At 68.9% G+C, this 54,086-nt stretch carries 55 protein-coding genes, 1 tRNA gene and 3 pseudogenes (1 of these 59 running past the window's edge); 27 read left to right on the plus strand and 32 right to left on the minus strand.

The annotated features are described in order from the left end of the window. Positions 1–269: 269 nt before the first annotated feature. From AC1DYP_RS20295 to AC1DYP_RS20310, 4 genes are all read right to left on the minus strand, one after another. Complete coding sequence (locus AC1DYP_RS20295) at positions 270–2,009, minus strand: PAS domain S-box protein (RefSeq protein ID WP_477047864.1); 1,740 nt, start codon at positions 2,007–2,009, stop codon at positions 270–272. Between the two features lie 118 nt (positions 2,010–2,127). Next, on the minus strand, positions 2,128–3,906 hold the full coding sequence (locus AC1DYP_RS20300) for a heparinase II/III family protein (protein ID WP_477047865.1): 1,779 nt from the start codon (positions 3,904–3,906) through the stop codon (positions 2,128–2,130). 9 nt (positions 3,907–3,915) lie between these two features. Then, entirely contained in the window at positions 3,916–4,575 is a 660-nt protein-coding gene (rpe, locus tag AC1DYP_RS20305; protein ID WP_477047866.1) for a ribulose-phosphate 3-epimerase, read from the minus strand. Positions 4,576–4,667: 92 nt separating this feature from the next. Then, positions 4,668–5,948, minus strand: a complete 1,281-nt coding sequence (locus AC1DYP_RS20310; protein WP_477047867.1) for an RsmB/NOP family class I SAM-dependent RNA methyltransferase — start codon at positions 5,946–5,948, stop codon at positions 4,668–4,670. A gap of 44 nt (positions 5,949–5,992) precedes the next feature. On the opposite strand from AC1DYP_RS20310, the gene AC1DYP_RS20315 reads away from it, so the two are divergent. Then, on the plus strand, positions 5,993–6,217 hold the full coding sequence (locus AC1DYP_RS20315; protein ID WP_477047868.1) for a DUF1674 domain-containing protein: 225 nt from the start codon (positions 5,993–5,995) through the stop codon (positions 6,215–6,217). Between the two features lie 183 nt (positions 6,218–6,400). On the opposite strand, the gene pyrF is transcribed toward AC1DYP_RS20315, so the two are convergent. Continuing rightward, positions 6,401–7,090 (minus strand): orotidine-5'-phosphate decarboxylase, encoded by a 690-nt coding sequence (pyrF, locus tag AC1DYP_RS20320; protein WP_477047869.1) that lies wholly within the window; start codon positions 7,088–7,090, stop codon positions 6,401–6,403. An 85-nt stretch (positions 7,091–7,175) separates the two neighbouring features. Here pyrF and AC1DYP_RS20325 point away from each other — a divergent pair, with 85 nt between their 5' ends. Both AC1DYP_RS20325 and AC1DYP_RS20330 read left to right on the plus strand, forming a co-directional pair. Continuing rightward, positions 7,176–7,871 carry a MarC family protein gene (locus AC1DYP_RS20325; RefSeq protein ID WP_477047870.1) on the plus strand — a complete coding sequence of 232 codons (696 nt, stop codon included), beginning with the start codon at positions 7,176–7,178 and terminating at the stop codon, positions 7,869–7,871. A gap of 6 nt (positions 7,872–7,877) precedes the next feature. Next, positions 7,878–7,988 (plus strand): annotated as a pseudogene (locus tag AC1DYP_RS20330) (hypothetical protein); the annotation flags it as partial. Here AC1DYP_RS20330 and AC1DYP_RS20335 read toward each other — a convergent pair. Further along, complete coding sequence (locus AC1DYP_RS20335; RefSeq protein WP_477032280.1) at positions 7,985–8,785, minus strand: SDR family NAD(P)-dependent oxidoreductase; 801 nt, start codon at positions 8,783–8,785, stop codon at positions 7,985–7,987. The pseudogene AC1DYP_RS20330 and the gene AC1DYP_RS20335 sit on opposite strands and share 4 nt — an antisense overlap. A gap of 184 nt (positions 8,786–8,969) precedes the next feature. Here AC1DYP_RS20335 and AC1DYP_RS20340 point away from each other — a divergent pair, with 184 nt between their 5' ends. Then, positions 8,970–9,824: a GIN domain-containing protein gene (locus tag AC1DYP_RS20340; protein WP_477047871.1), complete on the plus strand. Its 855-nt coding sequence runs from the start codon at positions 8,970–8,972 to the stop codon at positions 9,822–9,824. A 173-nt stretch (positions 9,825–9,997) separates the two neighbouring features. Here the strand turns inward: AC1DYP_RS20340 and AC1DYP_RS20345 are convergent, their stop codons facing one another. Continuing rightward, on the minus strand, positions 9,998–10,603 hold the full coding sequence (locus AC1DYP_RS20345) for a flavodoxin family protein (RefSeq protein ID WP_477047872.1): 606 nt from the start codon (positions 10,601–10,603) through the stop codon (positions 9,998–10,000). 313 nt (positions 10,604–10,916) lie between these two features. Here AC1DYP_RS20345 and AC1DYP_RS20350 point away from each other — a divergent pair, with 313 nt between their 5' ends. Next, positions 10,917–12,131: an MFS transporter gene (locus tag AC1DYP_RS20350; protein ID WP_477047873.1), complete on the plus strand. Its 1,215-nt coding sequence runs from the start codon at positions 10,917–10,919 to the stop codon at positions 12,129–12,131. 17 nt (positions 12,132–12,148) lie between these two features. On the opposite strand, the gene AC1DYP_RS20355 is transcribed toward AC1DYP_RS20350, so the two are convergent. Beyond that, positions 12,149–12,793: a hypothetical protein gene (locus AC1DYP_RS20355; protein WP_477047874.1), complete on the minus strand. Its 645-nt coding sequence runs from the start codon at positions 12,791–12,793 to the stop codon at positions 12,149–12,151. 19 nt (positions 12,794–12,812) lie between these two features. After that, positions 12,813–13,250, minus strand: coding sequence for an Rrf2 family transcriptional regulator (locus AC1DYP_RS20360; protein ID WP_477047875.1), 438 nt, complete (start codon positions 13,248–13,250; stop codon positions 12,813–12,815). 205 nt (positions 13,251–13,455) lie between these two features. Between AC1DYP_RS20360 and AC1DYP_RS20365 the strand changes: the two genes are divergently transcribed. The 3 genes from AC1DYP_RS20365 (at position 13,456) to AC1DYP_RS20375 (ending at position 17,093) form a co-directional block, all read left to right on the plus strand. Continuing rightward, positions 13,456–15,414 (plus strand): potassium transporter Kup, encoded by a 1,959-nt coding sequence (locus AC1DYP_RS20365; protein WP_477047876.1) that lies wholly within the window; start codon positions 13,456–13,458, stop codon positions 15,412–15,414. Position 15,415: 1 nt separating this feature from the next. Further along, complete coding sequence (locus tag AC1DYP_RS20370; RefSeq protein ID WP_477047877.1) at positions 15,416–15,775, plus strand: hypothetical protein; 360 nt, start codon at positions 15,416–15,418, stop codon at positions 15,773–15,775. Positions 15,776–15,863: 88 nt separating this feature from the next. Continuing rightward, positions 15,864–17,093 (plus strand): argininosuccinate synthase, encoded by a 1,230-nt coding sequence (locus AC1DYP_RS20375; protein WP_477047878.1) that lies wholly within the window; start codon positions 15,864–15,866, stop codon positions 17,091–17,093. An 86-nt stretch (positions 17,094–17,179) separates the two neighbouring features. Here AC1DYP_RS20375 and AC1DYP_RS20380 read toward each other — a convergent pair whose 3' ends face one another. Beyond that, positions 17,180–17,815, minus strand: a complete 636-nt coding sequence (locus AC1DYP_RS20380) for an SRPBCC family protein (RefSeq protein ID WP_477047879.1) — start codon at positions 17,813–17,815, stop codon at positions 17,180–17,182. A 42-nt stretch (positions 17,816–17,857) separates the two neighbouring features. On the opposite strand from AC1DYP_RS20380, the gene AC1DYP_RS20385 reads away from it, so the two are divergent. Then, positions 17,858–18,538: a TetR/AcrR family transcriptional regulator gene (locus AC1DYP_RS20385; RefSeq protein ID WP_477047880.1), complete on the plus strand. Its 681-nt coding sequence runs from the start codon at positions 17,858–17,860 to the stop codon at positions 18,536–18,538. Between the two features lie 12 nt (positions 18,539–18,550). On the opposite strand, the gene AC1DYP_RS20390 is transcribed toward AC1DYP_RS20385, so the two are convergent. From AC1DYP_RS20390 to AC1DYP_RS20405, 4 genes are all read right to left on the minus strand, one after another. After that, entirely contained in the window at positions 18,551–18,937 is a 387-nt protein-coding gene (locus AC1DYP_RS20390) for a hypothetical protein (RefSeq protein ID WP_477032291.1), read from the minus strand. A gap of 17 nt (positions 18,938–18,954) precedes the next feature. Further along, positions 18,955–19,416: a hypothetical protein gene (locus tag AC1DYP_RS20395; RefSeq protein ID WP_477047881.1), complete on the minus strand. Its 462-nt coding sequence runs from the start codon at positions 19,414–19,416 to the stop codon at positions 18,955–18,957. A 60-nt stretch (positions 19,417–19,476) separates the two neighbouring features. After that, positions 19,477–21,717 (minus strand): penicillin acylase family protein, encoded by a 2,241-nt coding sequence (locus tag AC1DYP_RS20400; RefSeq protein WP_477047882.1) that lies wholly within the window; start codon positions 21,715–21,717, stop codon positions 19,477–19,479. A 141-nt stretch (positions 21,718–21,858) separates the two neighbouring features. Beyond that, positions 21,859–21,934: transfer RNA gene (locus tag AC1DYP_RS20405), tRNA-Ala, on the minus strand. Positions 21,935–22,058: 124 nt separating this feature from the next. On the opposite strand from AC1DYP_RS20405, the gene AC1DYP_RS20410 reads away from it, so the two are divergent. From AC1DYP_RS20410 to AC1DYP_RS20420, 3 genes are all read left to right on the plus strand, one after another. After that, positions 22,059–22,385, plus strand: coding sequence for a YggT family protein (locus AC1DYP_RS20410; protein WP_156390730.1), 327 nt, complete (start codon positions 22,059–22,061; stop codon positions 22,383–22,385). Between the two features lie 3 nt (positions 22,386–22,388). Continuing rightward, positions 22,389–22,679 carry a DUF167 family protein gene (locus tag AC1DYP_RS20415; RefSeq protein ID WP_477032294.1) on the plus strand — a complete coding sequence of 97 codons (291 nt, stop codon included), beginning with the start codon at positions 22,389–22,391 and terminating at the stop codon, positions 22,677–22,679. A 240-nt stretch (positions 22,680–22,919) separates the two neighbouring features. After that, positions 22,920–24,629 carry an ATP-binding protein gene (locus AC1DYP_RS20420; RefSeq protein ID WP_477047883.1) on the plus strand — a complete coding sequence of 570 codons (1,710 nt, stop codon included), beginning with the start codon at positions 22,920–22,922 and terminating at the stop codon, positions 24,627–24,629. A 19-nt stretch (positions 24,630–24,648) separates the two neighbouring features. Here AC1DYP_RS20420 and AC1DYP_RS20425 read toward each other — a convergent pair whose 3' ends face one another. From AC1DYP_RS20425 to AC1DYP_RS20435, 3 genes are all read right to left on the minus strand, one after another. Continuing rightward, positions 24,649–25,131: a very short patch repair endonuclease gene (locus tag AC1DYP_RS20425; RefSeq protein WP_477047884.1), complete on the minus strand. Its 483-nt coding sequence runs from the start codon at positions 25,129–25,131 to the stop codon at positions 24,649–24,651. A gap of 31 nt (positions 25,132–25,162) precedes the next feature. After that, positions 25,163–26,149: a cysteine synthase A gene (gene cysK, locus AC1DYP_RS20430; protein ID WP_477032297.1), complete on the minus strand. Its 987-nt coding sequence runs from the start codon at positions 26,147–26,149 to the stop codon at positions 25,163–25,165. Positions 26,150–26,227: 78 nt separating this feature from the next. After that, positions 26,228–27,367, minus strand: coding sequence for a DNA cytosine methyltransferase (locus tag AC1DYP_RS20435; RefSeq protein ID WP_477047885.1), 1,140 nt, complete (start codon positions 27,365–27,367; stop codon positions 26,228–26,230). A 60-nt stretch (positions 27,368–27,427) separates the two neighbouring features. Here AC1DYP_RS20435 and AC1DYP_RS20440 point away from each other — a divergent pair, with 60 nt between their 5' ends. Continuing rightward, the gene (locus AC1DYP_RS20440) at positions 27,428–27,877 is read left to right on the plus strand and encodes a COG3650 family protein (protein WP_477047886.1); all 450 of its coding nucleotides are present in this window, start codon (positions 27,428–27,430) and stop codon (positions 27,875–27,877) included. A 12-nt stretch (positions 27,878–27,889) separates the two neighbouring features. On the opposite strand, the gene AC1DYP_RS20445 is transcribed toward AC1DYP_RS20440, so the two are convergent. Continuing rightward, positions 27,890–28,030: a hypothetical protein gene (locus AC1DYP_RS20445; RefSeq protein ID WP_477047887.1), complete on the minus strand. Its 141-nt coding sequence runs from the start codon at positions 28,028–28,030 to the stop codon at positions 27,890–27,892. Positions 28,031–28,274: 244 nt separating this feature from the next. Further along, complete coding sequence (locus AC1DYP_RS20450) at positions 28,275–29,462, minus strand: acetyl-CoA C-acyltransferase (RefSeq protein WP_477047888.1); 1,188 nt, start codon at positions 29,460–29,462, stop codon at positions 28,275–28,277. A gap of 335 nt (positions 29,463–29,797) precedes the next feature. Between AC1DYP_RS20450 and AC1DYP_RS20455 the strand changes: the two genes are divergently transcribed. Further along, the gene (locus AC1DYP_RS20455; RefSeq protein WP_477047889.1) at positions 29,798–32,179 is read left to right on the plus strand and encodes a TonB-dependent receptor; all 2,382 of its coding nucleotides are present in this window, start codon (positions 29,798–29,800) and stop codon (positions 32,177–32,179) included. A gap of 95 nt (positions 32,180–32,274) precedes the next feature. On the opposite strand, the gene AC1DYP_RS20460 is transcribed toward AC1DYP_RS20455, so the two are convergent. From AC1DYP_RS20460 to AC1DYP_RS20480, 5 genes and pseudogenes are all read right to left on the minus strand, one after another. Then, positions 32,275–32,694, minus strand: coding sequence for a YybH family protein (locus AC1DYP_RS20460; RefSeq protein WP_477032303.1), 420 nt, complete (start codon positions 32,692–32,694; stop codon positions 32,275–32,277). 53 nt (positions 32,695–32,747) lie between these two features. Continuing rightward, positions 32,748–33,443 (minus strand): TPM domain-containing protein, encoded by a 696-nt coding sequence (locus tag AC1DYP_RS20465; RefSeq protein WP_477047890.1) that lies wholly within the window; start codon positions 33,441–33,443, stop codon positions 32,748–32,750. After that, the gene (locus AC1DYP_RS20470; protein WP_477047910.1) at positions 33,443–34,213 is read right to left on the minus strand and encodes a TPM domain-containing protein; all 771 of its coding nucleotides are present in this window, start codon (positions 34,211–34,213) and stop codon (positions 33,443–33,445) included. Before AC1DYP_RS20470 ends, AC1DYP_RS20465 begins: the two co-directional genes overlap by 1 nt. Positions 34,214–34,273: 60 nt before the next feature. Continuing rightward, positions 34,274–34,879: pseudogene (locus AC1DYP_RS20475) on the minus strand (LemA family protein); the annotation flags it as partial. A 179-nt stretch (positions 34,880–35,058) separates the two neighbouring features. After that, entirely contained in the window at positions 35,059–36,351 is a 1,293-nt protein-coding gene (locus tag AC1DYP_RS20480) for an acyl-CoA dehydrogenase family protein (RefSeq protein ID WP_477047891.1), read from the minus strand. 224 nt (positions 36,352–36,575) lie between these two features. On the opposite strand from AC1DYP_RS20480, the gene AC1DYP_RS20485 reads away from it, so the two are divergent. The 13 genes from AC1DYP_RS20485 to sugE all read left to right on the plus strand — a co-directional run bounded on the left by AC1DYP_RS20485 (position 36,576) and on the right by sugE (position 46,731). After that, complete coding sequence (locus AC1DYP_RS20485; RefSeq protein ID WP_477047911.1) at positions 36,576–37,754, plus strand: NAD(P)/FAD-dependent oxidoreductase; 1,179 nt, start codon at positions 36,576–36,578, stop codon at positions 37,752–37,754. Between the two features lie 230 nt (positions 37,755–37,984). Next, complete coding sequence (locus AC1DYP_RS20490) at positions 37,985–38,320, plus strand: DUF8200 family protein (RefSeq protein WP_477032308.1); 336 nt, start codon at positions 37,985–37,987, stop codon at positions 38,318–38,320. Between the two features lie 135 nt (positions 38,321–38,455). Next, positions 38,456–38,707, plus strand: a complete 252-nt coding sequence (locus tag AC1DYP_RS20495) for a hypothetical protein (protein ID WP_477047892.1) — start codon at positions 38,456–38,458, stop codon at positions 38,705–38,707. Between the two features lie 211 nt (positions 38,708–38,918). Next, complete coding sequence (locus AC1DYP_RS20500; protein ID WP_477032310.1) at positions 38,919–39,473, plus strand: F0F1 ATP synthase subunit delta; 555 nt, start codon at positions 38,919–38,921, stop codon at positions 39,471–39,473. A 50-nt stretch (positions 39,474–39,523) separates the two neighbouring features. Beyond that, complete coding sequence (gene atpA / locus AC1DYP_RS20505; protein ID WP_028038868.1) at positions 39,524–41,056, plus strand: F0F1 ATP synthase subunit alpha; 1,533 nt, start codon at positions 39,524–39,526, stop codon at positions 41,054–41,056. Positions 41,057–41,063: 7 nt separating this feature from the next. After that, positions 41,064–41,693 (plus strand): pseudaminic acid biosynthesis-associated methylase, encoded by a 630-nt coding sequence (locus AC1DYP_RS20510; RefSeq protein WP_477032311.1) that lies wholly within the window; start codon positions 41,064–41,066, stop codon positions 41,691–41,693. A 7-nt stretch (positions 41,694–41,700) separates the two neighbouring features. Continuing rightward, complete coding sequence (locus AC1DYP_RS20515; protein WP_477047893.1) at positions 41,701–42,576, plus strand: F0F1 ATP synthase subunit gamma; 876 nt, start codon at positions 41,701–41,703, stop codon at positions 42,574–42,576. 57 nt (positions 42,577–42,633) lie between these two features. Continuing rightward, the gene (gene atpD / locus AC1DYP_RS20520) at positions 42,634–44,283 is read left to right on the plus strand and encodes a F0F1 ATP synthase subunit beta (RefSeq protein ID WP_477047894.1); all 1,650 of its coding nucleotides are present in this window, start codon (positions 42,634–42,636) and stop codon (positions 44,281–44,283) included. Then, positions 44,283–44,531 (plus strand): hypothetical protein, encoded by a 249-nt coding sequence (locus tag AC1DYP_RS20525; RefSeq protein ID WP_422179023.1) that lies wholly within the window; start codon positions 44,283–44,285, stop codon positions 44,529–44,531. Before atpD ends, AC1DYP_RS20525 begins: the two co-directional genes overlap by 1 nt. Then, on the plus strand, positions 44,531–44,791 hold the full coding sequence (locus AC1DYP_RS20530) for an ATP synthase F1 subunit epsilon (protein WP_477047895.1): 261 nt from the start codon (positions 44,531–44,533) through the stop codon (positions 44,789–44,791). The genes AC1DYP_RS20525 and AC1DYP_RS20530 overlap by 1 nt, the downstream gene beginning before the upstream one ends. A gap of 69 nt (positions 44,792–44,860) precedes the next feature. Then, positions 44,861–45,391, plus strand: coding sequence for an NMCC_0638 family (lipo)protein (locus AC1DYP_RS20535; RefSeq protein ID WP_477047896.1), 531 nt, complete (start codon positions 44,861–44,863; stop codon positions 45,389–45,391). 167 nt (positions 45,392–45,558) lie between these two features. After that, positions 45,559–46,269 (plus strand): hypothetical protein, encoded by a 711-nt coding sequence (locus AC1DYP_RS20540; protein ID WP_477047897.1) that lies wholly within the window; start codon positions 45,559–45,561, stop codon positions 46,267–46,269. Positions 46,270–46,407: 138 nt separating this feature from the next. Next, positions 46,408–46,731 carry a quaternary ammonium compound efflux SMR transporter SugE gene (gene sugE / locus AC1DYP_RS20545; protein ID WP_477047898.1) on the plus strand — a complete coding sequence of 108 codons (324 nt, stop codon included), beginning with the start codon at positions 46,408–46,410 and terminating at the stop codon, positions 46,729–46,731. 53 nt (positions 46,732–46,784) lie between these two features. On the opposite strand, the pseudogene mdoH reads toward sugE, so the two are convergent. The 8 genes and pseudogenes from mdoH to AC1DYP_RS20585 form a co-directional block, all read right to left on the minus strand. After that, positions 46,785–48,443 (minus strand): annotated as a pseudogene (gene mdoH / locus AC1DYP_RS20550) (glucans biosynthesis glucosyltransferase MdoH); the annotation flags it as partial. A gap of 143 nt (positions 48,444–48,586) precedes the next feature. Beyond that, positions 48,587–49,336 carry an alpha/beta fold hydrolase gene (locus AC1DYP_RS20555; RefSeq protein WP_477032317.1) on the minus strand — a complete coding sequence of 250 codons (750 nt, stop codon included), beginning with the start codon at positions 49,334–49,336 and terminating at the stop codon, positions 48,587–48,589. A gap of 51 nt (positions 49,337–49,387) precedes the next feature. Beyond that, the gene (locus tag AC1DYP_RS20560; RefSeq protein WP_477047899.1) at positions 49,388–50,971 is read right to left on the minus strand and encodes an alpha/beta hydrolase; all 1,584 of its coding nucleotides are present in this window, start codon (positions 50,969–50,971) and stop codon (positions 49,388–49,390) included. A gap of 27 nt (positions 50,972–50,998) precedes the next feature. Next, positions 50,999–51,493: an RNA pyrophosphohydrolase gene (locus tag AC1DYP_RS20565; RefSeq protein WP_477047900.1), complete on the minus strand. Its 495-nt coding sequence runs from the start codon at positions 51,491–51,493 to the stop codon at positions 50,999–51,001. Next, entirely contained in the window at positions 51,490–52,668 is a 1,179-nt protein-coding gene (locus AC1DYP_RS20570; protein WP_477047901.1) for a divergent polysaccharide deacetylase family protein, read from the minus strand. The genes AC1DYP_RS20565 and AC1DYP_RS20570 overlap by 4 nt, the downstream gene beginning before the upstream one ends. A 75-nt stretch (positions 52,669–52,743) precedes the next feature. Continuing rightward, positions 52,744–52,989 (minus strand): helix-turn-helix domain-containing protein, encoded by a 246-nt coding sequence (locus AC1DYP_RS20575; RefSeq protein WP_477047902.1) that lies wholly within the window; start codon positions 52,987–52,989, stop codon positions 52,744–52,746. Continuing rightward, positions 52,990–53,691 (minus strand): hypothetical protein, encoded by a 702-nt coding sequence (locus AC1DYP_RS20580; protein ID WP_477047903.1) that lies wholly within the window; start codon positions 53,689–53,691, stop codon positions 52,990–52,992. A 151-nt stretch (positions 53,692–53,842) separates the two neighbouring features. Beyond that, positions 53,843–54,086 carry the end of a S41 family peptidase gene (locus AC1DYP_RS20585; protein WP_477032323.1) on the minus strand. It continues 1,151 nt past the right edge of the window, so 244 of the gene's 1,395 nt are visible here — the last part of the coding sequence; its start codon lies beyond the right edge, outside the window — the gene reads right to left on this strand; it ends in the stop codon at positions 53,843–53,845.

Below are 54,086 nucleotides of genomic sequence, written 5' to 3' on the forward strand. Positions count from 1 at the left end.
GGGCCAATGGGCAATACACGCGCTTTATCCCCGTTCGACGCCGACGGCGGGCGGGCTCCCCAACGACAGGAGTCCCCGGACACGCTGAAGTAACCCCCTCCAGCCCAGTCCCGCTCGATCGCCCCCCGCCGCCGCATCGGTCGCTGGCCATGCGCCCTTTCCCTGCGGCGAGGTGGGAACAGGATATCGGCGCCGCGAAAGGGTGAGGGGAATAAAGTTTTAGGCGTGCGATTTCCGCGCTCTAGCGCCGAATAGCGTGAGCGTTTGCCCTAGCCCAGCCGCACCGGCAGCACCGCCCGCACGCCCTCGGCGGCGAAGGTCAGCTCCGGCCGGCCGCCCAGGTCGCCGGCCAGGCCGCGATCCAGCAGCCGGGTGCCGAAGCCCTTGCGCTCCGGCGGCCGCACCGGGGGTCCGTCACGCTCGGTCCAGGTCAAGATCGCCCGGTCCTCGCTGGTCTGCTCCCAGGCGATGGTCACCTTCCCGGCCGGGGTCGACAGGGCGCCGTACTTGGCCGCGTTGGTGGCCAGCTCGTGCACGGCCAGGGCCAGGGACAGGGCGGTGCTGGCCCCGACCCGCAGGCTGGGCCCGCTGATCGAGACCCGGCCGGGATCCTGCCCCGGATCCTGGTCATCGACGAACGGGGCCAGGCCCTGGCGCACGATGTCGTCCAGCGCCGCGCCCTCCCAGCTCTCGCGGGTCAGCACGTCGTGGGCGGCCGACATCGCCAGCAGCCTTCCGATCAGCCGCTCGCGCACCTGCACCGGCGTCTCCTCCGGCCGCAGCGTCTGGCGGACGATCGACTGGATCGAGGCCAGGGTGTTCTTGACCCGGTGGTTCAGCTCGTTGATCAGCAGCCGCTGGCGGGCCTCGGCCGTCTTGGTCTCGGTCATGTCCATGGCCATGCCGATATAGCCCTGGAACTGGCCCCGGGCGTCGATCTGCGGGCGGGCGTTGGCCACCATCCAGCGGTAGAGGCCGTCGCCGCACAGGAACCGGGCCTCGAAGCCATAGGCGCGTGGACCCTCCGGCGCGCCGCGCGCCGCCGCCCGCTTGGCTCCAACGCCGAGGATGTCGTCCGGATGGATCATGCGGATCCAGGCGTCGCCCAGCAGGGCGTCGGCCTCGACGCCGGCGAATTCGGCGAAGGCTTCGTTGGCGAAGGTGACCCCGCCTTCGGCCGAGGTCATCCAGACCGGGGCCGGCGCGGAGTCGGCCATGGCCCGGAACCGGGCCTCGCCCTCGCGCAGGCGCTCCTCGGCGCGCTTGCGCTCTGTGATGTCGGTGTGGACGCCGATCCATTCGCGGATCGAACCGTCGGCCTCCAGCACCGCGACGGCGCGGATCGCGAAGTCGCGCCAGACGCCGTCATGGCGACGCAGCCGGTGCTCGAAATTGAAGGGGCCGCCCTTCTCGACGGCGGCGTTCCAGGCCTGGACGGTTGGTTCGGCGTCGTCGGGATGGACCGCGTCGGCCCAGCCGAAGCCCTGGTACTGTTCGAAGCTCTGGCCGGTCAGGCTGGCCCAGCCGGGCTGGTCTCCGACCATCCGGCCCGAGGCGTCGTTGGTCCACAGGACCCCGTCCACCGCGCCGATCGCGGCCCGAAAGCGCGCCTCGCTGGCCGCCAGGCGGTCATGGACCTCGACGCGGTCGGTGATGTCGCGGATGAAGCCGAGGACGAGGCTGTCTTCCGGGTCTCCGAACGCGGCGAGCGACACCTCGATCGGGATCTCGACCCCGTCCTTGCGCACGGCCATCAGCTGGGACGTCTGGCGCTCGGCCGGCGGCTCGGCCAGGGCCAGCCGTCGCAGCAGGAGCTGGCGATAGGTCGCCTGGTGTTGGAGCGGGGCCAGCACCTCGACCAGTTCCCGGCCCAGGATCTCGGCGCGCTCCCAGCCGAACGCCGTTTCGGCGCGGGCGCTCCAGTCGAGGATCACGCCCCGGGCGTCCATCACCACGACGGGATCTATGGCGGTGCGCAGGATGGGCTGCAGCGCGGCGAGGTTCGACATCTGCCCTCCCTCCAGCCGACGCGGTCGAAGAGAGCTACAGGACGGGGTGGGGGCTGTGAATTCCACGGCTCGGCGCGCGCGTGGGGCGTAATGTCGCAGGCGGGCCGCTCACCAGGGCCTAGTGATCCGCCGCCCGCGCCAGCTTCCAGCGGATCTTGGCGCCCTTCTCGGGTCGGACCTGGCTCTTGAGCACGATCGCGCCGGCGGGACGCGACAGGCCGTGGTCGAAATAGGCGGACGGCGTGATGGCCACGTCGACCGCGTCGTTGCGCAGCCACCAGCCGACATTGGAGGGCCCCTTGATCAGCACGCTCTTGCCGTCGCGGGCCAGCGAGGCGCGGGCGTCCGGATGCAGGTGGAAGGTGACCGAGAACGGCAGGTAGCGGCGCGGACCATCGGCGTTGGCCGAGCCTATCGGGATCAGGCTGTCCTCGCCGCGCAGCTCGTCGGCCTTGAGGTCCAGATACAGGCGGCGAGCGTGGGTCAGGCCCAGGCGACGCCAGCCGTCGTGGATGATGTCCAGCCACACCCCGGTGTCGGCGTCGTGGCGCTTGACCTCGACGTCGGTGGCGCCGTCGACCAGCCAGGGGCCCAGGGCGTCGGAGCGCCAGCCTGACAGCGGCCGCCCGGCCGAGCCGTCGCCCACCGAGACGGTCGAGGCCGCGCCGGACAGCCGGAAGGCGTTGGCGCCGGTCGCCTCGGGGCTCCAGCCGCAGCTGGTGATCAGCCGGTCCTTGCCGAACACGATCTCGACGGCGGCGGGCTGGGCGCAGGCGGTGACGCTGAGCGCGCCCGTGGCCGGCGGACCGGCGTCGGCCATCACCTGGATGCTGCCGCCCTGCATCTTCTGATAGCCGACATGCGGCGCGGTCTGGGGCGGGCGCGGGCCGTGGTCGTCATGGGCCAGGGCCGCCGCGATCCGACGCGGCTCGATCGCCTCGCCGCCCTGGAAGGCCGCCAGATGGCCGTCGGCCAGGGCGAAGAAGCGCACCGACGAGCTCAGGCGGTCGATGGCGCGGGTCAGGAACTCGGGCGGCGGACGGCCGCGCTGGCCCAGGGCGTCGTCCAGGGTCAGCAGGTCGAACAGCAGCTCCAGCCCGGCCTCGGGCGAGCGGCTGGCGTGGCCGCCGTCGGGCAGGACGATGACGTCCAGCAGCGCGTTGACCCGCTTGAGGCCTTGGACCATCAGCCGGTCGCTGGCCTTGCCGGTCAGGGCGCAGCCGGCGATCGTCACGACCACGGCCCGTTCCAGCTTGCGGTGCGGGGCGTCGGAGGCCTTGAGCAGCTGGCGCGCGCCGCGGGCGATGTCCAGCGCCATGGCCGAGATCTCGGCGTCGGAGGCTTCGGGCGACAGGGCGCGGGCGGCGCAGGCCAGGTGGAAGGTGCGCCGCTCCAGCCGCTCGCCGCTCCACGAGAACGCGTTCCAGACCCCGAACACCCGACGCCAGTCCTGCAGCAGCCGCAGGGCCAGGCGAGCCGAGCCGGGCCCGGCCGCCAGCAGGTCCGGCAGCCAGTCGAAGCCGTGCAGGGCGGTGGCGAACTGGCGGGTCGGGCTGGCCTGGTCGAACGGGTCGCCGGTCTCGCCCAGCCGCACGGCGCCGCCGTCCAGCACCAGCACGCCGTCGAGCAGCTGGCGTCCGCGCTCGACATCGACGGGGCGCGGATCGTGCGGACGGGCGGCTAGGCCGACCGGGCGGGGTCGGCTGATCGCGGCGCGGTGCGGCGGCGAACCGAACCATTCGCGTTCGAGGTTGCTCTTGATCGAGGCGCCGAGCGCCTTGAGGACCACGCCCTTGGTGCGCGCGGCGCGTCCGCGGGCCCCATGAGCACGGCCGGAGGGGCCGCCGGCCAGGGCGGAGGACTTACGGGCGGAACCTGTCGCGGGAGCCCCCTCCATGCCGCTGGATCAGCCGCCCTTCAGGGCGCGGATGTTGCCGGCATAGGCGGAGGGCCCGCCCTTGAACACCGCCGAGCCGGCGACCAGGGCCGTGGCCCCCGCCGCCACGCACTGCGGGGCGGTGGCCGGGGTGACGCCGCCATCGACCTCGATGATGACGTCCAGTCCCCGCTGGTCGACCATCCTGCGCAGGGCCTCGACCTTGCGCAGTTGGCCCGGAATGAAGCTCTGGCCGCCGAAGCCGGGATTGACCGACATCACCAGCAGCAGGTCGACGTCCTCGAGGATCCACTCCACATGGTCGATCGAGGTCGAGGGATTGAACACCACCCCGGCCTTGGCCCCCAGTTCGCGGATGCGCTTGAGGGAGCGGTGCAGGTGGGGGCCGGCTTCCGGGTGGATGCTGATCAGGTCGGCCCCGGCGGCGCGGAAGGCCTCCAGATACGGATCGGCCGGACTGATCATCAGGTGGACGTCGAACGGGATCTTGGCGTGCGGCCGAATCGCTTTGACGATGTCCGGGCCGAGCGTGATGTTGGGCACGAAATGGCCGTCCATCACGTCGACATGCACCCAGTCGGCGCCGGCCGCCTCGATGGCGGCGACCTCTTCGCCAAGCTTGGCGAAGTCGGACGCGAGGATGGACGGGGCGATCAGCGGCGCAGTCATGCCCATGGCTTAACGGGCTTGGCCTCGCGCTACAAGCGAGCCCGTTGCCGCGTGCGGGTTTGCGGCGTTTTTCGCCTCTCACGTCTCAGCGATCAGAGCTTCACGAACCGCGCCGCGAAGAAGCCGTCCAGCCCGCCTTGGCGGTGGTGGGGCAGGATGCGCAGCGTGCCGCGCGGCGTCAGGCTGGCGGCGGGGGCGCCGCCTTCCTCCGGGGCGATCGGGTCCAGGGCCATGTCCGGGCGACGGGCCAGGAAGGCCTCGACCTGGGCCTCGCCCTCTTCGGACTCCAGCGAGCACACGCAGTAGACCAGGCGGCCGCCGGGCTTGAGCCGGCCGGCGGCGCTGTCGAGCAGCTTGCTCTGCACGCCGGCCAGGCTGGCCACGTCGCCGGGACGGGCGGCCCAGAGAACATCCGGGTGGCGGCGGAAGGTGCCGGTGGCCGAGCACGGGGCGTCCAGCAACACGGCGTCGAAGGCGCGGGTGTCCTCCCACACGCCGGCGTCGGCGGCGACGACCTCGGCGGTCATGTGCATGCGGGCCAGGTTCTCGGTGACGCGGCCCAGTCGCGCGGGCGAGCGGTCGACGGCCACCACCTGGGCGCGGGCCGCGACCATCTGCATGGTCTTGCCGCCGGGCGCGGCGCAGAGGTCCAGCGCGGTCTCGCCGGCCTTCAGGTTCAGCAGGCGGGCGGGGACGGCGGCGGCGGCGTCCTGGATCCACCAGACGCCGTCCTCGAAGGCCGGCCAGGCCGAGACGTCGCCCCGACGCTCGGTGCGCAGCGTGCCGCCGGGCAGGATCTCGCCTTCCAGCTCGGCCGCCAGGGCGGTCGCGTCGAAGTCGGGCTTCAGGGACAGGTCGGTGGCCGGCTCGAAGCCGATCTGGGCGGCGACCGCGTCGGCGGTCTCCTTGCCGTAGGCGCTGGTCCAGCGGGCGTAGAGCCAGGGCGGGGCCAGGTGCTCCGAGGCGTCCGACAGGGCGCCGTCGCGCAGCAGGCCGCGCAGCACGGCGTTGACCAGGCCCTTGAACGGGCGGCTGGCCTTGTTGGCGTTGGCCAGCTCGACGCTGGTGGCGACGGCGGCGAAGGCGGGCACTTCCAGGAAGAAGGCCTGGGTCGCGCCCAGGCGCAGCAGGTTGCGCACGCGCGGCGGCGGCTCCTTGGCCAGCTTGCCGGCCAGGGCCCGGTCGATGGGGCCGAGGTGGCGCAGCGCGGCCATGGCCAGGGCGCGCGCGAAGGCGCGCTCCCGCGGTTCGAGGAAGCGGAAAGCGTTGGCCGAAGCGGCTTCGTCGAGCCCGCCGCGACGCGACAGGGCCGCGTCGATGAGGGCGAGGGCGCCTTCCCGTGCCGGGAGGCCGTCATTGAGTTCCTGAGTCACCCGCTCGCCGTGCCCCGAGGCGACGGCGAGCGCAAGCCTTTTGGATGAAATGGTGCTATGCGAACGCCATGTCCGAGACCGATCTGCCGCCCGGCGCGGCCCCCGACAAGCCGCTCACCCCCGCCGCCAAGCGCGCGCTGGAAGAGGCCGCCGCCCGCCGCGCGGCCGAACACGCGGCGGCACTTCCGACGGAGGAGGGCGGCCGCGACGGGCCGGAGCCGACGCGGTTCGGCGACTGGGAGCGCAAGGGCGTGGCGGTGGATTTCTAGCCCCTACGCGGGTGGGCCTTTTTAAGGACCGTCATCCTCGGACTTGTTCCGAGGACCCCTCGGTCCGCCACGCTGCCGGTTGAGGTTCGCGGCGGTCTCACCGATCCACCGTCCTCCTTCTTCGCGGTTGAAGGAGGGGTCCTCGGAACAAGTCCGAGGATGACGGTGGTTAAATGACGAACCTTAGTGGCCCGCCATCTCCGCCACCACCTTCAGCGCCGCCTCGCGGGGATCGTTCGCCGCCGTGATCGGGCGGCCGCAGACCAGGTGGCTGGCGCCGGCCTTCAGAGCGTCGGCCGGGGTGGCGGCGCGGGCCTGGTCGTTCTTGGCCGACCAGAAGGGGCGCACGCCCGGCGTCACCACCAGGAAGTCCGGTCCGGCGATCTCGCGGGCCAGGGCGGCCTCCTGCGGCGAGGAGACGATGCCGTCGACGCCGCACTCCACCGCCTGCCGGATACGCCGCGCGACCAGGTCGCGGGCCGAGAACGCGTAGCCCATCTCGATCAGGTCGGCGTCGGTCAGGCTGGTCAGCACGGTGACGGCCAGGATCTTCAAGTCCGACCCGGCCTTGGCCTTGACCGCCGCCTGCATCACCTGCGGCTCGGCGTGGACGGTCAGCAGGTCGCAGCCGGCCCCGGCCAGCACCCGGGCCGAGCGCTCCACGGTCGCGCCGATGTCGTGCAGCTTCCAGTCCAGGAAGATCTGCTTGCCCTCGCCCTTCAGTTCGCGCGCCAGGGCCATGCCGTCGGTGGCCAACAGCTCCAGGCCGATCTTGTAGAACGACACCGCGTCGCCCAACGTCTCGACCATCTGGCGGGCCTCGGCTGTGCTGGGCAGGTCGAGCGGCAGGATCAGGCGTGGGTCGGCGGTCATCAGTGAACCCCTGGGGTTGGCGCGCGCGCTCGCATCACCCTAAGAAGGACGCGGATCCGCGCGAATTGAAGGCTAAGCACGTCGAATGAGCCAGGCAGAACTCGCCGTCAACTTCTTCGTCGCCCTGTTCGCCCTGATCGACCCGATCGGCAACGTGCCGCTGTTCGCCGCCGCGACCCTGGGCGCCGCCGCCGCCGGCCGCCGGATGGTGGCGGTCTATATCGGCCTGTTCGTCGCCGCCTTCCTGATCTTCTTCTACTTCACCGGCGTGTCGCTGCTCGAGTTCTTCGGCATCTCGATGCCGGCCTTCCGCATCGCCGGCGGCATCATCCTGTTCATTCTGGGCCTGGACATGGTGCGCGACGACTTCACCACCATGTTCGCCGACGCGGCCGAGGGCATCGAGGGCCAGTCGGCGCGGGTCTACGCCAAGCAGCGGTTCGAGCGGCTGATCGTGCCGTTCGCCATGCCGCTGCTGATCGGGCCGGGCGCGATCTCGACGGTGATCATCTACGCCAGCGAGGCCAAGAGCTTCGGCCTGGCCGGCATGGCGCTGGGTTGCGGTGTGATCGTCGCGGTGGCCCTGGTGCTGGTCGCGACTTTCTGGGCCTCGCCGATCATCAGCCGCGTGCTGGGCCGGATCGGCATGAGCATCGTGGTGCGGGTGCTGGGCCTGATCCTCTGCGCCCTGGCGGTGCAGTTCGTGCTGATCGGCGTGGGGGATGCGACGCGGGGGCTGATCCGGGCCGACGCCAAGGCGCCGTACGCCGAGCATCGGTAGGGCCGTGCGTCCTTCGAGGCTCGGCTTCGCCACGCACCTCAGGATGAGGAATTCAGTAGCAACGCTCCTCATCCTGAGGCGCCCGCGCAGCGGGCCTCGAAGGACGCAGGGCGCTAGACCTTCCTGAACCGCGACCCCTGGCTGGCCATCAGCGCCAGCGCCCAGTCGTCGGGGACCAGCTTGGCCAACACCGCGATGGCCTTGTTGGGCGAACCCGGCACGCAGACGGCGCGGTTGGCCTCGGCGGCCTCGTAGCCGGCGGCGGCCACCTCGTCGGCGCCCAACCACAGCCAGGTCGGCAGCGACTGGCTGACCTGGGCGCGGGTGCCGTTGACGTCGTGGAATTCCGAATAGGTGAAGCCCGGGCACAGGGCGCTGACGTGGACGCCGGCGCCTTGCGTCTCCAGGTGCAGGCTCTGGGAGAACTTCACCAGGAAGCTCTTGGTCGCCGCATACAGCGTGTGGCCGGCCGCGCCGGGGGCCAGGCCCGCCAGGGAGGCGACGTTGACGATGCGGCCGAAGCCGCGCTCGACCATGCCCGGCAGCACCTTGTGGGTCAGGCCGCAGACCGAGACCAAAAGCACCTGCAGGAAGGCGTTCTGGTCGGCCCAGGTGGTCTGGGCGTAGGCGCCGGGCAGGCCGTAGCCGGCGTTGTTGACCAGGGCGTCGACCACCCGCCCCTCGGCCTCGACGGCGGCCAGCACCTTGTCGACGGCGTCGGGCTCGGCCAGGTCGGCGGCGATCGGATAGGCCTCGACGCCGAACCGCAGGCGGATCTCGGCGGCCAGGGCCTCCAGCCGGTCCAGCCGGCGCGCGGTCAGGGCCACGTCATAGCCGTGGCTGGCGTAGATCCGGGCGAAGGCGGCCCCGATGCCGGCGGAGGCGCCGGTGATCAGGGCGAGACGGCGAGCCATGCGGCGTGTGTCCAGGGCGAAGGATGCGAAACTTCGCCGGAGTCGAGCACGGCCGGTGATTTGGTTCAAGGCGGGGAGGCGGACCCCAGGGCCGAACATGACGTCGGGGTCATGACCTCGAATTAAGTCGTCTCCCGCCGGAGCCGTCGTTATCTCTGCCCGCACCTTTTCGAGAGAGTGAAGCATGCGCGCATTTTCGATCCTGGCCGTGAGCGCCGCCGCCTTGGGCCTCGCCGGCGTCGCCTCGGCCGAACCGGCGGTCAACATCACCAACGCCGCCGCGCGCGTCACGGTGATCCCCGAGGCGCGGAACGACGTGAAGGTCGAGATCCAGAACGCCAATCCCAAGCTGCCGCTGAAGGTCAGCGGGTCGGGATCGCGCATCGTGATCGACGGCGGGCTGGCGGGCGTCGGGGGCGAGGGCGATCGCATCAAGGGATGCAATGTCGAGGGCGGCAAGCCCGTCATCGAGGTGAGCGGCCTCGGCGACGTGGAATGGGCCGACATGCCGCAGGTGGTGATCCATGCGCCGATGAACGTCGAGCTGGCGACCAGCGGCGCGGTGTTCGGCAGCGTCGGCCGCGCCGACAGCCTGGAACTGTCCAACGCCGGCTGCGGCGACTGGACGGTGGCCGACGTCAAGGGCGAGTTCGAGCTGAACCAGGCAGGACCGGGCGACACCAAGGCCGGCCGGGCCGGCGAGGTCGAGGTCCACATCGCCGACTCGGGACATCTGACGATCCAGGACGTCGCCGGCGACCTGGAGATCTTCGTCGCCGGTTCGGGCGGCGTGACGGCGGCCAGCGTGGGCCGGAAGTTCGAGGCCCATGTGGCTGGACCGGGCCGAGTCACCGTGGCGGGTGGTCGGTCGACCGAGGTCGAGGTCAGCATCCTGGGCTCGGGCGAGGTCGCCTTCAACGGCGTGGCCGGCAAGGTCGCGGCCTCGGTCTCGGGTTCCGGCAAGGTGACGGTCGCCAAGGCCGAGGGCCCTGTCAGCAAGTCGGTCGCCGGCTCCGGCGAGATCGTCGTCGGGCCGTAAGGCTTTAAGGGCGGCGATGGCCCCCTTCGTCACGACGCGTATCCGCGCCGTGACACTTCCTCGCTGCGCGAGGGAGGAGAGGGGACGCTCGGGCTCAAGCGTCCCCTCTGGCGGCGCCGGAGCGCCGCGGGCCCGTCCTTCGAGCTGGGGGATAGCGAAGGACGGGCTGTGGGTTAGGCCGCTTGGCTCAGCGCCGGCTGGGCGCCGCGCGTCCAGCGGACGGCGGCTTGCGCGATGCGGACGCCGAACAGGCGGGCGGTCTCGCGGTCGCCGGCCGGCGGGGTGATCTCGGGCGAGGCGTTGTCCGACTGGGCGGCCAGGCCGATGAACGAGCCGACGCGGTTGATCGTGTCGGGGCCGCGTTCGGCGGCGGTCACGCCAGGAGGGGCCAGGCCCAGGTTCACCCAGTTCATGCCGTGCTGGGCGGCCAGGATGGTCAGGCTTTCCAGCGCGTGGCCCTTGTCGCCCGAGAAGCTGTGCGAGTTGGTGAAGCCCGCGGCCAGCTTGTCCTTCCAGGCGCCGGTGAAGAACACGCCGGCGGTGGCGTCGGCGAACACTTTGAACACGCCCGAGACGTCGCCCATGTAGGTCGGCGCGCCGAACACCACGGCGTCGGCCTCGGTGATCTGCTCGATCAGCGGCGCGAAGTCCTGGGCGGCGTTGTCGATCTTGAGCAGCACCGGGGTCTGGCCGGCGTCGCGGACGCCTTCGGCGATCTTGTCGGCCAGGACGGCGGTGTGGCCGTAACCCGAGTGATAGACGATGGCGACCTTGGTCATTGTCGTGAGCCCTGAAATTGGTTGGCGGTTTCGCAACTGAAACCGTGACGATTACGTAATCACGGCTTCCCGGGTTTCCAGAGGATCGGCAACAGTCGCGGGTGCAGTTATTCTGCAAACCGTTTCAGCGGCGATGGGGTCGGTTTCGGGCGAACGACGGAATATGCGGTCTGATCGCCGGTTCAATCTTGTGACAACGTTGTCATTATCCCATCTAGCGGGATAATCTTGCAACCAAGCATCAGCTGAAGGCGCGCCGTCGCGGGCGCGTCCGGAGCCGTCCTGCGGCGTGTGTATCGAAAAGGCGGCGACCATGAGCTCCAGCCCACTGCTCGACGACGTAAAACAGGTGAAGGTCCACGCGCCCGGCCTGGTGCTGGCCGCCCTGGCCCTGGGCGGGTTCGCGATCGGCACCACCGAATTCGCTTCGATGAGCCTGCTGCCCGACTTCGCCGCCAGCCTGGGCGTCGACGCTCCGACGGCCGGCCACGCGATCAGCGCCTACGCCCTGGGCGTGGTGGTCGGCGCGCCGGTGATCGCCGTGCTGGCCGCCCGCCTGCCGCGCCGGATCATCCTGGTGGCCCTGATGGCGGTGTTCGCGGTCGGCAATCTGCTCAGCGCCCTGGCGCCGACCTTCGGCTGGATGCTGGCCTTCCGGTTCTTCAGCGGCCTGCCGCACGGGGCCTATTTCGGCGTCGCGGCCCTGGTCGCCGCCAGCGTCTCCCCGCCCGAGCGAAGGGCCCAGTCGGTGGCCATGGTGATGATCGGCCTGACCGTGGCGACCATCGTCGGGGTGCCGATGGCCAATGTGGTCGGCCAGTGGATCGGCTGGCGCTGGGGCTTCGTGATCGTCGCCGTGCTGGCCGCCATGACCGCCACGGCGGTCTACATCTTCGCCCCGCGCGCGCCGGCCGACGCCGGGGCCAGCCCCCTGCGCGAGCTGGGCGCCCTGGGTCGGGGACGCGTGTGGCTGACCCTGGGGATCGGCGCGATCGGCTTTGGCGGCATGTTCTGCGTCTACACCTACCTGGCCTCGACCATGCGCGAGGTGACCCACGCCTCGGCGGCCCTGCCGATGGTGCTGGCGGTGTTCGGGGCCGGCATGACGGTGGGGACCCTGGCCTGCGCCTGGGCCGCCGATCGCGCCCAGATCCCGGCCATCGGCGGCGTGCTGCTGTGGAGCGCCGGCGCCCTGGTCCTCTATCCGATGGCCACCGGCAGCCTGTGGACCCTGATCCCGGTGGTGTTCCTGATCGGCTGCGGCGGCGGGCTGGGCGCGGTGCTGCAGACCCGGCTGATGGACGTGGCCGGCGACGCCCAGACCCTGGCGGCCGCTATGAACCACTCGGCCTTCAACTTCGCCAACGCCCTGGGTCCCTGGCTGGGCGGGCTGGCGATCGCCGCCGGCTACGGCTGGGCCTCGACGGGCTATGTCGGCGCGGCCCTGGCCCTGGGCGGTTTCGCGATCTGGATCGTGGCGGCGCTGGACGTGCGCTCGCAGCGGCTGCGGCTGGCGGCGGCTGAATAGCCCTATCCGTTGGTCAGTCAGCGGTAGGGGCTCGCGGCCTCCCTGAAGGCGTGCTCTTCGATGAAGTACTCGACCAGGCGATCATTCCGAAAAGTGTAAATCGGGAGGTCGGGAAAGATCTTTCGCAGCTCCTCCAGCCCGATCTCGTCCGGCTCCGGAACGGGCTCGGGTCGGAGTTCGTCGGGCAGGTCCGCGAAGATATCCGCGCTGGGTACCCTAAGCACTGTCAACAGATCGACCGGGTTTACGTAGAGACCCACGACGTCCGCGTTTCTGACGCTCCATTCGTTGTGATGCGCCAACGGCTTGGAAAAAGTTTCCGATACGGCGGTTCGCGAAAAGGGTACGCCCTTCCCGATCCGCCTCTGCAACTTCTCGTCCCATTCGGACCCGCCGTCGTCGTTGTCGATCCGGATAATCGAGGTCGTATCTCGAGGCAAAACTACGATGCCCACATCGCCGAACGTCTTGATGTGATCCGGCCAGATGACGGAGCAGCAAATCTCCCTGGCGTTATCGTTCAAATCCCGGATCGTGGCCGTCAAGTCTTCGGGAAAGATCGGCGGTGGATTTACAATGTTCGCGCTTCTGCCGAGGCGGGTGCAGTGAACGATAAGTGCGCTACGCTGGACGAGTTCCGCCCGCAATTCGTTCAGAGTCATCAACCGCTCTCGATAAGATTCAGGCCGCGGCCTCGACCGACGCCCCGGCCAGCAGGTCGGCCACGGAGATCTGCGACAGTCGCTCGGCCACGGCGGTGTCGGCGGCGATCATCGCCCCGCGCACCGCGTCTGGAATCTTTTCGCCGACCGGGCAGCCCTTGACGCCCTTGGGGGCGACGCCGAGGTGGGCGCAGCCGTTCACGGCCCGCAGGACGACGTCCAGGGTGATGGTCTCGGGCGGCTTGAGCAGCCAGGCCCCGCCGTTGGCGCCCGCGCGCGCGCCGATCAGCCCCGCCTTGCCGAGCATGGCGGTCACGCGACGCACCACGACCGGGTTGGTCGGAACCGAGGCGGCGAGCTCGGCGCTGGCCACCGCACGGTCAGCCGAAAAGGCGTTCTTGTGCGCCAGATAGGCCAGGGCGTGCGCGGCGACGGGGAATTTCTGACTGTCTGACATTTTTCTGTGGCAGGACCCTTACGGACGTCGCTCGTGCGTTCAATCAAAAACTGTCGGCGGCGAAAAACCGCCGGAGGCAAAAACTATCGTCGTTATCCTGCTTCAGGTCGCGATTGAACCGGAGCAGGATTGGGTGTATCGCGCCCCGCTTGATCGATATGGGGCTCCGCACCGCGTTTTGCGAGGGCGACCCCGGAGGGATTGAATGGCTTCCGAAGCCTCTGGCGCTCCCGCTTCCGACAGCGCCGCCCCGTGTGACGTCCCTCCGCAAGCTGGCCATGACCCGAAAGGGCACGGCTTCATCGCGCTTGCGCTCGGCGCCGTGGGCGTCGTGTTCGGCGACATCGGCACCAGCCCGCTGTACGCCATGCGCGAGGCCCTGGCCCATTCGCGCAGCACCACCGCCACCGAGCACGCCGTGCTGGGGGTGGTGTCGCTGGTGCTGTGGACCCTGACCCTGTTCGTCACGATCAAGTACGTGATCTTCTTCATGCGGGCCGACAACAAGGGCGAGGGCGGCACCCTGGCCCTGATGGCCCTGGCCCAGAAAGCCCTGGGCAAGGCGGGCGGCAAACGCTCGACGGCGGTGTTCTTCCTGGGCGTGATCGGGGCCGCGCTGTTCTACGGCGACGGCATCATCACCCCGGCCATCTCGGTGCTGTCGGCGGTCGAGGGCATGAAGGACGCGCCGCACGTCGGCCACGCCCTGACGCCCTACATCCTGCCGATCTCGGCCGGCATCCTGGTGGCGCTGTTCCTGGTCCAGGCCAAGGGCACGCACCGCATGGCCGCCCTGTTCGGGCCGGTCATGGCCGCCTGGTTCCTGATCCTGGGCGCGCTGGGCCTGTTCCACCTGGCCGACGACCTGTCGATCCTGCGGGCCTTCAATCCCTGGTACGGGGTGCGCTTCCTGCTGGAGAACGGCTTCCTGGGCTTCGTGATCCTGGGCAGCGTGTTCCTGGCGGTGACCGGCGCCGAGGCGCTGTACGCCGACATGGGCCACTTCGGGAAGAAGCCGATCCAGGCGGCTTGGCTGTACCTGGCCTTCCCCTGCCTGGCCTTGAACTATCTGGGCCAGGGCTCGCTGGTGCTGGACCACCCCGCCTCGCGGCACAATCCGTTCTGGGACATGGTCCCGACCATCGCCTACTGGCCGGTGCTGCTGATGGCCACCGTGGCCACGGTCATCGCCAGCCAGGCGGTGATCACCGGCGCCTTCTCGATGACCCAGCAAGCGGTGCAGCTGGGCCTGCTGCCGCGCCTGGACATCAAGCGCACCTCCGAGACCCAGGCCGGCCAGATCTATGTCCCGGCGGTCAACACCTTCCTGCTGATCGGCGTGCTGGTCCTGCTGGTCATGTTCCAGAGCTCGCACAAGCTGGCCAGCGCCTACGGCATCGCCGTGACCGGCGCGATGTTCGTCGACACCCTGCTGGCCTATGTGGTGCTGCGCCTGGTGTGGAAGTGGAACCTCTGGCAGACGGCCGCCCTGCTGGTTCCGCTGGCCGTGATCGACTTGGTGTTCATCGCTTCCAACGCGCTGAAGATCCCGGACGGCGCCTGGCTGCCGCTGGTGTTCGGCGCGGTGCTGGTGCTGATCATGTGGACCTGGACGCGCGGCGCCCAGATCCTGACCGACAAGACCCGCCGCGACAGCGTTCCCCTGGTTGACCTGATGGAGATCCTGCGGGCCCGCGCGCCGCACCGCGCCCCCGGCACGGCGATCTTCCTGACCTCCGACCCGGACATGACCCCGGTCGCCCTCATGCACAACCTCAAGCACAACAAGGTGCTGCACGAGCGCAACGTGGTGCTGACCGTCCGCACGGCCGAGACGCCGCGCGTCAACGACGAGGACCGCGTCCGCACCCAGGCGATCAACGCCGACTTCAAGAAGGTCGAGATCTTCTACGGCTTCATGGAAAGCCCGAACGTGCCCAAGGCCCTGGCCATCCTTCGCAAGCAGCAAGGGCTGAAGTTCGACATCATGGCCACCAGCTTCTTCCTGGGCCGCCGCTCGATCGTGCCGTCGGCCAACAGCGGCATGCCGCTCTGGCAGGACCGGATCTTCATCTTCCTGATGAAGAACGCCACCAACCCGACCGACTTCTTCAAGATCCCGCCCGGCCGCGTCGTCGAACTGGGCGCGCAGGTGACGGTCTAGGATGGGTATTCTCGCCGTCCTGGGCGACATCCTGTGGCTGCTGGCCCTGTCGATCATGGGCGGCGCCTCGCGCATGGCCTGGGGCAAGGTCCGGGACGTGCTGGTGCCGGTCCTGTGGTCGCCGTCGGGCAAGACCGTGTGGCGAGCGCCGCGCGCCGTGGCCCTGGCCTCGCTGCCGACCTTCGCCTTCCTGCTCAGCCTGTGGCTGCTGGTCGAGAGCCGCCGGCCGGTGGACCTGAACGTCGGGATCATCCTGCTGTGCGTGCGGGCCATGCTGGCGGCGATCTTCGCGACGGCGCACCTGGCCCAGGTGCGCCGCGCCCTCAATCAGCTGGCCGCCGAAGGCCAGATCAAGCTCTGACATCAGTTCTTCGCAGGGCGCCGTTTCAATACAGCTGAAACCGCGCTAAACGCCCCGCGACTTTGTGTTTCTCTGAAGGATCCCGCTCATGGCCACCAAGCCCGTGAAGAAGGTCGTGCTCGCCTATTCGGGCGGCCTCGACACCTCGATCATCCTCAAGTGGCTGCAGACCGAATACGGCGCGGAGGTCATCACCTTCACCGCCGACCTGGGCCAGGGCGAGGAAATCGAGCCGGCGCGGGCCAAGGCCCTGGCCGCCGGGGTCAAGCCGGAGAACATCTTCATCGAGGACGTGCGCGAGGAGTTCGTGCGCGACTTCGTGTTCCCGATGTTCCGGGCCAACACGGTCTATGAGGGCCAGTACCTGCTGGGCACCTCGATCGCCCGTCCGCTGATCGCCAAGAAGCAGATCGAGATCGCCCGCAAGATGGGCGCCGACGCCGTCAGCCACGGCGCGACCGGCAAGGGCAACGACCAGGTCCGCTTCGAACTCGGCTACTACGGCCTGGAGCCCGACATCCACGTGATCGCCCCCTGGCGCGAGTGGGACTTCAAGTCCCGCGAGGCCCTGCTGGATTTCGCCGAGAAGCACCAGATCCAGATCGCCAAGGACAAGCGCGGCGAGGCGCCGTTCAGCGTCGACGCCAACCTGCTGCACTCCAGCTCGGAAGGTAAGGTCCTCGAGGATCCGGCCGTCGAGGCGCCCGAGTTCGTCCACATGCGCACGATCGCGCCGGAAGACGCGCCGGACAAGGCGACCGTGATCACCATCGACTTCGAGAAAGGCGATCCGGTCGCCATCGACGGCGTCAAGATGAGCCCGGCCACCCTGCTGACCAAGCTGAACGAGCTGGGCCGCGACAACGGCATCGGTCGCCTGGACCTGGTCGAGAACCGTTTCGTCGGCATGAAGTCGCGCGGCGTCTACGAGACCCCGGGCGGCACCATCCTGCTGGCCGCCCACCGCGGCATCGAGTCGATCACCCTGGATCGCGGCGCCATGCACCTGAAGGACGAGCTGATGCCGAAGTACGCATCGCTGGTCTATAACGGCTTCTGGTTCGCCCCCGAGCGCGAGATGCTGCAGGCCGCCATCGACTACAGCCAGGCCAAGGTGGCCGGCCAGGTGCGGGTCAAGCTCTACAAGGGCAACGTCTCGGTCATCGGCCGCACCAGCCCCTACAGCCTCTACGACCAGGATCTGGTCACATTCGAGGAGGGCAAGGTCGCCTACGATCACCGCGACGCCGGCGGCTTCATCAAGCTCAACGCCCTGCGCCTGCGTGTCCTGGCCAAGCGCGACCAGCGCGGCGGCTAGGCCTCACGGCCCTTCGACATGAGAAAGCCCCGCCGGCGACGGCGGGGTTTTTTTGTCGGACTGCTGTCGACCCATGGCCCGCGCCGTCAGGGCGCCGCCTCGGAGGCCGCTTTGCCGCTTTCCAACTGGCTGCGCATCCACGCCGCGAACTGCTGCTCAATGAAGGTCTGCCTGAAGCGAAGCCTTTCCTCGGCGCTGAGCCCGCTCTTCGGCGCGAAGCGATACGTCCAGGCGACATGGGTCATTCCAGACGCGGGTCGGGTGTTGACGATTTCGCCCACCGCGTAGGCGACGTCGCGAAACTTCGGGCTGGTGTAGTTCCAGACCACGTACCTGAAGCGTCGGCCGCCGTCGCTCGCCTCGGTCAGCAGCACCTCTTCGACGGTCGTGGATCCGTCGGTGAGGCAGACCAGCCTGCGCGAGCCGACGCCGCCATAACCCTGCTCCGACAGCCTGATCGTCCCGGCCACGCCCGGAAGGTCCTTCGTCGGCCGGATGGCTTCCTCCAGCGGGCGGTTGAGAGGCGGGGCCGCGAACGGCCGGGCGACATCGATCTCCTCGACGTGGCTCAGCAAGTCCTCGAGCGGCGCGAGGTCCGGGCGATGCGGATTGATGAATCCGGCGGGCTTTTCACAAGCCAGGCTCTGGCCCAGACCTTGACCAGGCAGCAGGACGCCGAGGAGCGCCAGCGCGAAGCGAAACCGATGTCTGAGCTTGTCCATGCACGATAGTGTGGGTGAAACCGTTCCGCGGGCTATTCGCATATGAAACGCAATCGGCCCGACCCGCTGAGCCCAAGGAAGAAGCCGCAACAGCGACGTTCGCGCGTCACGATCGACGCGATCTTCGAGGCGGCTATTCAGGTTTTGCTGGCCGAGGGCCTCGACAAGATCACCACGATCCAGATCGCCGACCGGGCCGGCGTTTCCGTCGGCTCCGTGTACCAATATTTTCCGAACAAGCGCGCCCTGCTCGCGGCGGTGGTCAGGCGCCATATCGGCGAAGTCGTCGACGCCACGATCGCCGCCTGCCAGTCGGCGCACGGGAAATCGGTGGCCGAGATGTGCGCGGCGATGATGGACGCCTTCGTCACGGCGAAGGCGCGAAGGCCGGAGGTCTCGCGCGCGCTGTATCTGCCGACGGCGCTGGTCAACGCCGACGCCATCGTCAAGGAAGAGTCGGCCCGCTGCGCCCGAGCCGTGCACGACATGCTGGTCACCGCGAGCGACGCGAGGTTCGCGCAGGCTCAAGAGGTGAGCGGCGTGCTGATCGCGTCCCTCGTGGGGCCGACACGCGCGGCGATCGAAGGACACGCCGACCTCAGCGCCTTCGACGGACTGAAGCAGCACCTCACCGCGCTCGGCGTGGGCTATCTGAAAGAGGTGTCGACGCCGCGAAAGGCCGGCCCGCTCGGCGAACAGCCCAGCCGTCCGACGGGTGGGTGAGGATGTCGCGCGTCAGGCCGTCGCCCCGCCGGTCGGCTGCACCAGACTGGGGGCCAGGTTCACGCCGGTCTTGTTGTAGATCACCCAGCCGATCAGCTTGAACGTCGCGTCCAGCAGCTGCTGGGCCAGGACCAGGGTCATGAACTTGGTGAACTGCAGGGTCTGGTTGAAGGCCAGCTGCTGGTTGCGCATGATCATGTCGGCCGCCTCGGCCGGGATCTGGTTGTTGGCCAGGGCCAGGCGGGTCTGCATCGTCGCCTCGGCCAGGCTGCGCAGATAGCCGGCCACCACCGACTTGTTGGCGTTCCACCATTCGGTGGACACCCCGCCCAGTTCGTCCTGCAGCGCCGAGACCAGCTCGTCCACGTTGTCGATATGCAGGTTCGCGAAGTCGACCATCGGTTTCCGCCCCTAACCTAGTTCTTCATGGCGCCGACGGCCTTGGCCGCCTGGTCGCAGCTGACCATCATGGCCGTGGTCGCCCCCGTTCCCGGGACGACGCCGTAGGTCTTGTGCAGCGCCGCCAGGCCCGAGACCTGGGCGCTGCAGCCCTTGATGAAACCGACCGTCTGGTCGCGCGCGTCCTCGGCCCGCTTGCCGGCGACGGGCGCCGAGGCGGCGCGCACGGCGACCACGGCCAGGGCCCCCTGGATGGTGGCGTAGGTGTCGACCGCGCCCGGATAGGTCGCCTTATCCTGGTAGAGGCCCATCTCGGCCTGGGCCGCCAGCTTGGCCACGCTCTCGTAGGCGCTGGTGGTCTTCTGATCGAGGGTGGCGTCATAGGGCGGCGCGAACAGCGCGCACGCGCTCAGGACAAGCGCCAGGCCGGCGACGCTCGCGCCGCGGCCTATGGTGCGGACGGCTTGGACAAGGCTCATCTGGCGTCTCCCCCTGGACCAACCATGGGCTGTAACCGCGCCCGGCTCAAGCGACCTTCGTTATTTGACTTCGCCGGGCCGATAGGTCCGCTCGACGTGGCCCGTCAGCTGGTCTGGATAGAAATAGACCGTCCGCAGGTCGCCCTTGGCGTAGCGCTCCGCCTGGTCGGCGAAGTGTTTGGAGGCCGGATCGCCGCTCTCGCCGCCGGCCGACACGGCCAGGGCCTTCACCTTCGGTCCGAACTCGACCACGGCCACGAAGCTGTTGCCGCTGGTTCCGTAGTACTTCTTGGTCCCCGGATAACGCTTGGCCCCGAACGAGGCCAGCGAGCCCCACTGGCCCGAGGCGAAGGGTACGGGGATCGAGGCCTTGGCGTCGTCGAAGGTCTGGACGATGGCGCCGTCGTTGCGCTGGAAGCGGTTGATCTGGCCCCACGGCGTGCGCCAGTCGCCGAAGTCGGCCGCCAGGCGGTCCGACGCCTCGGCCAGGGCCGCCAGCTTCTGGGCCGGCGTCGTGGTCTCGGCCATGTACTTGTAGACCGACACGCCTTGTTTCTTGGCTTCGGCGGACGACCTAGCCCACAGGGCCTCGCCCCAGAAGACCGCCAGAGAGGTTTCGATGGAGCCTTCCGACCACTTCAGGTCCCAGGCCTTCAGGGCCGCCATCTGGGGCGCTAGCCGCGCCTTGACCGGGTCGCCGTCGGGCGTTTCGTCATAGGCCTTGGACAGGGTCGGGATCAGGTCGGCGAAGGCGGTCAGATAGGGATCGTAGGCGGCTTGTATCAGGGTCGGCAGGGTGAAGTCCTTGCGGGCGCTCAGCACACGGGTGGCGTGGACCCCGCGCGGCGTCTCGCCGACGCTGTCCATGTAGCGCGGGAAATCGGCCTGCCTGGGGCTGTAGGGACCGGCCGCCGAATAGGGCCAGTTGTTGGTGTTCATCAGCCAGCCGTTGGGCGGGTTCTTCAGATGCGGCGCCTCGGACAGCGCGTGCAGGCCGTTCCAGTCGGTGGCCGGGTCCGCGCCGTCGACCGGCTTGGTGTAGTCGAAGCGGTCGTCACGCTTGGGGATGAACTGCGGGTGCAGATAGGCGACCTCGCCCTTGTCGTCGGCGAACAGGGTGTTGTTCGAGGAGTTGGCCTTCAGCTCGGCCACCTTCAGGAAGCTGGCGTAGTCGGTCGCCTTGGTGCGCCGGAACGACTGCTCCAGCGCCTCCACCGGCTTGTACATCATGGCGAAGGCCACCCACTTGCCGTCCGCCGCCCGGACGATGGGGCCGTGGTGGGTGCGGTAGGTCGTGAAGGTCTTTCTGGCCAGCGATCCGTCGGTCGCTTTGTAGGGGACCTCGACGGTCGAGACGGTCACGGGCCGTTCCTCGCTCCCGTACTTGTAGAACAGCTTGCCGTCCTTGCGGACGATCGTCTCGGCGAACTCGTCCACCACGTCGACCGTGCTGGAGGTGTGCATCCAGCCGGCATGGGCGTTGAAGCCCTGATAGACGAAGAACTGGCCCCAGGTCGCCGCGCCATAGGCGTTCAGCCCCGCGTCGCTGCTCATCTGCAGTTCGGAGCGGAAGAAGAACGAGGTGTGCGGGTTGATCAGCAGCAGGGCGTGGCCGTCCTTGGTGTTGGACGGGGCGATGGCGAAGCCGTTCGAGCCGGTGGGTTCGCGGAATTCCACGGCCTGGGCGAACTCGCGGGCCTTCACCTGCGCCGAGGCCTGCATCTGCGGTTTGCCGTAGAAGGCCTCCAGCTCGCCCAGCGAGATCCGCTCGACGTCGCCGCCGATGCTGCCCTCGGTGAAGCTCAGCGCCATCCACGGCTCGAACCGGGTGATGACCTTCGGCTTCGTGTCCGGATGGGTGGCCAGGTAGAAGTTCAGCCCGTCGGCCCAGGCGTCCATCAGCGTCTTCAGCCAGGCGGGGCTCTTGGCGTAGCGGGCCTGGAGGTCGGCGGGATCGACGAACAGCTTCATCCGCAGGTCCTGCCAGACGGCCTTCTCGCCTTCAGCCTCGGCCGTGCGTCCCAGGGCGGTCAGATAGTTGGCCTCGACCCGATTGAAGTCGTCCTCGGCCTGGGCGTAGACCATGCCGAACACCGCGTCGGCGTCGCTCTTGCCGTGCACGTGGGCGATCCCCCAGTCGTCGCGGACGATCCGCACCCGCGCCGCCGTGGCGCGCTGGCGGGCCAGGTCGCCCGCGGGTGTCGCCGTCAGGGCCGGGGCCGCCAGGGTCGGCGCGGCCAGGGTCGGCGCGGAAAGCGCCGCGCAGGCGGCCGACAGCAGCAACAGAGTCCCGATACGCAAACCACGCCCTCCCGATCCAGGACGCGGACCGTCGGGCGCCGCCCGCGCCTTGTCCAGACCCGTCCGAGCGCCGGATGCGATCAGGCGCGCGTCGCGCGAAAAGCGGGCGCGGCGGCGATCAAGGGATGTTGGGGAGGTCCTTGGTGGAGCCGAGGGGAATCGAACCCCTGACCTCCTCATTGCGAACGAGGCGCTCTACCATCTGAGCTACGGCCCCAAGGAAGCGCGGAAATACGTTGGGCCGGCGGGCTCGTCAAGCGCCCGGTTGCCTCTATCGGCGGCCATTGCTTGCCAGCGCCGTCAAGGCGCGGCAAGAAGCGGTGCACTTGGACGGGAAGCTCATGGTCGACATCCTCAAATTCGTCTTCTTCATCCTCGATGCGCTGCTGGGCCTGCTGTGGTGGGCGATCATCATCTCGGCCGTGCTCAGCTGGCTGGTGGCCTTCGACATCATCAATCTGCGCAACCGGGTGGTCTATCAGATCAGCACCGTGCTGGACCGGGTGACGGCGCCGGTGCTGCGGCCGTTCCAGCGGATCATTCCGCCGCTGGGCGGCGTCGACATCAGCCCGATCATCGTGCTGCTGATCATCACCGGCGTGCGGGCCTTCCTGTTGCCGGGCCTGCTCCGGTTCCTGATCGGCCTGACCGGCGGCGGCTACTATTAAGCCATGCGCCTGGCGGTCCGCCTCACCCCGCGCGGCGGGCGCGAGGCGATCGACGGCTGGGCGGTCGACGGCGACGGCCGGCCCTATCTGAAGGTGCGGGTCGCCGCCCCGCCGGTCGAGGGCGCGGCCAACGCCGCCCTGCTGGCTTTGCTGGCCAAGACCCTGGGCGTGCCCAAGTCCTCCCTGTCCATCGCCTCGGGCGCCGGGGCGCGGCTCAAGCTGGTCGATGTGGGCGACTGCGACGCGTTGTCGCTGGCGCGCGCCCTGGGGCCGCCGCCGGGGGCCGTTTCGTGACACGTTTGGGCAAGGCGTGATCACAAATCTCACCGCGCGGCCGCCGACGATCTGAAAATGCCCGCCTGGAGCCCGAACCGGGGCAGGTTCGGTCCGTGGTCCGAGGAAAAAGCCGCGAACGAATCCGGTTCTTTCACCCCCTCTTAGCGACGATGTTTCATGCTATGGGCTCTTCACGCGTGGCGGGGGCCGCGCGGCACGGGGGGCTGTGTGGACGACGTACGACATCAGTCGGGAGAGATGAGGGCGGCGCTCGCGCGTCGCGGCAATCTCTATCTGCGCGTCGTCGCCACGGTGATGATCGCCCTGATGCTGCACGCCTTCATGGGCGCCAGCTGGACCTGGCTGTGGGCCGGCGCCTACGCGGCCGCCCAACTGCTCGAGCTGCTGCTGATCAGCCGGCTGGTGCGACATCCCGATTCCGGCCGAGCCTTGCGGTTCGCCGTGGCGGCCATGCCGGCGATCACCTCGATCATCTTCGGCTTCCTGTCGATCCCACTGTTCGCCTCGTCCGTGCGCTTCGCCCCGACCCTGGGCGGCATGCTGCTGGCGGGCGCCCTGCTGAACGTCATCGTCGTCAATTCCAGCCTGAGATCGGCGACGATCTCGGCCGCCGCCCCGCACGTGGTCTATCTGCTGATCGTGCCGTTCGTGGCCCGCTCGGCCAATCCGACCGCGTCCCTGGCCGACGCCCTGTGGCTGGGCGTGGTGCTGCTGATCGTCTCGGTGTTCGTGGCCGCCCGCACCCTGGAGCGGGCCCTGCGGGCCGAGGCCGCGGCCAAGGAGGAGGCCGAGCGCCGCCGCCACGAGGCCGAGGAGGCCGTCGCCGCCAAGTCGGCCTTCGTGGCCATGATCAGCCACGAGCTGCGCACGCCGATCAGCGCCATCCTGGCCGGCGCGGCGCGCCTGCACAGCGACGTGCCCGAAGCCGCCTCCAAGCTGCACGCCCAGTTGATCGGCGACGCCGGCGCGATGATGCGCACCCTGCTCAACGACCTGCTGGACCTGTCGCGCCTGGACGCCGGGCGGATGTCGGTCGAGCAGGCGCCGTTCGACCTGCGTCAGGCCATGGCCGACACCCTGCGTCTGTGGCGGCCGGACGCCAACAAGAAGGGCCTTCGCCTGCGCGTCGAGGGCGCGGCCCATCTTCCGCGCTGGGTCGCGGGCGATTCCATGCGGCTGCGCCAGGTGCTCAACAACCTGCTGTCCAACGCCATCAAATTCACCGCGCGGGGCGCGGTCACCGTGCGCCTGACCGCGCGCGAGGAGGCCGACCATCTGGTGTTCGAGGCGATCGTCGCCGACACCGGACGCGGCCTGACCGAGGAGCAGCTGGCGCGGCTGTTCACGCCGTTCGACCAGCTGGCCTCCAACGTGGCGCGCGAGCACGGCGGTTCGGGCCTGGGCCTGGTGATCAGCCGCGAGCTGGCCCGGCTGATGGGCGGTGACCTGACGGTGACCAGCAAGCCGGGCAAGGGGGCGCGCTTCCGCCTCCAGGTCCGGGTCGAGACCGCCGAGGCGCCGGACGCCCGGGCCGGAGGGGCGATCGTCGAGGGCGCGCGGGTGCTGGTGGTCGACGACCACATGGTCAACCGCCGCGCCATCGAACTGGTGCTGCAGTCGTTCGGCATCCAGCCCACCCTGGCCGAGTCCGGCGAGCGGGCCTTGGAGCTGCTGCATTCCGAGGTGTTCGACGTCATGCTGATGGACGTCTACATGCCGGGCATGGACGGCCGTGACGCCACGCGCCAGCTGCGCGCCGCCGACGGTCCCAACCGCGACATCCCGGTGATCGCCGTCACCGCCTCGGCCACCGCCAAGGACTGGGAAGCCTGCCATGCGGCCGGCATGAACGCCCACGTCGCCAAGCCGATCGACCCCAGCCAACTGCACGCGGCGCTGAGCGAAGTGCTGCCGGCGGCGGCGGCTTCCAGCCGGGTGGCGGCCTAGTTCACGCGAACACTTGCCCCTACGGGCCTTCGGCCGTCTTCCCCATAGGGGGCGGACAGGCGGCGGGGCCGCCAGGCGGGGGCAAGGGTTCGGTGGCACGGAGAAGCCCGGCCAGCCTCTCCCGCAACGCCTCGTGATCCTTCATCTGGCACTCCCACACCGTCTCCACGCGCCAGCCGGCGGCGGTCAGGTCGGCGACGTTGCGCCCATCCCGCGCCATGTTCCGCGCGACCTTGGCCAGCCAGTAGTCGCGGTTGGCCTTGGGCACGCGAGAGCCCCGCGCGCAGTCGTGGCCGTGCCAGAAGCAGCCATGGACGAAGATCGCCAGTCGCCGGCCCGGCATCGCCACGTCGGGCGAGCCGGGCAGGTCCTTGCGGTGCAGGCGGTAGCGCGCGCCCAGGCCGGTCAGCAGGCGGCGCAGCAGCAGCTCGGGCTTGGTGTCCCGGCTCTTGATCCGGGCCATGACAGCCGAGCGCTTGGCGGGGTCGAAGACGTCGCTCATGGCGTCGTAACGTCCCCGCCTCGAGCTTGGATCAGAGGCCCTCGAACAACGCCGTCGACAGATAGCGTTCGGCGAAGCTGGGGATGATCGCTACGATCAGCTTGCCGGCGTATTCGTCGCGTAGGGCCAGGTCGAAGGCCGCGGTCAGGGCTGCGCCGGAGCTGATGCCGACCGGCAGGCCCTCGGTCGAGGCCGCCTTGCGGGCCATGGCGAAGCTGTCGTCGTTCGACACCTGGATGACCTCGTCGATCACCCCGCGGTCGAGGATGCCCGGCACGAAGCCGGCGCCGATGCCCTGGATCTTGTGCGGGCCGGGCGCGCCGCCCGACAGCACGGCGGAGGCTTCCGGCTCGACCGCGACCATCTTCACCGACGGCTTGCGGGCCTTCAGCACCTGGCCGACGCCCGAGATGGTGCCGCCGGTGCCGACGCCCGAGACCACGGCGTCCACGGCGCCGGCCGTGTCGTTCCAGATCTCCTCGGCCGTCGAGACACGGTGGATCAGCGGGTTGGCGGTGTTCTCGAACTGCTGGGGCATCACCGCGCCGGGGGTGGCCTCGATGATCTCCTGGGCCCGGGCGACGGCGCCGCGCATGCCCTTCTCGGCCGGGGTCAGCTCCAGCTTGGCGCCCAGCAGCAGCAGCATCTTGCGGCGCTCGATCGACATGCTCTCGGGCATGACCAGGGTCAGCTTGTAACCCTTGGCGGCGGCCACGAAGGCCAAGGCGATGCCGGTGTTGCCGCTGGTCGGCTCGACGATCACGCCGCCCGGCTTCAGCAGGCCCTTGGCCTCCAGATACTCGATCATCGCCACGCCGATGCGGTCCTTGACCGAGGCCAGCGGATTGAAGAACTCCAGCTTGGCCACGACTGTGCCCTTGGGCTTCAGCTCGGCGGTCAGGTTGGGCAGGCGGACCAGCGGCGTGTCGCCGACCGTGTCGAGGATCGAGTCGAAGATCTTGCCGCGCCCGGCGCGCTTGAACCGCGCGGCGTCGTAGATCGAGGAGGCGTCGTCCATGGGAAGTCTCGCTTGGTGTGGGATTGTCGGCCCTGGGGTTAATCCACCTTAGGCCGTGGGTTTTGGCGTGTCAGCGGCTCATTCGGCGGCGAGCGACGCAGATTTCCTGAGGGCGAGCGGAGTCAAAAGCCGTTCGGACAGCCAGCGCACCACCGGGGCGGCCACGCCGTCGCCGATCACGTGCAGGCCGGCGGTGGCGCTCCTGGGCAGGCGGTAGGCCTCGGGCAGGCCCATCAGCCGGGCGCCTTCGCGGGGGCTGAGCAGGCGCGAGCGCACCTGGCCCCTGTCGATCACCAGCAGGGTCTGGCGCGAGGAGCCGCCGCGCGGTGTGCGCAGGCAGCCGGCCAGGCCGTCGAAGCGCACCTCGGCCCGCTGCTGGCCGCCGCGCATCCGCCGGAAGACGGCCCCGACCGCGCGCTCGCCGCTCTGGACACGGGCCTCGACGGCGGCGCGGTGAAGCGGGGCCATCAGGTCGAGCAGGGTCTGGGTGGCTTCGTCCGTCCGCCAGTTCACCTGGTCATCGGGTTCGAGCAGGGCGGAAAGGTCGGTGTTGCGAGCGGGCGGGGCGTCCAGGCCCCACCACGTCCAGGCGGTCTGCAGCTCGGCGGGCAGGCGGGCATGGGCCTCGCGCACGGCGCGGGTCTGGAACGGGCTTGGCCCCGTCAGGCCGTCGGCCGGCAGGCGGGTGGCGATCACGAACACCCGGGGCCGCGACTGCGGGACGAAGCGGGCGGCGTCGATCTCCAAGGCGCCGAAGCCGTAGCCCTGGTCGCGGAGCGCGCGGCACAGGGCGGTGAAGTCGGCCCCGCCGTGCGAGGTCAGCAGGCCCACGACGTTCTCGACCACCACCGTGTCGGGGCCGCGCCCCTCGGCGCTCAGCGCTTCCATCAGCTTCCAGAAGCCGAAGAAGGCCGAGGAGCGTCCGCCCTGCAGACCCGCTCGAGCGCCGGCCAGGCTGAAGTCCTGGCAAGGGCTGGAGGCCCAGGCGAGATCCGCCTGGCCGGGCAGGTCGGCGGGCGCGATCTTCCAGACGTCGCCTTCGTGGAAATGAGATGCCGCGTCCGCATGGTTGTCGCGATAGGTCGCGGCCTTGACCGGATCGAAGTCGTTGGCGAAGGCGCAGGTCCAGGCGTCGCCCAGGCCCAGGCGCGCCATCCCGCCGCCGGCGAAGAATTCGTAGAAGGAAGGGCCCGAGGCGCTGGAAGCGTTCCGATTCATCGCGGGGGAGTCTAGCGTGAGCCGCCCCCTCTTAGATATAGGGCCAGGGATAGCGCCGCCATGCTTCGTTCCGCCGCCGTCACCACCATCGCCGTTTGTTCGATCTTGCTGCTTTCAGCCTGCGGGGAGGCGCCGATGGGGGCGTCCGAGGGAGCGTCGAGCGCGCCCGCCGACGCGCCGGCCTCGGCTCCGCCGGGACCGGACTTCTCCGGCGACTTTCAACTGGTCGGGACCGAACCGTTCTGGGGAGGACGGATCCAGAACGACGGCCTGACCCTGTCGCGGGCCGGCCAGCCGGATGTCAGCGCGGACAACACCGGCGTCCACGTCGAGGACGGCGCCGGGGTCTGGGGCGTTGGGGGTCTGGTGTTCAAGTTGCGGCCCGAGCCCTGCTCGGACGGCATGTCGGATCGTCGCTACGACTATCGTGCGGAGGTGACGATCAATGGCGATGTGCTGAAGGGCTGCGCGTCGGCGCCGGTGGACCTGCAGGCCCAGCCCCAACCTTAGTGGCTTGGGACCCTAGTTCCCGACGTCCATCAGCTCGTAGTGGCCGCGCGCGTCGAGGTCCTGGCGGATGGCGCCCGGGACGGGCAGCAACAGGCCGATCGAGACGGCGGCGACGGTGGCGAGGGCGAAGAGGGCCTTGAGAGGGGCGGCCATGGCGGCGGGTCCTGGTTGAACGATGTCCGCCGAAGAGCGGTCAATCGGCAACAAAGATGGTTGCGGTTAGCCGAGGTTCAAGAGGGTCTCGGCCCCGCATCCCAAATTCGTTGATCGTCGTTTTTTCGGACCGTCGCCCGGCTCATATGGGACCCCGAACGCAAAACGCCACCGGGCGCGAACCCGGTGGCGTCTCGTGGATGAGCTGGGACAGCGCATGCGCCCGTCCCTGTCGTTGCAGGTTCTAGAAGATCTCGAACAGCCCGGCCGCGCCCATGCCGCCGCCGATGCACATGGTCACCACGCCCAGCTTGGCCTTGCGGCGCTTGCCTTCCAGCAGCAGGTGGCCGGCGCAGCGGGCGCCGGTCATGCCGAACGGGTGGCCGATGGCGATCGAGCCGCCGTTGACGTTGTACTTCTCCGGATCGATGCCCAGGCGGTCGCGGCTGTAGAGGCACTGCGAGGCGAAGGCCTCGTTCAGCTCCCACAGGTCGATGTCGTCGACCTTCAGGCCGTGGCGTTCCAGCAGGCGCGGCACGGCGAAGACCGGGCCGATGCCCATCTCGTCGGGTTCGCAGCCGGCGATGGCGAAGCCCTTGAACAGGCCCAGGGGCTCCAGGCCGCGCCGGGCCGCTTCCTTGGCTTCCATCACCACCACGGCGGCGGCGCCGTCCGACAGCTGGCTGGCGTTGCCGGCGGTGACGAAGTTGCCCGGACCCTTGACCGGCTCCAGCTTGGCCAGGCCCTCGAGGGTGGTCTCCGGACGATTGCACTCGTCCTTGGTGACCACGTAGTCGACCAGGCTCTCCTCCTTGGTCTCCTTGTTGACCACCTTCATCTTGGTGGCCATCGGCACGATCTCGTCGTCGAACAATCCGGCGGCCTGGGCGGCGGCGATCCGCTGCTGGCTGCGCAGCGAGTACTCGTCCTGATATTCGCGGCTGATGTTGTAGCGCTTGGCCACGATGTCGGCGGTGTCGATCATCGCCATCCAGAGGGCCGGCTTCTCGCGCATCAGCTTTTCTTCGGTGATGTGGAAGCGGTTCATGTGACCGCCGCCCTGGACCAGCGAGATCGACTCCACCCCGCCGCCGATGGCGACCGGGGCGCCGTCGTTGCGCACGTAGTTGGCGGCGGTGGCGATGGCCTGCAGGCCCGAGGAGCAGAAGCGGTTGACGGTCTGGCCCGAGGTGGTGACCGGCAGGCCGGCCCAGATGGCGGCATTGCGGGCGACGTTCATCCCGGTGGCGCCCTCGGGGCCGCCGCAGCCCAGCACCACGTCCTCGACCTCGGCCCCTTCGAGCTTGGCGCGCGACACGGCGTGCTGGATGGCGTGGCCGGCCATGGCCGCGCCGTGGGTGTTGTTGAACCCGCCGCGGTTGGACTTGGCCAGGCCGGTCCGGGCGTAAGAGACGATGACCGCTTCGCGCATTTGGGTGCACTCCCCTTTAAAACGTTAGTTTGAATTGGGGCCACCCTAGACCGGGATTTCCGTCCGCGAAAGGTCACGCGAACGTAAAGCGATGCGGTCGACGGTTGCGGCAATGCTTGCCAGGCAAGAGCTTCAAAGCTTGAGCATTCCCCAGCGTCATCCTGAAGAGAAGTCGGGACATTGTTGCCCGCAATCCACTCTTCTTCAGAAAGGTTCGTGCGCCGACGCTCTGATCTCGTTTGCCGTTGACTTTCGATGATTCGGGCAAGAACGCTCAGGTTGTGGCCCATAACTATAATCTAATGGCCGCTAAAAACATAAGCGGGAGGAATTTCATGCGCCCTGTAATCCGTCGCCGGCATTCGCTGCTGGCCGCCACCGCCCTGGCGGCCTCGATCGCCGCCCTGCCGGCGATCGCCAGCGCCCAGCAGTCCAACAACACCGTCGAGGAACTGATCGTCACCGCCACCAAGCGCGACGCGACCATCCTGGACGTGCCGTTCTCGATCAACGCCCAGACCCAGGCCGACATCCAGAAGTCGGGGGCGGTCACCCTCGAGGACCTGTCGCGCAACGTCGCCAGCCTGACGATCCAGAACCTCGGCCCGGGCCAGAGCCAGGTGTCGGTGCGCGGCGTCTCGGCCGGCCAGGTGGTCCGCGACCAGCCGGGCGTGAAGGAGCAGGTCGGGGTCTATCTCGACGAGTCGGTGATCTCGCTGTCGCTGTTCACGCCCGACGTCGACCTGTTCGACCTGAACCGGGTCGAGACCCTGCGCGGCCCGCAAGGCACGCTGTTCGGCTCGGGCTCGGTCGGCGGCACCATCCGCTACATCACCAACCAGCCCAAGCTGGGCGCCTACGAGGGCGTGGTCGAGGCCAACGTCAACGTGTTGGATGGCGGCGACGTCGGCGGCTACATCAAGGGCGCGGTCAACCTGCCGCTGTCGGACAAGGCGGCCCTGCGGATCGTCGGCTACGACACCGAATACGCCGGCTTCGTCGACGCGCTGGGCGAGAACGGGACCAAGAAGAAGAACGTCAACGACGGCAATCGCCGCGGCGGCCGGGTCTCGCTGCTGATCGAGCCGACCGAGAACATCAGCATCACCCCGCGCCTGGTCTATCAGGAGATCCACGCCGGCGGCTTCAACCGCCAGGAAGCGTTCAACCTGTTCGCCAACCCCTTCACCACCACCCGCCCGGCCATCACCCTGGGCAAGCGCGAGCAGTACCTGCTGCTGGACGAGAGCTTCGGCGACAAGACGTTCCTGGGCGACCTGACCGCCTCGTTCGGCTTCGGCGGCATGGAGCTGACCTCGGTCACCAGCTACATCGACCGCAAGATCGACGTGAACCGCGACGCCAGCGCCCTGAGCGGCAGCGTCTCGGTGGACCTGGGCTTCCCGGACGCGGCGGTCACCCTGCCGTCCAAGCTGGTCGACACCACCGATCTTGAGCAATTCACCCAGGAAGTGCGCCTGGGCTCTGACAACGACAGCCCGTTCCAGTGGCTGGTCGGCGCGTTCTATTCGAAGGTCGACCGGGTCTATAACCAGCGCCTGCCGACGCCCGGCTACGACGCCTATACCGACGCCACCCTGGGCGCGGGCACCTCGGCCGCCGTGGCCAACGGCTTCCCGGCCAACTCGCCCTACAACGCCTCGCTGCCCTACGACATCAAGCAGAAGGCGGTGTTCGGCGAGGCCAGCTACGAGATCGACAAGCTGACCATCACGGCCGGCGGCCGCTACTACGACTTCGAGGAAGAGCGCCGGTTCACCTCGGGCGGCCTGTTCGCCAACGGCGACGACCAGACCGACAAGACCTCGTCCGACGGTTTCACCCCGCGCCTGCTGGTCAGCTACAAGGCCAACGCCGACCTGACCTTCAACGCCCAGGCCTCCAAGGGCTTCCGGTTGGGCGGGGTCAACGACCCGCTGAACCTGCCGCTGTGCTCGCCGCAGGACGAGGCCATCTTCGGCGGCTACCAGTCGTATGACGACGAGACGCTGTGGAACTACGAGACCGGGATCAAGTCGCGGTTCGGACGTTTCAGCTTCAACGGGGCGGCCTTCTACACCGACATCAAGAACCTGCAGACCACCCTGGACGCCGGCTCGTGCTCGTCGCGCGTGGTGTTCAACGTGCCCAAGGCCCACACCATGGGGCTGGAGGGCGAGCTGACGGCCCGCCTGGCCGAGGGCTTGGACATCGGGATCTCGGGCAGCGTCCTGCAGGCCGAGTTCGACACCACGGTCACGGACGGCACGGGCGCGATCATCGGCGGCATCCGCGAAGGCAACCGCCTGCCCTCGGTGCCCAACTTCCAGATCTCGTTCAACGCCACCTACACGCGGACCCTGACCGACACCATGGACGGCTACATCACCGCCTCGTTCCAGCACGTGGGCAGCCGCTACACCCAGGCCAGCGATCAGGAGGACAATCCGCGCTCGTTCGTCTCGGGCCTGCCGTTCGGCGGGGCTTCGGGCAACAACGCCACCATCGTGGACCTGAAGCTGCCGGAGTACGACCTCATCAACCTCAGCGCCGGCCTGCAGATGGACAACGGCCTGGACATCATCGCCTACGTCAACAACCTGACCGACGAGAACGCCCTGCTGTCGTTCGACCGCGAACGCGGCGGCCGGGCGCGACTGGGCTACACGATCGGCCAGCCCCGCACCGCCGGGGTGACGATCCGCAAGTCGTTCTAGGTGGAGCCGGGGACATGCCCTCGCGGCGTGTCCCCGTTTTCAGGCGCGGCGTTGGTCTTTGGGGATACGCCGCAAGGGCGTGTCCCCGATCCCAGCTATTTCTGGGCCTGAGGTTCGGTCAGGAGATCGGCGTGGCGGTGGATCATCTTCCAGTCGCCATCCTCGCGCCGGAAGATCTCGGTGACCCGCAGGTGCATTTCGGCCGGTTCGTCCTGGCCGGCGAACCGGACGGACGCGTGCTGCAGGCCGGTCCAGTAGGCCAGGTCGCCGCTGGCCTGGCTGTGCAGGATCTCCAGCGTCGTCTCGCCGCCGGCCTCCATGCTTCGGGCGCCGCGGGCGTTGACCGCGGTCACGTGGCCGGCGCCTTGCTCGCGCCCGCCCCTCGGCGGAAAGAAGGTGGCCGGATTGGCCTGGGCGGCGATCTCGCCCAGCGGTCCGGCGTCGCCGTTGACATAGGCCTGGGCGACCTGGCGGCGCTGGTCGAGGAAGGCGGTGAAGTCGTCCTGATCGGTCATCGGAGCCTCCTGGTGCTAGGCCCAAAACGCGCGACGGCGCCGGAGGTTTTGCCCTAGCGCGGCAGAACGGTCAGTCCGTCCGGCAGTTCGTTGCTGTCGTCCGGGCGTGGCGGGATATGGGCGGCCAGGATGGCGCCCGCCCGGGCGATGGCGGCCACGAAGCCGTCGGCGATCGCCCCGCGCTTGAGGCCGGCGACCAGGTCGGCCACCACCTCGTCCCAGACCGCCTTGGGCGCGGCGGCGTGGATGCCTTCGTCGGCGATCACCTCGACGCGGTGCTCGGCCAGGGCGGCGAAGATCAGCACGCCGGTGCGGTGACGGGTCAAGTGCAGGTCCTTGGCCAGGAAATAGTCCAGCGCCGCCTGGCGCACCCGGGCCTTCTTGACGGCGGCGGGGATCAGCGCGTGACGCACGGCGGGGATCCAGACCAGGGCGGCGACGACGGCGAAGATCGCCGCCTGCAGGCCGACATAGGTCAGCAGGGCCGACAGGATGGCGACGTCCTGGGCGGCGGCGTGGCCGATGCTCCAGCCGCCGAACAGCCGGCTCAGCATCTCTGGCCGGAAACCGGCCAGCAGGGCCAGGGCCGGGACCAGCAGGGCCGCGCCGGTCGCCCAGATCAGCGGAACCGAGCGGTCGTCGCCGACCTCTGGGGCCAGCACGCAATAGATCTCGCCGGCGGTGGTCTTCTCGGCGTCGGCCACGGCCTTGGCGATGCGGTCTTGGTCGGCTTGCGAAAGGCTTTTCATCACCAACTCCCCGAGGATCCGCCGCCGCCGAACGAGCCGCCGCCGCCGGAAAAGCCGCCTCCTCCGCCGCCGCTTCCGCCGCCGCCCCAGCCACCGCCACCGCCGCGGCCGCCGCTCAGCATGCCGTTCAGGATGATCCAGGGCAGGGCCGAACCCAGCCCGCCGCCCCGGCCGCCCCGACCGCGCCGGCCGAAGATCTGGCTGAGCACGACGATGACGATGAACAGGATCAGCAGGGCCAGGATCGGCGAGGCGCCGGAGCTGCGCTCGGCCTCTTCCGAGACCTTGAACGCCTGCGCCGCCTTGGCCTTGGCCTCTTCGTCGGGGAGGGCCAGCTGCTCGATGACCGCGTCGGTCCCAGCGGTGACCCCGCCCTCCAGGTCGCCGGCCTTGAACTTGGGCAGGACGGCGGTCTGGATGATGACGCTGGACAGGGCGTCGGTCAGGATCGGTTCCAGACCGTAGCCGACCTCGAGGCGCACCTTGCGTTCGGTCGGGGCGACGATCAGCAGGGCGCCGGTGTTGGTCCCCTTCTGGCCGATGCCCCAGGTGCGGCCCAGCTGGTAGCCATAGTCCTCGATCTCGTAGCCTTGCAGGTCGGGCACGGTGGCCACCACCAGCTGGCGGCCGGTGGTCTTCTCCAGGTTTTCCAGCTTGGTCGTCAGCTCGGCCTCGACCTGCGGCGACAGGATGTTGGCGTTGTCGACGACGCGGCCGGTCAGAGCCGGGAAGGTGGGGCCGGCGGCCAGCGCGGGAGCGGCGAACGCCAAGGCGAAGAACGCGAGGAGCGCCGCGATCCATCTCCTCCCCTGGGTGTTGGCCGACGGCGCCGGCGGGGCGCCGAAGTCGATGCTGGGCGCCGACTGGGCGTTGGCCGTGGCCTGGAACAGCTGGGCCGGCTTCTGGCTGCCGTACAGGGTCTTGGCCCAGATCACGCTTGGGAAGGTGCGCAGGGTGGTGTTGTAGACCTGGGCCGTCTGATTGTAGTCCCGCCGGGCGATCGAGATGCGGTTCTCGGTGCCCTCCAGCTGGCTCTGCAGGGCCAGGAAGTTCTGGTTGGACTTCAGCTCCGGATAGCTTTCCTGGATCATCATCAGCCGGCCCAGCACGCCCGACAGCTTGTCCTGGGCGGCGGAGTATTCGGCGAACTTGGCCGGGTCGGTGATGGTCGAGGCGTCGACCTTGACCTGGGTGGCGCTGGCCCGGGCCTGGGTGACCTCGACCAGGACGCTCTTCTCCTGGGCCGCGTAGCCTTTCACGGTCGCCACGAGGTTGGGGATCAGGTCGGCGCGGCGTTGATACTGGTTCTGCACCTCGGCCCAGGCGGTCTTGGTCGCCTCGTCCTGGGTGGGGATGGTGTTGATCCCGCAGCCGGCCAGGAACAGGCTCACGGCGATGACGGGGGCGAGACGGGTGAGGGTTCTGAGCATCCGCATGAAGTCCCTTCGGGCCTGATTGGATCCGGGCTTGGCGCCGGATGTCGTTCTTGGCGGTCGTTCGACGCACACTAAGGGCGAGCTTCACGTCGATGCAAACGCGATGACGACCTGTGCGTGCATTCTCTCGCAATGCGCGCATTTGTCATCCCGTAAACGGTAGAGGCGTGGTCGCGGCGCTAAAGATCGGCGAACGCCGCCTTGCGCGGACCCATGTAGCCGAACAGCCAGGCGGCCACCTTGCGGATCTGGATCTCCTCGCTGCCCTCGGTGATCCGGTAGCGGCGGTGGTGGCGATAGATGTGCTCGAACGGCTTGTGGCGCGAATAGCCGAGGCCGCCGTGCACCTGCATGGCCCGGTCGGCCGCCTCGCAGACCAGGCGGTTAGCCCAGTAGTTGCACATCGAGACCTTGTCGGAGAGCCGCTTCTCGACCTCCGGCTTGGTCATCTGGTCCATCTCCCAGGCGGTCTTGCGGATCAGCAGGCGCAGCATCTCGGCCTGGGTCGACAGCTCGACGATCGGGAACTGGATCGCCTGGTTCTCGGCCAGGGCCTTGCCGAACGGCTTGCGCGTGCGCGCGTACTTGATGCTCTCTTCTATGCAGAAGGTCGCCGCGCCCAGGCTGGAGGCCGCCTGGCGGATGCGGTTCTCGTGCACGAAGTGCTGGGCCAGGGCCAGGCCCCCGTCCTCCGGCCCGAACATCGCCTCGTCGGGCACCCAGACCTTGGTGAAGCTGACCCGGGGGTGGTCGGTGGGCATGTTGAAGGTCCAGAGGTACTCCTCGATCTTCACGCCGGGCGCGTGGGCGGGCACCAGGAAGCAGGTGATCCCGCGTGCCTCGCCGTCCTCGCCGCTGGTGCGGGCGAACAGGGCGCAGTGGGTGGCCGCGTGCATGCCGGTGGTCCACATCTTCTCGCCGTCGATCCGCCAGCCGCTTTGGCCGTGATGCGCCTCACGGACGGCGCGGGTCTCCATGAAGGTGGCGTCCGAACCGTGGTTGGGCTCCGTCAGGCCGAAGGTCGGGCGGAAGGCGTGGCGGTCCAGCATGTCGGGGATCAGGTGCTGCTGGTCGGGCCGGCCGAAGTCGCGGATCATCAGCACGAACGGGTTGTTGCCGACGATCGAATGCTCGTTCTGCAGGTCGTTGAACAGGCCCAGACCCTTGGCCGCCAGGTGCTCGCGGATCACCGCCATCCAGAGGTTCGAGCCGTCCTGGCCGCCGTACTCTTTGGGAAGGGCGAAGCGGTAGTGGCCGGCGGCGTCGGCTATGCCCCGGGCCTTGCCCAGCAGCTCCTCCCACTCGCGGCGCGGCAGGCCGCCGCCGTCCCAGTCGGTGCGGGCCCATTCGCGGCGGTGGTCGAAGAAGCGCTCGTTGTCGTGCTCGGCCTGCAGCGGCGCGATCTTGTCGGTGATGAACGCGTCGAGCGTCGCCAGGTAGGCCGTCAGTTCCGGCGGCAGGTTGAAATCCATGGCCGCGTCTCCCTATGGCTGGCCCCGTTCGGGCTCGTCTCAGGCGAGTATGAACCGCCGTTCGGGCTCGCCAAGTCTGACGTGACGGAACGCGGGCCGGGCCTGCCTTCCAGGCGGGCAGCGGGCGAGCGTCGCCGATCCTTGGCCTTCCATGGCTTGGCGTGGTGAAGGTCTGGCCGCTAGGGTCCGGCGCGAGCATGACCGGAGGAACGCGCGTGGGCGAGATGAGAACGAGCAACCGACGGGCCGTGCTGGCGGGACTGGGCGGACTGGGCGCGACCAGCCTGGCTGGGTGCGTGACGCAGGGCGGGGCCTCAAGCCTGATCGCCCCGTCCCGTCCGGCCTTCGTCGTTCCGCCCCTGGCGCCGCTGCGGATGAGCGCCGATCGCATCACCAAGATCACCGTCTGCCTGCGGCCGTTCCGGGCGGCGGGACCAAGGCTGGACGTCGAAGACGTCAACGGCAAACGCGTGGTGCACAACTACGGCCACGGCGGCAGCGGTTGGTCGCTGTCGTGGGGCTCCAGCACCATCGCCGCCGGCAAGGCGCTGGAGGGCGGGACCAAGGAGGTCGCGGTGATCGGCTGCGGCGCCCTGGGCCTGACCTCGGCCCTGCTGCTGCAGCGGGCCGGCGCCAAGGTGACGATCTACGCCAAGGAGCGCACGCCCCAGACCCGCTCGTTCCGCGCCACCGGAACCTGGTCGCCGGACTCGCGCGTCGCCGACGCCGACAAGGTCGCGCCCGGCTTCCCGGCCCTGTGGGAGGAGATGGCCCGCACCTCCTACGCCACCTACCAGACCCTGCTGGGCCTGCCTGGCGAGCCGGTGTCGTGGAGCGACCGCTACACCCTGTTCGACGGCGCCGGCGAGAGCCGGCCCCACGTTGAAGGCAAAGTGCATTTCGCCGAGTACGGCGATCGGCTGCACGACATCGTGCCCGGCTTCCATGACCTGCCGGCCGGCTCGCATCCGTTCCCGGTCGGCCGCGTGCGGCACGGCACCTCGATGCAGTTCAACGTGACCGAGATGGCCCACATGCTGACCAGCGACTTCCTGGCCGAGGGCGGCAAGATCGTGGCCATGACCTTCGACACCCCCGCCGACCTGGCGCGGCTGAAGGAGCCGGTGGTGGTCAACTGCACCGGCTACGGCGCGCGGGCGCTGTGGAAGGACGAGACCATCACCCCGGTGCGCGGCCAGATCGCCTGGCTCGCCCCGCAGCCGGAGGTCCGCTACGGGCTCTATTACAAGCACGTCTCGGTCCTGCCGCGTCCGGACGGCATCGTCGTGCAGCAGGTGGGCGACAGCGACATGTGGGGCTATGGCGTCGCCGAGGAGCGCCCCGACCGGGCGGAAGCCGAGAACGCCGTGGCGACAATCGCGGGGCTCTACGCCAAGGTGTAGGGCGTCGCTCGGCGACTCTCGCGTGAAACAAGCGTTTCATTAAAAAATGCTCATGCGAAATACTTTTCGCTTGCGCTATTTCTGAACACTGATATCTAAGCAGTGCTTAGTTCTGATCCGAAGCGTCGGTGGGGATACCGATGCTGACATCCCCGGGTCGGGGCGCCCAGTACAGCTTTTCGCCGATCATCGATCATTCCAACTCCCTGAATACGCTGGAGGGCTTTCCAATGAAGCTCCAATCCCTGGCGGCTGTCGCCGCCCTGACCACCTGCCTGTTCGCCGGCTCGGCCTTCGCCGACGGCCGCATCGCGGTCGCCCTGGAAAACCCGGTCGCCGCCAAGACCAAGGTCGTCGCCGGCGGCGCGGTCTTCATCTGCGACGGCGCCGAGTGCGTTTCGGCCGCCGCTCCGTCGCGGGCCCTGACCGCCGTCGCTTGCAAGGCGCTCGCCAAGGAAGTCGGCCCCGTGGCGGCTTTCGGCGGCGAGACCAAGTCGCTGGACGCCGACGACCTGACCCGCTGCAACGCCTCGGCCAAGGCCGGCGTGCAGACGGCCGCGAAGTAAGCGCTTTCTAGTACCCGGACGCTTTTTGGGGCTCCCCCGCCCCGTCCGGCTGTTTCCTCGAACATTCGCCTGATGGGGCGGCGGACCGGTTCCGCCGCCCTTTTTCTTTAGGCGGGTTAGGACTATGGGACCGCCATGACCACCTCGACCGCCGCCCTGCTGGAAGACGCCCTGCGCCAGATCGCCGGGCCCGACGCCGAACCCACCTCGATGACCGTCGACTACGGCGCGGCCCCCCTCTCTTCCAAGGGCCAGCCGCACGCCAGCAAAGCCTGGATCGAGCGTTCGACCCGCAGCCTGGTCTTCGCCCAGGCCGAGGCCCGTACCGAGGATGGGAGCCTGGTCGCCGCGGCCTCGGCGGTGTTCCGCAGGGTCACCCAAGCCTAGCCACACCTGTTTTACGAAACCGCGCCCCTCCTTACGCATTGGCCTTGGTTGCGACTGCGAAGGCTGCGTGTTATCAGGCGCGCGGCTTCGGACAGGGCAGCGCGTCAGCGCCGGCCGTCCATGCGCTTTTCTAGAGCGCGCTCAAGCCTTTAAGCCGGGACGAGGGTTAATCTTCTTGTCCGCGGCGATTGCAACGCACCGGGCGGAACAAGTGGCGGACGAAACCAAGGCGACGGATGCGGGTCAGCGCTATGCGCAGTCCCTGTTCGAACTGACGATCGAGAGCAACCAGCTGACCAAGGTCGAAGGCGACCTGAAGGAGCTGCGCGCCATGGTGGCCGGCAGCGCCGACCTGCGCCGCCTGATCGAAAGCCCGGCCTTCTCGGCCGAGGACAAGGCCAAGGGCCTGACCGCCGTCGCCGCCAAGGCCAAGTTCCAGCTGCTGACCGCCAAGTTCCTGGGCCTCGTCGCCAGCAACGGCCGCGCCGGCGATCTGCTGGGCGCCATCAGTGCCTTCATCGAGCTGTCGGCCGTCCATCGCGGCGTCGTCACCGCCGAAGTCACGACCGCCAAGGCCCTGACCGCCGCCCAACTGAAGGGCGTGTCGGCCGCGGTCGCCACCGCCGTCGGCAAGACCCCCGAAATCTCGACCCGCGTCGATCCGTCCATCCTGGGCGGCATCAAGGTGCGTGTCGGCTCCCGCCTGTTCGACGCTTCGCTCCGTTCGAAGCTCGATTCCCTGAAATTCGCCCTGAAGCGCGCCTAAACCTCTATAAGCGCGTCAAAAGATAAAATCGCAGAGAGCCCAAGACAGCCATGGACATCCGCGCCGCCGAAATCTCGGCCATCCTCAAGTCGCAGATCGCCAATTTCGGCGAAGAAGCCGCCGTTTCGGACGTCGGCCAGGTGCTGTCCGTCGGTGACGGCATCGCCCGCATCTACGGTCTGGACAACGTCCAGGCCGGCGAAATGGTCGAGTTCCCGAAAGCCGGCGTGAAGGGCATGGCCCTGAACCTCGAGCGCGACAACGTCGGCGCCGTGATCTTCGGCCAGGACCAGGCCATCAAGGAAGGCGACGAAGTCCGCCGCCTCGGCGAGATCGTCGACGTGCCGGTCGGCCGTGGCCTGCTGGGCCGCGTCGTCAACCCGCTGGGCGAGCCGATCGACGGCAAGGGCCCGATCGTTTCGACCGAGCGTCGCCGCGTCGACGTCAAGGCCCCGGGCATCATTCCGCGCAAGTCGGTGCACGAGCCCGTGCAGACCGGCCTGAAGTCGATCGACACCCTGATCCCCGTCGGCCGCGGCCAGCGCGAACTGATCATCGGTGACCGTCAGACCGGCAAGACCGCCGTCGCCATCGACACCATCCTGAATCAGAAGGCCGCCAACGCCGGCAAGGACGAGAGCGCCAAGCTCTATTGCGTCTACGTCGCCATCGGCCAGAAGCGTTCGACCGTCGCCCAGATCGTCAAGACGCTCGAAGAGCACGGCGCGCTGGAATACACGATCGTCGTCGTGGCCTCGGCCTCGGAGCCGGCCCCGCTGCAGTACCTGGCCCCGTTCTCGGGCTGCGCCATGGGCGAGTGGTTCCGCGACAACGGCTTGCACGGCCTGATCATCTATGACGACCTGTCCAAGCAAGCCGTCGCCTATCGCCAGATGTCGCTGCTGCTGCGCCGTCCGCCGGGCCGCGAAGCCTATCCGGGCGACGTCTTCTATCTGCACAGCCGCCTGCTGGAACGCGCCGCCAAGCTGAACGAAGACAACGGTTCGGGCTCGCTGACGGCTCTGCCGATCATCGAAACCCAGGCCAACGACGTGTCGGCCTACATCCCGACCAACGTGATCTCGATCACCGACGGCCAGATCTTCCTGGAAACCGACCTGTTCTACCAGGGCATCCGCCCGGCCGTGAACGTCGGCATCTCGGTGTCGCGCGTCGGTTCGTCGGCCCAGATCAAGGCCATGAAGCAAGTTGCCGGCGCGATTAAGGGCGAGCTGGCCCAGTATCGCGAAATGGCCGCCTTCGCGAAGTTCGGCTCGGACCTGGACGCTTCGACCCAGAAGCTGCTGGCCCGCGGCGAGCGCCTGACCGAGCTGCTGAAGCAGCCGCAATACGCGCCGCAAGCCGTCGAAGAGCAGGTCTGCGTGATTTACGCCGGCACCCGCGGCTATCTCGACAAGATCCCGACCTCGTCGGTCCGTCGCTTCGAGAGCGAGCTGCTGGCCCGTCTGCACAGCCAGCACAAGGATCTGCTGGACGGCATCCGCACCAAGAAGGCCCTCGACAAGGACCTGGAGAACACGCTGAAGAGCGTGCTCGACAGCTTCTCGGCGACCTTTGCCTAGCTGATCGATGGCTGATCAACCCAAATCCTTGGACGCATGGTCCGGCGAGTTCGGCGACCGCTACACGCAACGTAGCGCCGCCACCGTCGAGGCTGTTCGCGGCCGCGCGCGGGTTTGGGGCGAGGTGCTTCGGCGCATGACCGGCGACATGCCCAAGAGCGTCCTGGAAGTGGGGCCGAACGTCGGCCTCAACCTCCTGGGCATCCAGGCGCTGTCGGACATGGAGCAATGGGCCATCGAGCCCAACGCTTCGGCCCGCGAGCAACTGGTCCGGAACGGCGTCCTGCCGGCCGAGCGGTTGTTCGAGGGTTTCGGTCACAGCATCCCGCTGGCCGACGGCGCGGTGGACATGGCCTTCACGGCCGGCGTCCTGATCCACGTCGATCCCAGCCAGCTGGAAGCGACGATGCGCGAAGTGCACCGCGTGGCTTCCAAGTACGTCTTCTGCTCCGAGTATTTTTCGCCGAAGGCCGAAACGATTACCTACCGTGGCGAACAAGATCTTCTGTTCAAGAACGATTTTGGCTCGCTCTACATGGATATGTTCCCAGATCTGCAGTTGGTCGATTACGGGTTCTTCTGGAGAAGAACGACCGTGATGGACGACAGCACCTGGTGGTTGTTTAGGAAGGTCTGATAGGCGGATGGCAAGCCTAAAGGAAATGCGCAATCGGATCGCAAGCGTCAAGGCGACGCAGAAGATCACGAAAGCGATGCAGATGGTGGCGGCGGCCAAGCTCCGCCGCAGCCAGGACGCGGCCGAAGCCGCGCGCCCCTATGCGCGCCGGCTGAAGAACGTCATCGCCAACCTGGCGGCCGGCGTTTCGGGCGACGGCGCTCCGGCCCTGCTGGCCGGCACCGGCCGTGACGACCGTCACCTGATCATCGTCGCCGCCGCCGACCGCGGCCTGGCCGGCGGCTTCACCTCGTCGATCGTCCGCGCCGCGCGCGAGCGGATCGACAGCCTGGTGCGCGAAGGCAAGGACGTGAAGATCGTCTGCGTCGGCAAGAAGGCGACCGCCCAGCTGCGCCGCCTGTACGCCGACCGCATCGTCGAGAATTTCGACCTGTCGGCCTATCGCCAGTTCACCCTGACGGTCGCCCAGCCGATCGCCGACGTCGTCACCCGCCTCTATGAAGCCGGCGACGTCGACGTGGTCACCCTGTTCTACAGCCGCTTCAAGTCGGTGGTTCAGCAGATCCCGACCGCGCTGCAGCTGATCCCGGCCGTCGTCGAGGGCGCGGAAGCGACCTCGGGCCCGGCCGCCGTCTACGAGTACGAGCCCTCGGAAGAGGCCATCCTCGAGACCCTGCTGCCGCGCAACCTGACGGTCCAGATCCTGTCGGCCCTGCTCGACAACATGGCCGGCTTCTACGCCAGCCAGATGACGGCGATGGACAACGCCACGCGCAACGCCGGCGACATGATCAAGCGCTACACCCTCGAATATAACCGCTCTCGTCAGGCTCAGATCACCAAGGAGCTGATCGAGATCATCTCCGGCGCCGAAGCCGTCTGATCCTGAACTTCCAACCATAAAACGCCCGCAGAAGACGCACGAAAGATCCTGAACGCCATGGCCAAGACCCCCGCTAAGGCTCCCGCCGCCGCTGCCAAGCCGGCCGCCGTGAAGACGCCCGCCGCTCCGAAGGCTGCCGCCGCCGCTGCCCCCAAGGCCGCCGCGACGAAGGCTCCCGCCGCCCCGAAGGCTGCTCCGAAAGCCGCCGCGCCCAAGGCTCCGGCCGCCGCCAAGGCCGCCGGGACCCGCGAAAAGCCCGCCACCATCGGCGCGGCCACCGGCAAGCTGGTGCAGGTCATCGGCGCCGTCGTCGACGTCGAGTTCGAAGGCCCGCTGCCGGCCATCCTGAACGCGCTGGAGACGGTCAACACCGCCTCGGGCCAGCGCCTGGTGTTCGAAGTCGCCCAGCACCTGGGTCAGAACACCGTCCGCGCCATCGCCATGGACGCCACCGAAGGCCTCGTTCGCGGCCAGGCCGTGCGCGACACCGGCGAGTCGATCCGCGTTCCGGTCGGTCCCGGCACCCTGGGCCGCATCATGAACGTCATCGGCGAGCCGATCGACGAGCAGGGCCCGATCAAGTCGGACATCTTCCGCACCATCCACCGCGACGCCCCGTCGTTCGCCGACCAGACCAACACCGCTGAAGTGCTGGTCACGGGCATCAAGGTCATCGACCTGATGTGCCCCTACACCAAGGGCGGCAAGATCGGCCTGTTCGGCGGCGCCGGCGTCGGCAAGACCGTGACGATGCAGGAACTGATCAACAACATCGCCAAGGCTTACGGCGGTTATTCGGTCCTGGCCGGCGTGGGCGAGCGCACCCGCGAGGGCAACGACCTCTATCACGAGATGATCGAGTCGAACGTCAACGTCGACCCGAAGGCCAACAACGGCTCGACCGAAGGCAGCCGCTGCGCCCTGGTCTACGGCCAGATGAACGAACCCCCGGGCGCCCGCGCCCGCGTGGCCCTGACCGGCCTCTCCATCGCCGAGTACTTCCGCGATGAAGAAGGCAAGGACGTGCTGTTGTTCGTCGACAACATCTTCCGCTTCACCCAGGCCGGCGCCGAAGTGTCGGCTCTGCTGGGCCGCATCCCCTCGGCCGTGGGCTATCAGCCCACCCTGGCCACCGAGATGGGCAACCTGCAGGAGCGCATCACCTCGACCAACAAGGGCTCGATCACCTCGGTCCAGGCCATCTACGTGCCCGCCGACGACCTGACCGACCCGGCGCCCGCCGCCTCGTTCGCCCACTTGGACGCCACCACCGTTCTGTCGCGCGACATCGCCGCCCAGGCCATCTTCCCCGCCGTCGATCCGCTGGACTCGACCTCGCGGATCATGGACCCGCTGGTCATCGGCGAAGAGCACTACAACGTGGCCCGCTCGGTCCAGGAAGTGCTGCAGCAGTACAAGGCCCTGAAGGACATCATCGCCATCCTGGGCATGGACGAGCTGTCGGAAGAGGACAAGCTGACGGTCGCCCGCGCCCGCAAGATCCAGCGCTTCCTGTCCCAGCCGTTCCACGTCGCCGAGCAGTTCACCAACACGCCCGGCGCCTTCGTCCAGCTGAAGGACACCATCCGCTCGTTCAAGGGCATCGTGGACGGCGAGTACGACCACCTGCCGGAAGCCGCCTTCTACATGGTCGGCCCGATCGAAGAAGCGGTGGCCAAGGCTGAAAAGCTGGCTGGCGAAGCGTAATGACCGACGAACACGAGCTGATCAACTTCTGCTGCGAAGAGCTCGAGGATGCGGTGTCTTCGGATCCCGAAGACGCGCTGATCGAGCACGACAGCGGATTGATCCTGCTCAATCTGGGTCAACGGGAAGCAGATGGTGAAACCGGCGTCGTGCTGGCCACCATCCGCTTCTGCCCGTTCTGCGGGACCGAGATTCAGACCGACGAAGACATCGAGGCGGCGCTCGGCGCCGTGGAGATCATCGAGTAATGGCCAAGCTGCACTTCTCCCTCGTCGCGCCCGAGCGTGAACTGTTCTCGGCGGACGTCGACCAGGTCGACGCCCCCGGCACGGAAGGCGATTTCGGCGTCCTGCCGAACCACGCGCCGTTCATGACCACCCTGCGCGAGGGCCGGGTCACGGTCCGCGACGGTTCGACCGTGCGGCTGTTCGACATCCAGGGCGGTTTCGCGGACGTCGGTCCCGACGGCTTCACCATCCTGGCCGAACACGCGGTCGAGGSGGCKTAAGCCCCCCCCCCCCCGTCGGCGATTGAGCCTAAGCTTTCGCTCGCGCCGTTCGGCGCTGGGGGCACGGCGATGCGCGTTCTGGCGACCATCCTTATTTCGGCGGGCCTGCTCGCCGCGAGCTCGGCCCAGGCCGTCCCCACCTATCGCCAGGAGGTGGTCGACGTCTTCAAGTCCGTCTGCCTGCCGGCCGGGACCAACGCCGCGGCGGTGGCCGCTTCTGCCGCCAAGCTGGGCTGGAAGCCGGCTCCGGCCTCGATCAAGGCCCTGTGGCAGGGCCCGGCGACCAAGGTCTGGGTCTCGCCGGCGACCGCCCGGCTCTATCTGGCCCAGTCGCCGCAGGACGGCTTCTGCCAGGTCGGCTACTACGACGGCGCTCAGCCCGTCACGGGCGATCCCGCCGCCTTCTCCGAGAAGCTGCGGCACATCATGATCCACGCCGGCATCGCCGTCGGTTCGGGTTTCGTGAAGACCGGCGAGGACAGCCAGTTGATCCAGAAGGGCTCGTACGTCTCGCCGGCCTATCCGGGCCTGAAGATGTACGTGGTCGTGGCCAACTTCCCCGACGCGGCGACCTTCGTGCTGAGCACATCCAAGCCCTGAGAGGCAGGGGTGACCATCTTTCGCCCCTGAGGCGTCACGCCGCACCCGCCAGGCGAGAAAATTACACTTGTGACCTATTCTCCGCCTTAATCCGTCACCATAAGGGTTGCGAGGGAACGCCTGTCGGTTTTAATGCCGACCTCTTGCCTAACGGGGATAACTCGACCATGCGCCTTGCGCTCGCCAGCCTGATCGCCCTCGGCGCGGTTTCGACCGCCGTCGCCCAGGAGCAACCCGCTCCGACTGCTCCGACCGCTCCGGCTCCCGCCACGGCGCCGGYCGCCGACCCGGCGGCCCAGACCCCGGCCGCTCCGGCCACGCCGGCCGACCCGATGACGGCGACGCCCGCCGTGGCCGCGCCGGCCGCCGGCCAGGCTCCGGAATATGTCGAGCCGACCCGTGGTCCGCCCACCACCGACCCCGTCTCGATGCAGCTGCTGGGCGTGCTCGACAGCGTCTGCAAGCCGGCCGTGGTCGGCGGCGACTTCCAAGCCCTGGTGAAGGCCGCCGGGATGAAGAAGAAGAAAGAGCAGTGGGTGAAGGATATCGGCAAGCCGTATCTGATCGCCGTCGACAACCCCGGCAGCAACAAGAACGTCTGCACCGTCACCATCCAGTACGCCCAGGGCGACGCCCAGGCTCAAGCCCTGGCCAACGCCCTGCACGACTGGGCGACCTGGGAGAACAAGCCGCAGCTGCGCCTGATCCGCAACGACCTCACGGTCAGCGACGTCAAGCGCCTGACGGTCTCGTGGGACGACGCCTGGGCCGACGGCCACGCCGGCCTGGTCTACATGCGCCTGAAGAAGCTGGACGACAGCTCGATCGGCAAGAACTTCGAGCAGGCCCAGGTCCTGTACAGCACCACCAGCCGCTAAAGCGGCCCTGGGGCGACGTCGGGTCGCGGGGGCTTGCTCCCCGGTCCGATGGTCCTATCTAGCTGAAGGCGCGGGGACGACCCCGCGCCTTTTCCTTTTCTTCCGGGGACGACCCCGCTCTGTATTCGGGAGCCGGTCTTGGCCTGGATCATCCTTTTTATCGCCGGTCTGTTCGAGATCGGCTGGGCCGTGGGCCTGAAGTTCACCGAGGGCTTCACCCGCCCGATCCCCACCGTCCTGACCGCGATCAGCCTGGTGGCCTCGATGGGCCTGCTGGGCTGGGCCGTGAAGTCCCTGCCGCTGGGCACCGCCTATGCGGTCTGGACCGGCGTGGGCGCGGTCGGCACGGCCATCGTCGGCATCCTGCTGTTCAAGGAGCCGGCCACGGCCGGGCGGCTGGTCTGCCTGGCGCTGATCGTCTCGGGCATCCTCGGGCTGAAGCTGTTCACGCCCGCGCACTGAACCCGGCGTTCGCCCGGGGTCAGCAGCAGGCCGGCGTCGCGCAGGCTCAGGCCGCGGGCAATGCTGGCCGTCCACCAGACCAGGAACGGGGCGGCGACCAGGCTGGCCGACGCCACCGCCAGCCACGGTGACAGGCCCGCGCCCATCAGGGGGCCCAGCGCCGCCAGGGCGACACCGATCAGCATCTCGGGCCAATGGAAGGCCAGGGCCGCCTTGCCGCTCAGCCGGCCTTCACCGCGCTGCTGGGCCGACCAGCCGGCGTCGCGGCCCAGGGCCACCGACAGCAGGGCGCGGGTGTGGGCCGTCATGATGACCGGCGCGGTCAGGGTCGAGGCGACGGTCTCCAGCCCGACGCTGGCCAGGGCGCGCCAGGGTCCGCCGAACCGCCGGGCCTGCCCGTCGGCCAGCATCAAGCCGTACGACAGCAGCTTGGGCAGCAGGACGAAGGCCAGGCTGACGGCCAGCACGGCGGCTCCGGCCAGCGGATAGCCGCCGCCTTCGCCGCCCGCCTCGGGCGCCGACAGCAGGGCGCCGGTGACCACCAGGGCGATCCACAGCGGCGCCAGGGCGTAGCTCAGCACGCCGCGCGCCAGGTGCAGCCGGCTGATCGGATGCAGCCCCGCGGCGCCCAGCACCCCAAGGTGCTGCAGGTTGCCCTGGCACCAGCGCCGGTCGCGGATCAGGTGGTCGATCAGGGTGGGCGGGCTTTCCTCGAAACTGCCCCCCAGGCTCGGGGCCAGGCGCACGCCCCAACCGGCCCGCCGCAGGAACGCGGCCTCGACGAAGTCGTGGCTCATGATGTGGCCGCCGAAGGGTTTTTTGCCCTTGAGGTGGGGCAGTCCGCTGGACTGCGCGAACGCCTCGACGCGCAGGATGGCGTTGTGGCCCCAATAGTTGCCGTCGGCGCCGCTCCACCACGCCACGCCCCAGGCCGCCAGCGGGCCGTACAGGCTGTTGGCGAACTGCTCCAGCCGACCGAACAGGGTGCGGCGCCCCACGATGGTCGGGGCGGTCTGGATCAGGCCCAGCGACGGGTCGCGTTCCATGGCCGCCGCCAGGCGCCACAGGGTCTGGGCGTCCATCAGGCTGTCGGCGTCCAGCACCACCATGTGGTCGTAGGCCCCGCCGTGCCGGCGCACCCAGTCGGCGATGTTGCCGGCCTTGCGGTCGATGTTCTCGGGGCGGTGGCGGTAATAGGCGCGGGGGCCGACCCCGCCGCGCCGGAAGGCGGCGAAGCCGCGCTGCTCGTCGGCGATCACCTCGGCCCGCCGGCTGTCGCTGAGCACGACGATGTCGAAGAAGGCGGTCAGGCCTTGGGCGTGCAGGCCGGCCCGCATGGCGGCCAGCCGGGCGAAGAACGGCCCGACGTCCTCGTGATAGATCGGGGCCAGCAGGGCGGTGCGGGTGGTCAGGACGGACAGGGGCGCCTCGACGACCGCGTGCTCCCAGGCGTCGGTCCGCCGCGACAGCCACAGCCCGCCCAGGCTGGCGGCGAACGAAAAGGCCATCCAGCCGAACAGCACCAGGATCAGGCCCGCATGGACCAACTCCAGCGGCTCCAGCCCGTCCACGCCCATGGCGGCGGTGACGGCGAACACCGCCAGGCCGGTGCTCAGCAGGCAGAACGCGGCCAGCGCCGCGCGGCGCCGACCCAGGCCCGGCTCGGCGGCGCCGGCCTGTGCGTCAAGGTTCCCGAAGTGTAGGCGCTTTATTGCATTAGTGTTTCATCGCTGAATTTCTAAGCAACGCGGCCTTTTATACTATCAGTGACGGGGCGTTTTGCCATCTAAGGGTCAAGCGTCCGCCGCGAAAGCGCCGCAATGGGGACGCTCGCCGGAGAGGCCGGAATCGGGTGTCAGGCGGCCGCGCGGCTTTCGTCGGCGATGAAGTCCAGGCAGGCCTCGGCGACGTCCTCCCAGCCCGGTTCGCCCGGCAGCCAGTGGCTCATCGACGGGAAGACCTCGCAGACGCCGCCCAGCCGCGCGGCGGTCTGGCGGACGGTGGCCGGCGGATGGATCACGTCCTTGCCGCCGGCGATCGCCAGGGTCGGCACGCCCACGGGGCTGGCGCCGGTGGTCATGAACGGGTCCATGAACCAGTTCAGCGTCTCCCACAGGGCGCGGCCGCTTTCGGCGGTCATCTTGGCGTAGAGCGTCTTGCGCTCGTCGCGGGTCAGGCGGTCCAGAGTGTAGCTCTCGACCACGCCGTAGTCGGGCGCGACGGCCTGCAGCCAGTAGGGACCCAGGGCGTAAAGGCTGACGGCCGAAGCCGCTTCTTCCAGGGACGAGCCCGTGACGCCCCAGGGCGGCGAAGGGGCCAGCAGGATCAGGCGCGAGACCGGCGCCCGTGCGGCGGCCATCTGCGCCACCAGCCCGCCCATCGAATGGCCGATCAGGATCGGCGGCTCGTCGCAGGCCTCGCAGAGGGTGGCGATTTGCTTGGCGTAGTCAGCCATCGAGCGGCCGGCGACCAGGGCCCCGTCGCCGTGGCCCAGCAGGTCCGGTGTCTGGACGACGTGGCCGGCGGCTTCGAACGGTCGGCGGAACGCGTCAAACGTCCAGCCGCCGCAGAAGGCGCCGTGCACCATGATCACCGGAGTCGCCACACGCGCCTCGCCTGTTCGCTCGGCCTAGGCGCCGAGCGAACAGCCTACACGCTACTTCTTCGGCGCGGGTGAAGATTTGGCGGTCGACTTTGCCGCAGGGGCCTTGGCCGGTTTGGCGGGAGCCGCCTTCGCCGGCGCCTTAGCGGTCGCGGGCTTCGCGGCCGGTTTCGCGGCCGGCTTCGGAGCCGGCGCGGCCTTGGCGACTTTGGGCGCCGCAGGCTTGGCGGCCGGAGCCGCCTTCGGGGTCGCGGCCTTGGCCGGAGCCTTGGCGGCGGCGGGCTTGGCCGCGGCCTTGGGCTTGGCGGCGGGTTTCGCGGCCGGCTTGGCGGCAGGAGCGGCCTTGGCGACCTTCGGAGCGGGCGCGGCCTTGGCCGGAGCCTTCGGGGCTGGAGCCGCTTTCGCTGGAGCCTTGGCGGCCGGAGCGGCCTTGGGCTTCGCGGCGGCCTTGGGGGCGGCCGTCTTGGCCGGAGCCTTGGCGGCGGCGGGCTTGGCCTCGGCCTTGGGTTTGGCCGGAGCTTTCACGGCCGCCGGCTTCGGGGCCGGCGCCGCCTTGGGAGCGGCCGCCTTGGCCGGAGCGGGCTTGGCCGCGGCCTTCGGCTTGGCCGGGGCTTTCGGAGCCGCCGGCGCGGCTTTCGGAGCGGGCTTCTTCGCAGCCGTCTTGGCGACCTTCGGGGCGGGCGCGGCCTTCGGCGCCGGAGCGGCCTTCGCGACGGGGGACTTGGCGGCCGGGGTCGGCGCGGGTTCGACCGGAGCCGGAGCCGGAGCCGGAGCCGGAGCGGGCGTCGGCGCGGGGGCCGGCGCGGACTCCGCGGCCTTCACGGACTGGGGCGCGGACGCCGGCGGCGGGGCCGGAGCGGCTTTCGTCTTGCCCGTCAGCCAGGCGATCACGTCGTCGAGAATGCTCATCGTGTTTGGCTCATCTATCAAGTAGTGGGCGTTGCTGGGGTAGATCTCGAGGTCGGCGGCCGGATATTTCTGGCCGACTCGCCGAACGTCCTCGAGAGGCGTGGTGCGATCCAGGGCGCCGGCCAGGACCAGCAGGGGGACGGTCACTTTCGTGGCGTCGACATGGGCGGTCCTGTTCGGATCCTTGTGCGGCCAGGCGAGGTCGGCCAGCACCTGCCCGCTGTCGTGGACCATGGTCGCGTACAGCGCGTCGTGGCGCGCGGCCGGCACGGCGTTCATGACGCCGAACTTGAAGCCCGTCTTCCACATCTTGCCCGCCCTGGTCTCGGGCTTGGACTGCAGGGCCATGTTCAGGAAGGTGAAGACCGGCGAGAGCTTGGGTTTGCCGCGGGCGTCGGCCGGCGAGGCGGGGGCGAACAGCACCAGGCGATCGGCGTGGCCGGCCTCAGCGATCTTCTGGGCGATCAGCCCGCCCATGGAGTGGCCGAAGACGATCGGCTTCCTGCCGTCTTCCTTGGCCAGGGCCTGGGCCAGGGCGCTCATCTCGGCGACATAGTCGGCCAGGGTCAGGCCGGCCAAGCCCGCCCGGGGGCCATCGACCGTACGCACGGTCGAGTGGATGGTCGGCGCGACGACGCGGTAGCCCTCGGCCCGCAGCCGCGCGGCCATGGGATCCCAGACGTCCCCCGCGCAACCGTAGCCGTGGATCAGCAGGATCGTGTCCGCCACTCCGTACCCCTCCAGCGCGGCAAGATCTCAGTCGCCGCGCGCGAACCCACCAAACGCTGAAACGACCTGTTCGTATACCGCGCGTTTGAAAGGTACGATCAGTTCGGGCGTTTCGTCGAGAGCCCCCCATTTCCAGGCGTCGAACTCGACATGGGCGTCAGCCTCCAGATCGATCTCGGATTCGTCGCCGAGAAACCGAAAAGCAAACCAGACCTGCTTCTGGCCCTTGAATCCGCGAGCTTTTTTCGACGAGGCGAAGTCGGCGGGGAAGTCGTAGATCAGCCAGTTCTCGGTGCGGCCCAGATATTCGATCGAGGTGACGCCGGTCTCTTCGGCCAGCTCGCGACGCGCCGCGGCCAGCAAATCCTCGCCGTCGTCGACTCCGCCCTGCGGAAATTGCCAGTTATGGGGCGGCGGCTGGTTGTGGCGCTTGCCCAGCCAGACGCGGCCGTCCGGGTGGAACAGCACGACGCCGACATTGGGGCGGTGATCGGGATGGAGGTCTAGGTCGCCAGGGCTCATCGCTTGGCCATGGCCGAGGCGGGGGCCAGTTGCAAGCCCCTCCCGGACAGGCCGGCGGCCCAGAGGCGCACCTGGTTGATCGTCACCGGATAGGCGAAGCCCGAGCCCAGGGCCTGGCCGCGACCGGCGGCGCCGGCCTCCAGCATCTTCAGCTGGCCGTCGATCGAGCCGGCCGCCAGTTCGTCGTCGATGATCCGGTCGGCCGAGGCGCGGGGGATCGGGCCGCCGCGCAGGGAGGCCTGGCCGTCGTCGATGAACGCCATGCCCCGGGCCTTCAGGGCCAGGGTGAAGGTGGTCATGGCCGTGTCGCTGGTGACGAAGCGCGAGCCCAGATAGTTGGTCAGGCCGTAATAGCCGGTGGCGCGCGACATCAGCCATTCCAGCTTGCGCACGGTGTCCTCGGGCCGGTTGGCGGCGATCAGGGTGTAGGGGCCTGGGTCGTTGGCGGGATAGTCGACCGGCTCCATCGGCGCTTCCAGCAGCACTTCGTGGCCATGGCTGCGGGCCAGGTCGATCCAGCCCTGCAGGCCCTCGGCATAGGGCGCGAACGACAGGGTGATCTCGGGCGGCAGGGTCTCGATGGCGGCGCGGGTGGTCTGGGGGTTCAGGCCCAGGCCGCCGATCACCAGGGCCACCTTGGGGCGGCCGTCGGCGGTGAACGGGCGGGCATAGGCCTCCGCCGCCGTGCGGCCGTCGGGGGAGATCACGGGCAGGACGCCGCCGCCCGGACCAGGGGCGTAAAGGCCGGCGATCGGCGCGGCGGGCAGCGGACCGGTGACGGTCGCGACCGGCAGCGGGGCGATGGCGGCCTCGGTGTCGGGCGTGTCGGGATGGCCCAGGAACGGCAGGTTCGACAGGTCCAGGGCGCCGGGCAGCAGCGGCGCCTCGTGGTCGCCCTCGGCGACCAGGGCCTCGCGCCAGCCCTGGGGGACGTTCTTGGTGGTGCCGATCCTTTCGAGGGCCACCCGCACCAGGGGCGAGCCCTTGTTGGGATCGCCGGTGACCAGCACCAGCAGGGCCAGGCTCAGCAGGAACAGGAAGGCCGCGGCGCTGGCGCCGATAAACGGATTGGCCGCCGCCGCCAGGATCCTCGCGCGCAGATCGCCCGCGTCCGACCCGTCGGAGACGAGCGAAGGCGCGCGATAAGCGGGCTTGCGGGAAAACGACACGGCCATGGGGCGGAGCCTAGGCGGGAAGCGCCGAATATATGGTTAATGAAGGGTGCGGCGGAATGGCGCCAGAGCGCTGCGTCAATCCTTGGCGATCCCGCTGTCGGGGCCTGTTTCACGGCTCTTTCGGTCGATCCGCAGGATGTCCCCTGGCTCGCAGTCGAGGAACTCGCAGATGCGTTCCAAGGTCTCGAACCGCACGCCCTTCACCTTTCCCTGCTTGAGCAGAGAAAGGTTGGCCTCGGTGATGCCGACATAGGCCGCGAGGTCCTTGGACTTCACGTTGCGCTCGGCCATGACGACGTTGAGTTTCACCAGGATGGGCATCTAGACGATCTGGGCGTGATCTTCGGCGATTGACGAGGCCCGGGCCATGACCACGGCGATGACGGTCAAGGACAGGGCGTAGATCGCGTTCAGCCACTCCGACACGCCCGTCACCTTGAAATTGAACTCGCTCGAGCGGGAGATCGGCTGCGGCGCATGCTTCAGCACGTCGAGCGCTGTCCCCAAGCCCTCGTTCACAGCCCCCGCCATCGCGCCGGCATGGGGGAACAGCACGACGAAGAGCAAGCCGCCGATCGCGAAACGCGTCAGCCGCGAGACCGTGGCGCGGGCGAGGAAACGTCCTTTGGCCATAGCCCCGAAGCAGCGGCTGGCTTCGAGCAGGCCATAGGCCAGCGCCAGTAGCGGCAGGGCCCCGACGAGCAAGGCCAGCGACATCGTCGCGATTTCTCCCGCCGGGAGGTTCGCGGGACGCGCGGGCGGGCAGGCCGCTTGATGGGCCGGCGGGCACGGGGGTTGGCGTTGAGACTTGGCCTCCAGATTGACCACGCCCGACCGCCAGGCGGTCTCGCCGGTCTTGGACGCGGAGACCATGGCCGCGCCGACGCCGACGAACAGCACGATCGTGAAGGCGAACACCACCACCGTGGCGACGCCGCAAAAGGTCGCCATGAAGAGGCTGACGCCGCGCAAGCCGCGCGTGCGCAAGCCGGGCCAGAAATCGGCGCTGTCGCTCAGTTTCATCGTACTCTCCTTCGCGTTGAGAAGATTATCGTGAAACAATAAAAATTCGCTGTCAACCAGGTCTTCGTCACTGCGCTTGGGGACGCGGAGCGCGCAAACGAAAATCCCGGGCGCGAGGGCCCGGGATTGACGATTGCGAGGGGTGGAAAGCCTACTTCTTCTCGACCGGCGGGCCCTTGCCGGCCGCGGCGGCGGCCTTGGCGGTGACCTCGGCGATCTTGGCCTGGGGCTTGGGCAGCTTCGGCACGGCCTGGACCGAGCCGGCCTTCAGCACGGCGACGGCGCGTTCCAGCTGGAAGTCGCCCTTCTTCTCGTCGAAGCCGGCCGGCGGCGCCTCGGCCGGGGTGTGGGCGCCCTGGCGGCTCTTGCCCTCGTCGGCGTTCAGCGCGTTCTTG

It is taken from the genome of Caulobacter sp. P1_D6, assembly GCF_056406095.1.

Bases quoted from the DNA above. Each gene is read 5' to 3' on its own strand.
- AC1DYP_RS20460 (WP_477032303.1), bottom strand. From the start codon at position 32,694: ATGACCGATCAGGACGACTTCACCGCCTTCCTCGACCAGCGCCGCCAG.
- AC1DYP_RS20525 (WP_422179023.1), top strand. From the start codon at position 44,283: ATGACCGACGAACACGAGCTGATCAACTTCTGCTGCGAAGAGCTCGAG.
- cysK (WP_477032297.1), bottom strand. From the start codon at position 26,149: ATGGACGACGCCTCCTCGATCTACGACGCCGCGCGGTTCAAGCGCGCC.
- pyrF (WP_477047869.1), bottom strand. From the start codon at position 7,090: ATGACCGCCGACCCACGCCTGATCCTGCCGCTCGACCTGCCCAGCACA.
- AC1DYP_RS20355 (WP_477047874.1), bottom strand. From the start codon at position 12,793: ATGACTCTGAACGAATTGCGGGCGGAACTCGTCCAGCGTAGCGCACTT.
- AC1DYP_RS20340 (WP_477047871.1), top strand. From the start codon at position 8,970: ATGCGCGCATTTTCGATCCTGGCCGTGAGCGCCGCCGCCTTGGGCCTC.
- AC1DYP_RS20345 (WP_477047872.1), bottom strand. From the start codon at position 10,603: ATGACCAAGGTCGCCATCGTCTATCACTCGGGTTACGGCCACACCGCC.
- AC1DYP_RS20390 (WP_477032291.1), bottom strand. From the start codon at position 18,937: ATGGTCGACTTCGCGAACCTGCATATCGACAACGTGGACGAGCTGGTC.
- AC1DYP_RS20465 (WP_477047890.1), bottom strand. From the start codon at position 33,443: ATGAAAAGCCTTTCGCAAGCCGACCAAGACCGCATCGCCAAGGCCGTG.
- AC1DYP_RS20325 (WP_477047870.1), top strand. From the start codon at position 7,176: ATGAGCCAGGCAGAACTCGCCGTCAACTTCTTCGTCGCCCTGTTCGCC.
- atpD (WP_477047894.1), top strand. From the start codon at position 42,634: ATGGCCAAGACCCCCGCTAAGGCTCCCGCCGCCGCTGCCAAGCCGGCC.
- AC1DYP_RS20385 (WP_477047880.1), top strand. From the start codon at position 17,858: ATGAAACGCAATCGGCCCGACCCGCTGAGCCCAAGGAAGAAGCCGCAA.
- AC1DYP_RS20580 (WP_477047903.1), bottom strand. From the start codon at position 53,691: ATGAAACTGAGCGACAGCGCCGATTTCTGGCCCGGCTTGCGCACGCGC.
- AC1DYP_RS20415 (WP_477032294.1), top strand. From the start codon at position 22,389: ATGCGCCTGGCGGTCCGCCTCACCCCGCGCGGCGGGCGCGAGGCGATC.
- AC1DYP_RS20570 (WP_477047901.1), bottom strand. From the start codon at position 52,668: ATGGCCGTGTCGTTTTCCCGCAAGCCCGCTTATCGCGCGCCTTCGCTC.
- AC1DYP_RS20455 (WP_477047889.1), top strand. From the start codon at position 29,798: ATGCGCCCTGTAATCCGTCGCCGGCATTCGCTGCTGGCCGCCACCGCC.
- AC1DYP_RS20485 (WP_477047911.1), top strand. From the start codon at position 36,576: ATGAGAACGAGCAACCGACGGGCCGTGCTGGCGGGACTGGGCGGACTG.
- AC1DYP_RS20420 (WP_477047883.1), top strand. From the start codon at position 22,920: ATGAGGGCGGCGCTCGCGCGTCGCGGCAATCTCTATCTGCGCGTCGTC.
- AC1DYP_RS20335 (WP_477032280.1), bottom strand. From the start codon at position 8,785: ATGGCTCGCCGTCTCGCCCTGATCACCGGCGCCTCCGCCGGCATCGGG.
- AC1DYP_RS20480 (WP_477047891.1), bottom strand. From the start codon at position 36,351: ATGGATTTCAACCTGCCGCCGGAACTGACGGCCTACCTGGCGACGCTC.
- AC1DYP_RS20380 (WP_477047879.1), bottom strand. From the start codon at position 17,815: ATGGACAAGCTCAGACATCGGTTTCGCTTCGCGCTGGCGCTCCTCGGC.
- AC1DYP_RS20395 (WP_477047881.1), bottom strand. From the start codon at position 19,416: ATGAGCCTTGTCCAAGCCGTCCGCACCATAGGCCGCGGCGCGAGCGTC.
- AC1DYP_RS20440 (WP_477047886.1), top strand. From the start codon at position 27,428: ATGCTTCGTTCCGCCGCCGTCACCACCATCGCCGTTTGTTCGATCTTG.
- AC1DYP_RS20370 (WP_477047877.1), top strand. From the start codon at position 15,416: ATGGGTATTCTCGCCGTCCTGGGCGACATCCTGTGGCTGCTGGCCCTG.
- AC1DYP_RS20315 (WP_477047868.1), top strand. From the start codon at position 5,993: ATGAAATGGTGCTATGCGAACGCCATGTCCGAGACCGATCTGCCGCCC.
- AC1DYP_RS20300 (WP_477047865.1), bottom strand. From the start codon at position 3,906: ATGGAGGGGGCTCCCGCGACAGGTTCCGCCCGTAAGTCCTCCGCCCTG.
- AC1DYP_RS20495 (WP_477047892.1), top strand. From the start codon at position 38,456: ATGACCACCTCGACCGCCGCCCTGCTGGAAGACGCCCTGCGCCAGATC.
- AC1DYP_RS20410 (WP_156390730.1), top strand. From the start codon at position 22,059: ATGGTCGACATCCTCAAATTCGTCTTCTTCATCCTCGATGCGCTGCTG.
- atpA (WP_028038868.1), top strand. From the start codon at position 39,524: ATGGACATCCGCGCCGCCGAAATCTCGGCCATCCTCAAGTCGCAGATC.
- AC1DYP_RS20565 (WP_477047900.1), bottom strand. From the start codon at position 51,493: ATGAGCCCTGGCGACCTAGACCTCCATCCCGATCACCGCCCCAATGTC.
- rpe (WP_477047866.1), bottom strand. From the start codon at position 4,575: ATGACTGCGCCGCTGATCGCCCCGTCCATCCTCGCGTCCGACTTCGCC.
- AC1DYP_RS20450 (WP_477047888.1), bottom strand. From the start codon at position 29,462: ATGCGCGAAGCGGTCATCGTCTCTTACGCCCGGACCGGCCTGGCCAAG.
- AC1DYP_RS20575 (WP_477047902.1), bottom strand. From the start codon at position 52,989: ATGCCCATCCTGGTGAAACTCAACGTCGTCATGGCCGAGCGCAACGTG.
- AC1DYP_RS20425 (WP_477047884.1), bottom strand. From the start codon at position 25,131: ATGAGCGACGTCTTCGACCCCGCCAAGCGCTCGGCTGTCATGGCCCGG.
- AC1DYP_RS20435 (WP_477047885.1), bottom strand. From the start codon at position 27,367: ATGAATCGGAACGCTTCCAGCGCCTCGGGCCCTTCCTTCTACGAATTC.
- AC1DYP_RS20510 (WP_477032311.1), top strand. From the start codon at position 41,064: ATGGCTGATCAACCCAAATCCTTGGACGCATGGTCCGGCGAGTTCGGC.
- AC1DYP_RS20375 (WP_477047878.1), top strand. From the start codon at position 15,864: ATGGCCACCAAGCCCGTGAAGAAGGTCGTGCTCGCCTATTCGGGCGGC.
- AC1DYP_RS20365 (WP_477047876.1), top strand. From the start codon at position 13,456: ATGGCTTCCGAAGCCTCTGGCGCTCCCGCTTCCGACAGCGCCGCCCCG.
- AC1DYP_RS20295 (WP_477047864.1), bottom strand. From the start codon at position 2,009: ATGTCGAACCTCGCCGCGCTGCAGCCCATCCTGCGCACCGCCATAGAT.
- AC1DYP_RS20350 (WP_477047873.1), top strand. From the start codon at position 10,917: ATGAGCTCCAGCCCACTGCTCGACGACGTAAAACAGGTGAAGGTCCAC.
- AC1DYP_RS20360 (WP_477047875.1), bottom strand. From the start codon at position 13,250: ATGTCAGACAGTCAGAAATTCCCCGTCGCCGCGCACGCCCTGGCCTAT.
- AC1DYP_RS20515 (WP_477047893.1), top strand. From the start codon at position 41,701: ATGGCAAGCCTAAAGGAAATGCGCAATCGGATCGCAAGCGTCAAGGCG.
- AC1DYP_RS20445 (WP_477047887.1), bottom strand. From the start codon at position 28,030: ATGGCCGCCCCTCTCAAGGCCCTCTTCGCCCTCGCCACCGTCGCCGCC.
- AC1DYP_RS20490 (WP_477032308.1), top strand. From the start codon at position 37,985: ATGAAGCTCCAATCCCTGGCGGCTGTCGCCGCCCTGACCACCTGCCTG.
- AC1DYP_RS20535 (WP_477047896.1), top strand. From the start codon at position 44,861: ATGCGCGTTCTGGCGACCATCCTTATTTCGGCGGGCCTGCTCGCCGCG.